This window comes from Lentzea tibetensis (assembly GCF_007845675.1).
Taxonomy (GTDB): Bacteria; Actinomycetota; Actinomycetes; order Mycobacteriales; family Pseudonocardiaceae; genus Lentzea; species Lentzea tibetensis.
In genome coordinates, this window is sequence record NZ_VOBR01000033.1 from 55251 (window position 1) to 102451 (window position 47201).

At 69.7% G+C, this 47201-nt stretch carries 46 protein-coding genes (1 of these 46 only partly in view); 38 read left to right on the forward strand and 8 right to left on the reverse strand.

Going from position 1 to position 47201, the window contains the following annotated elements:
* The 12 genes from secY to FKR81_RS36240 form a co-directional block, all read left to right on the forward strand.
* On the forward strand, positions 1 to 44 hold the 3' end of the coding sequence (gene secY / locus FKR81_RS36185; RefSeq protein ID WP_146358770.1) for a preprotein translocase subunit SecY. 1264 nt of this gene lie to the left of the window's left edge; only the last 44 of its 1308 coding nucleotides appear in the window; its start codon lies beyond the left edge, outside the window; it ends in the stop codon at positions 42 to 44.
* The gene (locus FKR81_RS36190; protein ID WP_146358730.1) at positions 44 to 601 is read left to right on the forward strand and encodes an adenylate kinase; all 558 of its coding nucleotides are present in this window, start codon (positions 44 to 46) and stop codon (positions 599 to 601) included. Before secY ends, FKR81_RS36190 begins: the two co-directional genes overlap by 1 nt.
* A 56-nt stretch (positions 602 to 657) precedes the next feature.
* Complete coding sequence (map, locus tag FKR81_RS36195) at positions 658 to 1431, forward strand: type I methionyl aminopeptidase (RefSeq protein WP_146358731.1); 774 nt, start codon at positions 658 to 660, stop codon at positions 1429 to 1431.
* A gap of 196 nt (positions 1432 to 1627) precedes the next feature.
* On the forward strand, positions 1628 to 1849 hold the full coding sequence (gene infA, locus FKR81_RS36200; protein ID WP_005166804.1) for a translation initiation factor IF-1: 222 nt from the start codon (positions 1628 to 1630) through the stop codon (positions 1847 to 1849).
* 25 nt (positions 1850 to 1874) lie between these two features.
* Positions 1875 to 1988 (forward strand): 50S ribosomal protein L36, encoded by a 114-nt coding sequence (rpmJ, locus tag FKR81_RS36205; RefSeq protein ID WP_010148647.1) that lies wholly within the window; start codon positions 1875 to 1877, stop codon positions 1986 to 1988.
* A 217-nt stretch (positions 1989 to 2205) separates the two neighbouring features.
* Positions 2206 to 2586, forward strand: a complete 381-nt coding sequence (rpsM, locus tag FKR81_RS36210) for a 30S ribosomal protein S13 (protein WP_146358771.1) — start codon at positions 2206 to 2208, stop codon at positions 2584 to 2586.
* A gap of 39 nt (positions 2587 to 2625) precedes the next feature.
* Complete coding sequence (rpsK, locus tag FKR81_RS36215; RefSeq protein ID WP_146358732.1) at positions 2626 to 3033, forward strand: 30S ribosomal protein S11; 408 nt, start codon at positions 2626 to 2628, stop codon at positions 3031 to 3033.
* A gap of 23 nt (positions 3034 to 3056) precedes the next feature.
* On the forward strand, positions 3057 to 3662 hold the full coding sequence (rpsD, locus tag FKR81_RS36220; protein WP_089949065.1) for a 30S ribosomal protein S4: 606 nt from the start codon (positions 3057 to 3059) through the stop codon (positions 3660 to 3662).
* Positions 3663 to 3810: 148 nt separating this feature from the next.
* Positions 3811 to 4866 (forward strand): DNA-directed RNA polymerase subunit alpha, encoded by a 1056-nt coding sequence (locus tag FKR81_RS36225; RefSeq protein WP_146358733.1) that lies wholly within the window; start codon positions 3811 to 3813, stop codon positions 4864 to 4866.
* A 48-nt stretch (positions 4867 to 4914) separates the two neighbouring features.
* Complete coding sequence (gene rplQ, locus FKR81_RS36230) at positions 4915 to 5466, forward strand: 50S ribosomal protein L17 (RefSeq protein ID WP_146358734.1); 552 nt, start codon at positions 4915 to 4917, stop codon at positions 5464 to 5466.
* Positions 5467 to 5519: 53 nt separating this feature from the next.
* Positions 5520 to 6302 carry a tRNA pseudouridine(38-40) synthase TruA gene (truA, locus tag FKR81_RS36235; protein WP_186763377.1) on the forward strand — a complete coding sequence of 261 codons (783 nt, stop codon included), beginning with the start codon at positions 5520 to 5522 and terminating at the stop codon, positions 6300 to 6302.
* 44 nt (positions 6303 to 6346) lie between these two features.
* Entirely contained in the window at positions 6347 to 7252 is a 906-nt protein-coding gene (locus FKR81_RS36240) for a MerR family transcriptional regulator (RefSeq protein WP_146358736.1), read from the forward strand.
* A 15-nt stretch (positions 7253 to 7267) separates the two neighbouring features.
* On the opposite strand, the gene FKR81_RS36245 is transcribed toward FKR81_RS36240, so the two are convergent.
* The 3 genes from FKR81_RS36245 to eccE form a co-directional block, all read right to left on the reverse strand.
* A complete protein-coding gene (locus FKR81_RS36245; protein ID WP_146358737.1) occupies positions 7268 to 8824 on the reverse strand; it encodes a S8 family peptidase in 1557 nt (518 codons plus the stop codon).
* A 215-nt stretch (positions 8825 to 9039) separates the two neighbouring features.
* Positions 9040 to 9765, reverse strand: a complete 726-nt coding sequence (locus FKR81_RS36250) for a polyadenylate binding domain-containing protein (RefSeq protein ID WP_146358738.1) — start codon at positions 9763 to 9765, stop codon at positions 9040 to 9042.
* Positions 9762 to 11105 carry a type VII secretion protein EccE gene (eccE, locus tag FKR81_RS36255; RefSeq protein WP_146358739.1) on the reverse strand — a complete coding sequence of 448 codons (1344 nt, stop codon included), beginning with the start codon at positions 11103 to 11105 and terminating at the stop codon, positions 9762 to 9764. Before eccE ends, FKR81_RS36250 begins: the two co-directional genes overlap by 4 nt.
* A 117-nt stretch (positions 11106 to 11222) precedes the next feature.
* Here eccE and eccB point away from each other — a divergent pair, with 117 nt between their 5' ends.
* Genes eccB through FKR81_RS36270 form a run of 3 tightly spaced genes read left to right on the forward strand, consistent with a single transcriptional unit; the run spans position 11223 to position 14284 of the window.
* Positions 11223 to 12854, forward strand: a complete 1632-nt coding sequence (gene eccB / locus FKR81_RS36260; protein WP_146358740.1) for a type VII secretion protein EccB — start codon at positions 11223 to 11225, stop codon at positions 12852 to 12854.
* A 54-nt stretch (positions 12855 to 12908) separates the two neighbouring features.
* Positions 12909 to 13238 carry a type VII secretion target gene (locus FKR81_RS36265; protein WP_146358741.1) on the forward strand — a complete coding sequence of 110 codons (330 nt, stop codon included), beginning with the start codon at positions 12909 to 12911 and terminating at the stop codon, positions 13236 to 13238.
* Positions 13235 to 14284, forward strand: a complete 1050-nt coding sequence (locus FKR81_RS36270; RefSeq protein ID WP_146358742.1) for a WXG100 family type VII secretion target — start codon at positions 13235 to 13237, stop codon at positions 14282 to 14284. Before FKR81_RS36265 ends, FKR81_RS36270 begins: the two co-directional genes overlap by 4 nt.
* 160 nt (positions 14285 to 14444) lie before the next feature.
* Here the strand turns inward: FKR81_RS36270 and mycP are convergent, their stop codons facing one another.
* Complete coding sequence (gene mycP / locus FKR81_RS36275; RefSeq protein WP_146358743.1) at positions 14445 to 15929, reverse strand: type VII secretion-associated serine protease mycosin; 1485 nt, start codon at positions 15927 to 15929, stop codon at positions 14445 to 14447.
* Entirely contained in the window at positions 15926 to 17326 is a 1401-nt protein-coding gene (eccD, locus tag FKR81_RS36280; protein ID WP_146358744.1) for a type VII secretion integral membrane protein EccD, read from the reverse strand. Before eccD ends, mycP begins: the two co-directional genes overlap by 4 nt.
* A gap of 233 nt (positions 17327 to 17559) precedes the next feature.
* On the opposite strand from eccD, the gene eccCa reads away from it, so the two are divergent.
* The 12 genes from eccCa (at position 17560) to FKR81_RS36335 (ending at position 34258) form a co-directional block, all read left to right on the forward strand.
* Positions 17560 to 21567 carry a type VII secretion protein EccCa gene (gene eccCa, locus FKR81_RS36285; RefSeq protein WP_146358745.1) on the forward strand — a complete coding sequence of 1336 codons (4008 nt, stop codon included), beginning with the start codon at positions 17560 to 17562 and terminating at the stop codon, positions 21565 to 21567.
* Between the two features lie 326 nt (positions 21568 to 21893).
* Positions 21894 to 24692: an AfsR/SARP family transcriptional regulator gene (locus FKR81_RS36290; RefSeq protein ID WP_222598513.1), complete on the forward strand. Its 2799-nt coding sequence runs from the start codon at positions 21894 to 21896 to the stop codon at positions 24690 to 24692.
* A 284-nt stretch (positions 24693 to 24976) separates the two neighbouring features.
* Positions 24977 to 26683 (forward strand): type VII secretion-associated protein, encoded by a 1707-nt coding sequence (locus tag FKR81_RS36295; protein ID WP_146358747.1) that lies wholly within the window; start codon positions 24977 to 24979, stop codon positions 26681 to 26683.
* A 17-nt stretch (positions 26684 to 26700) separates the two neighbouring features.
* Positions 26701 to 27102, forward strand: a complete 402-nt coding sequence (locus FKR81_RS36300; protein WP_146358748.1) for a hypothetical protein — start codon at positions 26701 to 26703, stop codon at positions 27100 to 27102.
* A gap of 148 nt (positions 27103 to 27250) precedes the next feature.
* Positions 27251 to 27562: a WXG100 family type VII secretion target gene (locus FKR81_RS36305; protein ID WP_146358749.1), complete on the forward strand. Its 312-nt coding sequence runs from the start codon at positions 27251 to 27253 to the stop codon at positions 27560 to 27562.
* Positions 27563 to 27624: 62 nt separating this feature from the next.
* Positions 27625 to 27915, forward strand: a complete 291-nt coding sequence (locus FKR81_RS36310; protein WP_146358750.1) for a WXG100 family type VII secretion target — start codon at positions 27625 to 27627, stop codon at positions 27913 to 27915.
* 255 nt (positions 27916 to 28170) lie between these two features.
* Entirely contained in the window at positions 28171 to 28614 is a 444-nt protein-coding gene (gene rplM, locus FKR81_RS36315) for a 50S ribosomal protein L13 (protein WP_146358751.1), read from the forward strand.
* A 26-nt stretch (positions 28615 to 28640) separates the two neighbouring features.
* Positions 28641 to 29186, forward strand: coding sequence for a 30S ribosomal protein S9 (rpsI, locus tag FKR81_RS36320; protein WP_146358752.1), 546 nt, complete (start codon positions 28641 to 28643; stop codon positions 29184 to 29186).
* A gap of 102 nt (positions 29187 to 29288) precedes the next feature.
* Positions 29289 to 30623 carry a phosphoglucosamine mutase gene (glmM, locus tag FKR81_RS36325; protein ID WP_146358753.1) on the forward strand — a complete coding sequence of 445 codons (1335 nt, stop codon included), beginning with the start codon at positions 29289 to 29291 and terminating at the stop codon, positions 30621 to 30623.
* Between the two features lie 170 nt (positions 30624 to 30793).
* The gene (locus FKR81_RS36330) at positions 30794 to 31087 is read left to right on the forward strand and encodes a WXG100 family type VII secretion target (protein WP_146358754.1); all 294 of its coding nucleotides are present in this window, start codon (positions 30794 to 30796) and stop codon (positions 31085 to 31087) included.
* Between the two features lie 4 nt (positions 31088 to 31091).
* Positions 31092 to 33824 carry a WXG100 family type VII secretion target gene (locus FKR81_RS44015; RefSeq protein ID WP_186763379.1) on the forward strand — a complete coding sequence of 911 codons (2733 nt, stop codon included), beginning with the start codon at positions 31092 to 31094 and terminating at the stop codon, positions 33822 to 33824.
* A gap of 2 nt (positions 33825 to 33826) precedes the next feature.
* Entirely contained in the window at positions 33827 to 34258 is a 432-nt protein-coding gene (locus tag FKR81_RS36335) for a hypothetical protein (RefSeq protein WP_146358755.1), read from the forward strand.
* Between the two features lie 6 nt (positions 34259 to 34264).
* Here FKR81_RS36335 and FKR81_RS36340 read toward each other — a convergent pair whose 3' ends face one another.
* The gene (locus tag FKR81_RS36340) at positions 34265 to 35104 is read right to left on the reverse strand and encodes a dienelactone hydrolase family protein (protein WP_146358756.1); all 840 of its coding nucleotides are present in this window, start codon (positions 35102 to 35104) and stop codon (positions 34265 to 34267) included.
* A gap of 133 nt (positions 35105 to 35237) precedes the next feature.
* On the opposite strand from FKR81_RS36340, the gene glmS reads away from it, so the two are divergent.
* The 6 genes from glmS (at position 35238) to FKR81_RS36370 (ending at position 41712) form a co-directional block, all read left to right on the forward strand.
* Positions 35238 to 37097, forward strand: coding sequence for a glutamine--fructose-6-phosphate transaminase (isomerizing) (gene glmS, locus FKR81_RS36345; RefSeq protein WP_146358757.1), 1860 nt, complete (start codon positions 35238 to 35240; stop codon positions 37095 to 37097).
* Positions 37098 to 38480 (forward strand): NAD(P)H-hydrate dehydratase, encoded by a 1383-nt coding sequence (locus FKR81_RS36350; protein WP_146358758.1) that lies wholly within the window; start codon positions 37098 to 37100, stop codon positions 38478 to 38480.
* Positions 38481 to 38672: 192 nt separating this feature from the next.
* Positions 38673 to 39758: an alanine racemase gene (alr, locus tag FKR81_RS36355; protein WP_146358759.1), complete on the forward strand. Its 1086-nt coding sequence runs from the start codon at positions 38673 to 38675 to the stop codon at positions 39756 to 39758.
* The gene (locus tag FKR81_RS36360; protein ID WP_235922094.1) at positions 39755 to 40852 is read left to right on the forward strand and encodes an alpha/beta fold hydrolase; all 1098 of its coding nucleotides are present in this window, start codon (positions 39755 to 39757) and stop codon (positions 40850 to 40852) included. The genes alr and FKR81_RS36360 overlap by 4 nt, the downstream gene beginning before the upstream one ends.
* Complete coding sequence (gene tsaE, locus FKR81_RS36365) at positions 40849 to 41310, forward strand: tRNA (adenosine(37)-N6)-threonylcarbamoyltransferase complex ATPase subunit type 1 TsaE (RefSeq protein WP_235922100.1); 462 nt, start codon at positions 40849 to 40851, stop codon at positions 41308 to 41310. The genes FKR81_RS36360 and tsaE overlap by 4 nt, the downstream gene beginning before the upstream one ends.
* A 63-nt stretch (positions 41311 to 41373) precedes the next feature.
* Positions 41374 to 41712, forward strand: a complete 339-nt coding sequence (locus FKR81_RS36370) for a hypothetical protein (protein ID WP_146358762.1) — start codon at positions 41374 to 41376, stop codon at positions 41710 to 41712.
* 1 nt (position 41713) lies between these two features.
* On the opposite strand, the gene FKR81_RS36375 is transcribed toward FKR81_RS36370, so the two are convergent.
* Positions 41714 to 42937, reverse strand: coding sequence for a carboxyl transferase domain-containing protein (locus FKR81_RS36375; RefSeq protein WP_146358763.1), 1224 nt, complete (start codon positions 42935 to 42937; stop codon positions 41714 to 41716).
* Positions 42921 to 44276 carry an acyl-CoA synthetase gene (locus FKR81_RS36380; RefSeq protein WP_146358764.1) on the reverse strand — a complete coding sequence of 452 codons (1356 nt, stop codon included), beginning with the start codon at positions 44274 to 44276 and terminating at the stop codon, positions 42921 to 42923. Before FKR81_RS36380 ends, FKR81_RS36375 begins: the two co-directional genes overlap by 17 nt.
* Before the next feature lie 84 nt (positions 44277 to 44360).
* Between FKR81_RS36380 and tsaB the strand changes: the two genes are divergently transcribed.
* From tsaB to FKR81_RS36405, 5 genes are all read left to right on the forward strand, one after another.
* Positions 44361 to 45071, forward strand: coding sequence for a tRNA (adenosine(37)-N6)-threonylcarbamoyltransferase complex dimerization subunit type 1 TsaB (gene tsaB, locus FKR81_RS36385; RefSeq protein WP_146358765.1), 711 nt, complete (start codon positions 44361 to 44363; stop codon positions 45069 to 45071).
* An 11-nt stretch (positions 45072 to 45082) separates the two neighbouring features.
* Complete coding sequence (rimI, locus tag FKR81_RS36390) at positions 45083 to 45526, forward strand: ribosomal protein S18-alanine N-acetyltransferase (RefSeq protein WP_146358772.1); 444 nt, start codon at positions 45083 to 45085, stop codon at positions 45524 to 45526.
* A complete protein-coding gene (tsaD, locus tag FKR81_RS36395; RefSeq protein ID WP_146358766.1) occupies positions 45519 to 46574 on the forward strand; it encodes a tRNA (adenosine(37)-N6)-threonylcarbamoyltransferase complex transferase subunit TsaD in 1056 nt (351 codons plus the stop codon). The genes rimI and tsaD overlap by 8 nt, the downstream gene beginning before the upstream one ends.
* Before the next feature lie 20 nt (positions 46575 to 46594).
* The gene (locus tag FKR81_RS36400) at positions 46595 to 46972 is read left to right on the forward strand and encodes a GtrA family protein (protein WP_146358767.1); all 378 of its coding nucleotides are present in this window, start codon (positions 46595 to 46597) and stop codon (positions 46970 to 46972) included.
* A 36-nt stretch (positions 46973 to 47008) separates the two neighbouring features.
* Positions 47009 to 47201 (forward strand): type VII secretion target (locus tag FKR81_RS36405; protein WP_268891600.1); only part of this gene is annotated, 193 nt, incomplete at its 3' end.

A 47201-nucleotide genomic window follows, 5' to 3' on the forward strand; every position in this document is an offset into this window, starting at 1 on the left:
AGAGCCAGCTCATGCAGCGCAATTACGAAGGGTTCCTCCGCTAGTGCGACTCGTTCTCGTTGGCCCGCCAGGCGCGGGCAAGGGCACCCAGGCCGAAGTGCTGAGCAGCAAGCTCGGCGTGCCGCACATCTCGACGGGCGACCTCTTCCGGTCCCACATCAGCCAGCAGACCGAGCTCGGCCGAGAGGTGCAGGACATCCTCGACGCCGGTGCGCTCGTGCCGGACGCGATCACCAACGAGATGGTGCGCGAGCGGCTCGCCGAGGCGGACACCGACAACGGCTTCCTGCTCGACGGGTTCCCGCGCAACGTCGCACAGGCGAACGTGCTCGGCGAGATCCTGGCCGCACAGGACCACGCGCTGGACGCGGTGATCGAGTTCCGCGTCGACGAGGACGTCGTCGTCGAGCGGTTGCTCGCACGTGGGCGGACGGATGACAAGGAAGAGGTCATCCGGCACCGCCAGCAGGTCTACCGCAACGAGACGGCGCCGCTGCTCGACTACTACGCGGACAAGGTGCTCACCATCGACGCCGTCGGTGAGATCGACGAGATCAGCGAGCGCGCGCTCAAGGCGCTGCGCGAGCTGGGCGAGAAGTGAGCAGTGGTGGACTTCTCGACCGACTCCGCGCGGTTGTCCCAGGCGGCCGTGAACGCATGATCGAGATCAAGACCCGCGCCCAGCTCGAGGCGATGCGCGCCGCAGGGCTGGTCGTGGCGCGCACGCTCGCCGCGGTCGTCGACCACGTCAAGGTCGGCGTCACCACGGCGGAGCTGGACGAGCTCGCCGAGCAGACGATCCGCGACGCCGGGGCCATCCCGTCGTTCAAGGGCTACAACGGCTTCCCGGCGAGCATCTGCGCGTCCGTCAACGAGCAGATCGTCCACGGCATCCCCAGCTCCAAGCAGGTGCTCGCCGAGGGCGACCTGATCTCGATCGACTGCGGCGCCATCCTCGACGGCTGGCACGGCGACTCCGCCGTCAGCGTCGGCGTCGGCACGCTGTCGCCCGCGGACCAGAAGCTCTCCGACGCGACCCGCGAGTCGATGCTCGCCGGCATCAAGGCCGCACTGGCCGGCGGCAGGCTGACCGACATCTCGTTCGCCATCGAGACCGCGGCCGTCGAGGCGTCCGAGCGCGACGGCGTCGAGTACGGCATCGTCGCGGACTACGGCGGCCACGGCATCGGCACCAAGATGCACATGGACCCGTTCCTGCCGAACTACGGCAAGCCCGGCAAGGGGCCGCGCCTCAAGCCCGGCATGGCGATCGCCATCGAGCCGATGCTGTCACTCGGCACCGACGACTCCGTGGAGCTCGAGGACGGCTGGACGGTCGTCACGGCCGACGGAACCCGTGCCGCCCACTGGGAGCACAGCGTCGCCATCACCGAAGAGGGTCCCTGGGTGTTGACCGCCCCCGAGGAGTAACCCACGTCACTCACAAGGAGGGGAGTTCGCCGCGTGCGAGCTCCCCTCCTTGACATTGGGCCCCCGATTTGGGTTGCGGAGCCCGACTGCGTACACTGGTCGGGTGGCGCACCTGTCGCGCCGGTTCCGTCATGTCTTCGGAGTCGGGGTCACACGCGCGCCCACGTTGATATCACCGTCACGAAACGCGGAGGACATGGGCAAGAAGGACGGGGCCATTGAGGTCGAGGGCCGCGTAGTCGAGCCGCTCCCCAACGCGATGTTCCGAGTCGAGTTGGAGAACGGTCACAAGGTGCTCGCGCACATCAGCGGCAAGATGCGACAGCACTACATCCGCATCCTCCCTGAGGACCGGGTTGTCGTGGAGCTCTCGCCCTACGACCTGTCCCGCGGGCGCATCGTCTACCGCTACAAGTGACCTCCACCAGCAGGAGATCTCAGGCGTGAAGGTTCAGCCGAGCGTCAAGAAGATCTGCGACAAGTGCAAGGTGATCCGCCGTCACGGTCGGGTCATGGTGATCTGCGAGAACCTGCGTCACAAGCAGCGTCAGGGCTGATCATCCCCCTTCTGCACTCGTCGACAGGTCTCTGCCGACGCAGAACAGATACCTCCTCGCACCTACCCGGCGTGCTCTGAGCACGCCGGGGACACCCCCGGATTCCAGGCCGGGGCCGGGACACCGGTTGTGAAAGCAGCCGGAACGACACAGCGAGTCAGTCCCGGAAGTGGGCGAGGAGCAGACCTGGAAGAACATCGACAGGAGCTATTGCCGTATGGCACGACTCGCTGGCGTCGATCTTCCCCGCGAAAAGCGGATGGAGATCGCGCTCACCTACATCTTCGGTATCGGTCGCACGCGCTCCAAGGAGCTGCTCACCGCCACCCAGATCTCCCCTGACCTGCGCGTCAAGGACCTGAGTGACGACGACCTCGCCAAGCTGCGGGACTACATCGAGAACAACTTCAAGGTCGAGGGTGACCTCCGTCGTGAGGTTCAGGCCGACATCCGTCGCAAGATGGAGATCGGCTGCTACGAGGGTCTTCGCCACCGTCGCAACCTGCCCGTCCGCGGTCAGCGCACCAAGACCAATGCGCGTACCCGCAAGGGTCCGAAGAAGACCGTGGCCGGCAAGAAGAAGGCCGGCAAGAAGTAAGACCTCGTCGCACCCATCGACTTAGGAGTTCATCAAGCAATGCCACCCAAGTCCCGCACGGGCGCCGGGGTCAAGAAGGTCCGGCGCAAGGAAAAGAAGAACATCTCGCACGGCCAGGCGCACATCAAGAGCACGTTCAACAACACCATCGTGTCGATCACCGACCCGATGGGCAACGTGATCAGCTGGGCGTCCGCAGGCCACGTGGGCTTCAAGGGCTCGCGCAAGTCCACGCCGTTCGCGGCGCAGATGGCTGCCGAGAACGCCGCCCGCAAGGCCGCCGAGCACGGCGTGCGCAAGGTGGACGTGTTCGTCAAGGGTCCCGGCTCCGGCCGTGAGACCGCGATCCGTTCGCTGCAGGCCGCCGGTCTCGAGGTCGGCACCATCCAGGACGTGACCCCGCAGCCCCACAACGGCTGCCGCCCGCCCAAGCGGCGCCGGGTCTGAGGCACGGGGAGGAGTAAGCACACATGGCTCGTTACACGGGACCTGCGACGCGCATCTCGCGTCGCCTCAAGGTTGACCTCGTCGGTGGGGACCAGGCGTTCGAGCGCCGCCCCTACCCGCCCGGCCAGCACGGCCGCGGCCGGGTCAAGGAGTCCGAGTACCTGCTGCAGCTCCAGGAGAAGCAGAAGGCTCGCTACACCTACGGCGTCCTTGAGAAGCAGTTCGTCCGCTACTACAAGGAAGCGGTTCGCCGTCCGGGCAAGACCGGCGAGAACCTGCTCCAGATCCTCGAGGCTCGCCTCGACAACGTGGTGTACCGCGCGGGCCTCGCCCGCACGCGTCGCCAGGCTCGTCAGCTGGTCGCTCACGGTCACTTCCTGGTCAACGGCCACAAGGTGAACATCCCGAGCTACCAGGTGTCGAAGTTCGACATCATCGACGTCAAGCCGAAGTCCATGCCGACGCTGCCCTTCGAGGCTGCTCGCGCGTCCTTCGGTGACCGTCCGATTCCGGCTTGGCTGCAGGTCGTTCCCTCGAACCTGCGCATCCTCGTGCACCAGCTGCCCGAGCGCGCGCAGATCGACACGCCTGTCACCGAGCAGCTCATCGTCGAGCTCTACTCGAAGTGATCCTCTCGGAGGGGCGGTCCCTTGTGGACTGCCCCTCCGATCGGGTCCCGCGTCGGCACTCAGGATGTGCCGAACGCGTTTGCCGGTCTCCGCGCCGGCGTCTTGACGGCGTCAAATAGTGGGCGTCGTTTAGGAGAGGAAGAACCCAGTGCTGATTTCCCAGCGCCCCTCGCTCGGCGAGGAAGCGGTCTCCGACACCCGTTCCCGGTTCGTCATCGAACCGCTGGAGCCGGGTTTCGGTTACACCCTCGGCAACTCGATCCGCCGCACGCTGCTGTCGTCCATCCCCGGTGCTGCTGTCACGAGCATCCGGATCGACGGCGTGCTGCACGAGTTCACCACGGTTCCGGGTGTGAAGGAGGACGTCACCGACGTCATCCTGAACCTCAAGGAGCTCGTCGTCTCGTCCGAAGAGGACGAGCCGGTGACCATGTACCTGCGCAAGCAGGGCCCCGGCGTGGTGACCGCGGGCGACATCGTGCCTCCGGCCGGTGTCACCGTGCACAACCCGGACCTGCACATCGCCACCCTGAACGGGAAGGGCAAGCTGGAGATCGAGCTCGTCGTCGAGCGCGGTCGCGGCTACGTCCCCGCCGTCCAGAACAAGCAGGCCGGTGCCGAGATCGGCCGCATCCCCGTTGACTCGATCTACTCGCCCGTCATGAAGGTGACGTACAAGGTCGAGGCGACTCGTGTCGAGCAGCGGACCGACTTCGACAAGCTGATCCTCGACGTGGAGACGAAGCCGTCCATCACGCCGAGGGACGCTGTTGCCTCCGCGGGCAAGACCCTGGTTGAGCTGTTCGGCCTCGCTCGCGAGCTGAACATCGACGCCGAGGGCATCGAGATCGGCCCGTCGCCTGCCGAAGCCGACACCATCGCCGCGTTCGCGATGCCTATTGAGGATCTGGACCTCACGGTCCGTTCCTACAACTGCCTCAAGCGGGAAGGCATCCACACCGTCGGCGAGCTGGTTTCGCGCAGCGAGGCGGACCTGCTGGACATCCGCAACTTCGGTGCGAAGTCGATCGACGAGGTCAAGATGAAGCTCGTCGGCCTCGGCTTGGCGCTCAAGGACAGCCCTCCTGGGTTCGACCCCTCCGCCGCCGCTTCGGACTACCACCCGTCCGAGGCGTGGGGTGCAGACAGCGGTCTGGACCACCACGACGACGGTCAGGACTACGCGGAGACCGAGCAGCTCTGAGGCTCTAGCCAGAGCAGAGGATCTCTTTCAGTTATCTAGGAGCACGCGATGCCCACCCCTACCAAGGGTCCCCGCCTCGGCGGGTCGCCGGCTCACGAGCGGCTGCTGCTGGCCAACCTGGCCACTGCGCTGTTCGAGCACGGCAAGATCAAGACGACTGAGGCCAAGGCCAAGCGGCTGCGGCCCTACGCCGAGAAGCTGATCAGCAAGGCGAAGGTCGGTGACCTGCACAACCGTCGCGAGATCATGAAGGTGATCCGCGACAAGGACGTCGTGCACAAGCTGATCGCCGAGATCGGTCCCTTCTTCAGCGACCGCAGCGGCGGCTACACCCGCATCACGAAGACGCTGGCGCGCAAGGGCGACAACGCCCCCATGGCCATCATCGAGCTGGTGTCGCAGAAGCTGGTCTCCACCGAGGCCGAGGCCGCGAAGAAGACCAAGTTCGCCAAGGACGAGACCAAGGCCGCTCCGGCTGCCGAGGTCGTCGAGGACAAGGTCGAGGACGCCGTCGAGGTTGACGGCGAGCCGACCGCCGAGGCCGTCGAGGCCGAGGAGAAGTCCGACGAGGCCGCCGAGGCCAAGAAGGACGAGTCCTGACTCGTACTGCTGACGAGCCCGTCGTTCCCCCTGGGGACGGCGGGCTCGTTCGTGTGCGCTTCGACCTGGCCTACGACGGCACGGACTTCTCCGGCTGGGCCAGGCAGCCCGAACGCCGCACGGTCTGCGGTGTCCTCGAGGACACGCTGTCGATGGTGCTGCGCGAGGACGTGCAGCTGACCGTCGCCGGCCGCACCGACGCCGGAGTGCACGCCTCCGGCCAGGTCGCGCACGCCGACCTGCCGTCCACCGTGGACTTCGAGAAGTTCCCGCACCGGCTGGCCCGCGCGCTGCCCGCCGACGTCCGGGTGTTCTCCGCGCGCGTCGTGCCGCCCGAGTTCGACGCCCGCTTCTCCGCTCTGCGCAGGCACTACGAGTACCGGGTGACCGACGCCGTCCACGGCGCGCACCCGCTGCGCCGCCTGGACACCCTCTCCTGGCCCCGGAAGCTGTCGCTGGACGCGATCAACGAGGCTTCCGCGCTGCTGCTGGGGGAACACGACTTCTGCGCGTTCTGCAAACGCCGCGAGGGCGCCACGACGATCCGCGAGCTGCAGCGCCTGGAGTGGCGGCGGGACGGCGACGTGCTGACCGCGCACGTCTCCGCGGACGCGTTCTGCCACTCGATGGTGCGCTCGCTCGTCGGCGCGCTCCTGGCGGTCGGTGAGGGCCGCAAGCCGGCCTCCTGGCCCGCCACGCTGCTGTCGCTGCACGAGCGGTCCAGCCAGGTGACCGTCGCCCCGCCGCACGGCCTGTGCCTCGTCCGGGTCGACTACCCGGCCGACGCGGACCTCGCCGCCCGCTCCGAGCTGACCCGCCGGGTGCGCACGCTCTGACCGGGGCTTGAGTCTCCCGCAGGGGGAGGGTTGAGGGTGGGTGCATGCACGGCGACGCGCTCCACTCGATCGGTGACCTGGCCCGGCTGACCGGACTGCCGGTCAAGACCGTCCGGTTGTACTCGGATCGCGGGATCGTGCCGCCCGCCGACCGCAGCCCCGCCGGCTACCGCCGCTACACCGCTGACGCCGTCGCCCGCCTCGAGCTCGCCCGGACGTTGCGCGAGCTGGGACTGGACCTCGCCACGATCAGGAAGGTCGTGGACAGGGAGATCTCGGTACCCGACGTCGCCGCGGCCCACGCCGAAGCGTTGGACGTGCAGATCCGCGTGCTGCTGCTGCGGCGCGCGGTGTTGCTGGCGACGGTCAAGCGCGGGGCCTCGACACCCGAGGAGATGGCATTCGTGCACAGGCTGGCCAGGCTTTCCGCGGACGAACGCACGCGGCTCGTCGACGAGTTCCTCGGAGTCGCGTTCGGCGGGAGGGAAGCGTTTGCGGGAATCGCCCGCACGATGACACCGGAACTGCCGGATGAACCGAGCGCTGAGCAGGTCGAGGCGTGGGTCGAGTTGGCCGAGCTCGCGCAGGACCCAGGTTTCCAGGCCCTCATGAGGCGACTGGCGGACCAGCACGACGGATCTGCGCTACGCCGCGATCTGGGCGGTGAGATCCGGGAGAGGGTCGCTCAGGCCGTGGCCGCCGGCATCGCGCCTGCCGCACCCGAGGCCGACCCGGTCGTCGCGGCCGTCAGGGCCCGGTGCCCGCACGGGCTGCTGGAGTGGCTGGAGGATGCGAACGACCCGCGCCGGGAGCGCTACCTGCGGCTGCTGGCCGTGATCAACGGTTGGCCGGAGCCGGAGAGCGCGGCACCGGCGTTCGACTGGCTGATCCATGCGATCGCAGAAAGGCGGGAGCCCCCGTCTGGGGGAACGGGGGCTCCTCGAGGGTGAGACTGATCTGGAGATCTAGAGGTCGAGCGTCCAGGAGTCGATGAAGCCGGTGTCCTGGGCGTAGGCGTCACGGACGCGCAACTGCCAGTTGCCGTTGGCGTTCTCGGTCGAGACGTTGACGGTCCAGGTCTGGTTGACGTCGTCCGCGCTGTCGCCGCCGTTCGCGACCTTCAGCTGCTTCACCGCGCCGGACGGGGCGATCAGGTCGATCACCAGGTCACCGCGGTAGGTGTGCTTGATCGCGACGGTCACCTTCGCGGCCGCACCGGCCTTGCCGGCGCAGGTGGTCACCGCGATGGTGCTGGACACGGTGCCCGAGTCCGGGATGTTCACGTTGTTGTCGTTCGTGGCCGCCGGGCAGTCACCGGGCGGGTTGCCGCCGCCGGTGCCGGTGATGTGCAGCAGCTTGTTCGGCGAGCCCGCACCGGGGTTGGTGACGACGTCGCTGGTGGCGTTCTCGACCAGCGCGTCGCGGACCTGCTGCGGCGTGGCGGTCGGGTTCGACGACAGGTAGACGGCCGACGCGCCCACGACGTGCGGCGTGGCCATCGAGGTGCCGCTGATCGTGTTGGTGGCGTTGTCGTCGGTCAGCCAGGACGACGTGATGTCGCGGCCGGGCGCGAAGATGTCGACGCAGGTGCCGATGTTCGAGAACGACGAACGGCCGTCCGTGCGGTCCGTGGAGCCGACGGTGATGCCCTCCGGCGTGCGCGCGGGCGAGGTGTTGCAGGCGTTGCCGCCGTTGTCGTTGCCCGCGGCGAGGCCGTAGACGACACCGGAGGCGATGGAGCGCTGCACGGCCTGGTCGACGGTGGCGTTGGCGCCACCACCCAGCGACATGTTCGCGACGGCCGGCTTCACGGCGTTCGCGGTCACCCAGTCGATGCCCGCGATGACACCCGCGAACGAGCCCGAGCCCGAGCAGTTCAGCACGCGCACGCCGACGAGCTTGACCTCCTTGGCGACGCCGTACTTGGTGCCACCGACGGTGCCCGAGACGTGGGTGCCGTGGCCCTGGCAGTCGGTCGAGTCGTCGTCGTTGTCGACGGTGTCACGACCACTGGTGGCCCGGCCGCCGAACTCGCTGTGCGAGAACCGGATACCGGTGTCGATGATGTACGCGGTGACGCCCGCACCCTTGTTCGGGTAGGTGTAGGAGTTGTCGAGCGGCAGCGCGCGCTGGTCGATGCGGTCGAGGCCCCACGACGGCGTCGGCGTCTGCGTGTCGGAGATCTTCACCTCGCCGTCCTGCTCGACGTACGCGACGCCGGGCTCGGCGGCCATCTGCTTGGCCTGCTTCTCGGACATCGTCGCGGAGAACCCGCGCAGAGCGGCGGTGTAGCGGTGCTTGACCTTCGCGCCGTGCTTCGTGCTGAGGCTGTCGACACTCGCGGTGCTGACGTCCTTCATCACGACGATGTAGTTGTCCTTGATCGCATTTGACGCCCCGAGGCCGCGAATCTCCCCCTCGGGGGCAGCGGTGGCGGAGACGGTGGAGACCGCGAGCGCAACGCCCGCCGCCACACCGATTCCAGCCACTCTCCTAGCCCATGATGCGCGAACTTCCCTCATAACAGGGTGCTCCCTCGTCGCAGGGTGATGCAGGTGAGGTTTTGATAGTTCGCTGAAGGGGTACGGCGCAAGAAGGTCCACGAAATAACCGACGAACGTTGGCTCAACAGTTTTTGGTCGCCCTGTGAATGGGTTACTTCGCTGGGCCCCTGGACGCGCATATAAAAATGTGCCCCCAGACGGATGTCCGGGGGCACAAGGTGCATTTAGGAGGTTCAGTCGCCTCTGCGCACCGCTCCGAGGATCTGCTGCTCACCCGGAGTCGTGACGAGCCTCAGCGGCCGCCACAGGTCCTGCCCGAGTGCGATCACCTGGTCGTCCTTCAACGTGGTCAGCTGCTGCGCCATCGGCGGCGGCAGCCGCCAGATCTGCGACGCGAGCTGCGCCTGACCGTGCGGAAGGCGTTGCAGCAGAACGAGATCCGCGTTGTTCGACGTGCTCGACGCCTGCGGGTGCAGGTAGGGCAGCACGTACATCGTGGTCTGCCACGGCGACCGCGGCGGGAACAGCTCCTGCGGCACGTGCCCGCCGTCGTGCACGACGAGCAGCGGCATGTCCTCGGTCGGCCTCGGCAGGTCGGCCGGGGTGAGCCTGCGCAGCTGCACCAGCGGCGACGGACGGCCGTCCGGGCCCTGGCCCGCCGCCCGCACGACCGGCTGCCACGCCTGCGGACGCCCGGTCGCGATGATGATCCACGCGCCGGTGGCCATGGCGCGCAACGCGATCTGCCGCGCCAGGTACAGGCCGCCGACGACGACCATCCTGGTCGGCTGCGGGCGCAACACCGAGATCGTCAGCGGCTCGCCCTGCATGCCCGCGCCGAGCATCATGCCGCCGCGGTCACCGCTGGGGCTCACCACGTCCAAAAGCGACGGTGAGACCAGGAACTCCGGGGCGACGTTGTTCCGTCCCTGGTTGTCCATCAGCCGGGCCGAGCTCATGCCATACCTCCGAGCGGCAGGGTCGCGGCGAGCCCTGCGAGCTGCTGGCCCCGCAACGGGGTCAGCGTGATGTCCAGCTTGTCGCCCAGCTTCTCCAGCTGGTCGTCCGCGCGCTCCAGCTCGCTCGGCGTGCGGGCGCTGACCCGCACGAGGCCGCGCAGCGAGACCTGGCCGTCCTCGCGCGACGGCGAGATCGACATCGCGAGCGTCGACGACAGCGCGCGCACGCCGGTGAGCGCGTTCAGGTTGCTGCGCAAGCCCTTCGACGGCCAGCCGGTGATCGCGTAGCTCGCGTGACCGACGCCACCCGCGGTGACGCCCGACCACTTCTCCCGCAGCGAGACGGGGTTCGTGGAGCCGGCGACCGCGGTGAGCTCGGACGCGGAGATCGCGGCGCGCAGCAGTTCGTCCGAGTCGAGCGGGCGGATCGTGACGCCCGCGGACTCCAACGCGTTGCGGACGCGGGAAAGCGCGCCGATGAGCGCGCGGTGCGCGCCGACCACGCCGCCGCCGCGCTCCCTGATCGCGGTGGCGCAGCGCTTCGGGTCGAGGCGGACTGTGATCCACGTGGTGCGGCGCGCCGCGGCGGGCAGCGGGCCGAGCACCTCGAGGTACGAGTTCAACGCGGGCGAGGTCGGCGGGAGCGCCGCGCTGCCGGGGTAGCAGTGCCAGATCACCGAGATCGCGTCCAGCACGACACCGCGGTCCTCCAGGCACGGCGCGAGCGCACCGAGCGGGAGCGACGGCGCGGCACCGACCGGGCTGATCAGCGGCGGCGTCGGGTCGACCAGCAGCACGGCGGTCCACACGCCGTCGTGCCAGGCGAGGCCGAGCGGGCGGCGTTCGTGGTCCTGGCCCTTCGCGATCACCAGGTCCGGGATCGCGAGGCGCAGCAGCGCCACGCGCGGGTCGTCGGGGCCGATGACCGACGTCTCGTCGTCACCGGGCGCCGAATCCGGCGGTGCGGCGCGCTTGGCCGTCCTGCCGTGGCTGCGGAAGTTGTAGCGAGCCGTCAGGCCGATCCACTGGGTCAGCCAACGACCACGCGATCGGGTGAACGCGAGGATCAGTGCGATCAACAACACAGCGCCCGCGATCGACAGCATCACGACGTTCTTCACGCCGCCGATCGTGAGGAGGATGAGACCGATGGCGACGCCGACCTCGATCACGACGAGGTTCGAGACCGGCAACGCGCCCAGGCTGGCACCAACGGCTCTGCGGCGGACACGCCCGACCGGCCGCGGCGGAGGCGTCGGACCCGGTGGGGGACCACCGGGACCAGGGGGCCGTTGCATTCCTGGGTTCGGCCGGGGCGGATGTGGAGTGGTCACGGACATCCGTTGTGGTCTCTTTCCCCTCGACGGTCGGTGGGCTTGGCGAACCGGCCCACGGAGCAACCTGCGTCCGGCTATCCTGCCGAACCGTACCGCGACTGGGAGAGCAGCGAGCCGAGAATGGCATCAACACCCACCACCAAGTCACAGGTCCAGGCCTACCGATTCGTCCTGCGGCGGATGCAGTCCGCGCTCGTCCGCAGAGACGCGGTCATGCTGCACGACCCGATGCGCAACCACTCGCGCGCGACAGCGGTCGGTGTGCTGCTGGGCATCATCGGCCTGCTCGGGTTCCTCGTCTTCGGCTTCTTCAAGCCGCAGCCCGCGCTGGACAAGGACACGCAGATCGCCATCAGCAAGGAGACCGGCCAGGTCTACGTGGTGAACTCGTCCCCGAACCAGCTCGTCCCGATGACGAACCTCGCGTCGGCACGCCTGCTCTGGTACTCGCGCACCAACCCCGACCAGGGCGGCGCCGCGGGTACGACGGACGGCGGTGCGGCGCCCGGTGGGTCGACCGACGGTCAGGTCGCCGTCGCGGGCGGAACACCGAAGGTCGTGAGCGAGCAGGCGCTGTCGAAGCTGCCCAAGGGCAGGCTCACCGGCATCCCCGACGCGCCCGACGTGCTGCCCGGTCCGAGCAACCGGATCGGCGCCGACTGGTCGGTGTGCGACGAGCTCGACCTGGACGAGGCCCGCAAGGACCAGTCCATCAAGAACGAGATCAAGACCACGGTGATCGCCGGCGTCAACGGCGGCGACCAGCTGCTGGACGGCGACAACGCGCTGCTGGTCGAGTCGGACAAGAAGGCGTACCTGGTCTACAAGACGCCCGCGAACCTGAAGTCGATCTCGTCGAGCACGGTGCGCGCGCAGGTGGACCTGAACAAGGACGCGGTCAAGGCGGCGCTGCGGCTGAGCGGCAAGCGTCCGCGCGCGATCAGCAACGGCCTGCTCAACGCGATCCCCGAGGTCGCGCCGCTGAAGGCGCCGACGATCCCCAAGCAGGGGTCGGACGCGAGCTACCTCGAGGGCGTCAAGGCCAAGGTCGGCGAGGTCGTCCAGGTCAACCGCACCGGTGCCGTCGAGTTCATGGTGGTGCTGGAGGACGGTCTGCAGACCGTGACGCCCGCCGTCGGTGACCTCATCCAGTTCACCAACGTGGGCACGAACACCAAGCCGCAGACGCTGACCGCGAACGCGGTGGCCAACCACTCCGAGCCGAAGAAGCCGCTCAAGCTCGACGAGTACCCGGCCCAGGTCCCGACCGTGCTGGAAGCGAACGCCAACAACAAGGTCGTCTGCCTCGGCTGGCACGCGGACAACGTCAAGGAAGCCAACCGGTCCGAGCACACCAAGGTGACGATCGGTGCCGCGCTGCCGGGTCCCAAGGACTCGGTTCCCGTTGAGCTGAACCAGGTCGGTTCGACCGGCGAGGTCGTGGACCGGTTCATCATGCCCGCGGGCAAGGCGGCGCTCGTGCGCGGCAGCCAGTCCACGAGCGACTTCGGCAAGGGCCCGATCCACATCGTCACCGGTCGCGGCGTGAAGTACGGCGTGCCGGACAAGGGCACAGCTGGTGCACTGGGACTCGGCGACGTCGCCGAGATCGTTCCCGCACCGGAGTCGATCCTGCGGCTGCTGCCGAACGGCCCGCAGCTCAACCGCAACGACGCGAGCCGCAGCTACGACTGGATCCCGACACCGTCCGACGCGGCGGTGCCGCCGAAGAACCAGCAAGCGGGCGGGTGAGTGGAACCCCTGTGCGCTCGGCACCGTCACAGGGGCTGAACGGCGAAGGGGGATGTGACCGTGGTGGGTACCGGGCGGATCGAGGTCGACCCGAGGTGGCTCGAGTCCTATGCGGACAGAGTCGACCACGCGGCGGAGGACCTGCGCCGGGTGCGTGACGCCATGAAGGTCTCGCCCCTGCGGCCGGAGTCGTTCGGCGAGGTCGGCCGGACGCTCGGCAGCGCACGTGGCTACGCCCGTGCGGCCGAACTGCTCAACGGGCAGCTCGGCCGCGCGTGCGAGGTGCTCGAGTCGGCGGCGAAGGGCCTGCACGCCGTGGCGGAGCACTACGGCCACCACGACGACGAGACGCTGCACGTGATCAAGAAGGCCGATCACCGGTGAGCGGCAGGCAGATCGCGGCCGAGCACGGTGCGCAGCTCGACTTCCTCTCCCGGCTGAGCCGCAGGGTCGGCGTCGCCGATCTGGTCGAGGAGTACTTCGACCCGGCCGTCGGCGACTGGAACGACCTGCACGAGGAAGCCGAGCGCTGGCGCAAGGCCGCCCGCGTCACGGAGACCGTCACCAAGCACGTGTCCGGGCCGCTCGGCTCCGTCGACGCCGCGTGGCAAGGCCGGGACGCGGACTCCTTCGTCGAGCACATGCGCTCCGTCGGGCTCGCCGGTGGTGACATGTCCGACGCGATGAACGCCATGGCCGACGCGTTGGAGGAGACGGCGGACACCGTGCGCGACATCGTGCGCGACATGGCCGGTGTGCTGTCCGACGCGGCCGACTCCGTGTCCGGTGCCGCCGCTTTGCCGTTGGACGGCGACCAGGCCGTCGTGCGGCACCTGGAAGAGCTGCGGCCGCCGGTGCGCGAGCTGTTCGAGTCCGTGCGCGATGTGCTCGAGGCGTTCCTGAAGCTGTGCGACGGGCTGTCCGGAGAGGACGGCGGCTTCGGTGCCGTGTCCATGAAGCACCGGTATCCCGAGCAGAACTGGTCGTACACGGCGCCTGCTGCTTCGAAGGTGGCCGAGAAGGGGCCTGAGAAGCCCGCTGAAGCTCCCAAGACCGTCGCGGCTGGTGCAGGCGGGGGTGGCGGTGTGTCCGGCGGTGGAGGCTCGATCAGCAGCGCGCTCGGCGGTGGCGGGTCTTCGGCCCCCGAGCCGCCCATGCAGCCCGGCGGGTCCACCGCGGTGCAGGAACCGGCTCCTGCCGAGCCCGCTGCCCGGCCTGCCGCCGCGGCCGCCGGAGCTCCCGCCGGTGGCAGCGGGGCTGGTGCGGGCGGCGGGATGATGGGCGGGATGGCGCCCATGATGGGTGGCGGCATGGGGCAGCAGCAGGGCGGCGACAAGGAGCACAAGCGCAAGCAGCAGCTCACCGGCTCCGTGGACGACCTGCTCGGCAAGCCCAAGAAGGCCAGCCCCAAGGTCATCGGCGAGGACTAGCCGCTCGCCGCGTGCGGTTCTGACCTGCGAATTGTGGACAACTCGCGGCGGCCGACCAGAATTGTCGGTCCCTTCTGGCAGAGTGAAAAACAGGGGTCCCCTGCGCGGGGGACCCCTGTTCTGGCTTGCGAGATGTGCTGGCCTTGTGAGGCCGGTCGGGCTACCCGGTGCGGGCCACGCCCGGCCGGCGACCCCGGTTGCGGTTCACGGTGTGCATCACGAACAACGTGAGCAGCAGCATGGAAACCCCGATCCCGGTACCGGCCAGCGCCACCACCATGGGCTTCCAGTTCTTCTGCACCGGCGGGTTGACCTGGGTGGTCAGCGGCGTGATCTTCGGCGGCGTCGCGCCCGCCTTCTCGGACGGGATCACGGCGGTGAGCGCCGAGACCGGGTTGACCATCCCGTGCCCGACCTTGTTGTCGCGCCCCGTGGCGTTGCCGGGGTGCTGCGCGGTCGCCTTCAACCGGTACATGACCTGACGCGCGTTGAGGTCCGGGAACCGCTCCCGCACGAGAGCCGCGACGCCTGCCACGTAAGGGGAAGCGAAGCTCGTGCCGCGGATCGGGGCCAGTGCGCCGTTCTCCGGGTTGAGGTTCGCGTTGGTGAGCCCGGTGCCGCGCGGGTCGAGCGTGACGATGCCCTCGCCAGGACCGGCGATGCTGACCCACGGGCCCCACACGCTGAAGTCCGAGACGCCACCGCTCTCGTTGATGGACGCGACGGACAGCACGTCGTCCGCGAACCACGGCGGGGACGCGACGACCTTGACGTTGTTCGGGTCCGGGTTGTCGTTCTGCGCGCTGCAGCCCTGGCCCTCGCTGAGGTTGCCTGCCGCGGTGACGATCACCACGTTCTTGACGTCGACCGCGTACTTGATGGCCGCCTGGAGCGTCAGGTCGTCCGCGGAGAACGCCTTGGGCGTACCGCAGTTCGTCAGCGAGATGTTGATGACGCGGGCGTCCGCGTTCGCCGCGGTGACGATCGCCTGCGCCAGCGTCTTGATCTTGCCGGCGGTCTGCCGAGCCTCCTGGGTCGCGTTGCCCTTGAACTCGAAGCGGTCGCTGGTCTGCCGGATCGCGAGGATGTTCGACTCCGGTGCGGCGCCGACGAAGTCGGTCTCGCTGTCCTCGGCCGCGGCGATGACGCCCGCGACCTCGGTGCCGTGGCCGTCGCAGTCGTTCGTGCCGTTGCCGTCGTTCTTGCCGACGTAGTCACCGCCGGCGGTGACGCGGTCCGCGAGCCGCGGGTGCTTGTTCACGCCGGTGTCGATCACGGCGACCTTGATGCCCTTGCCGGTCGCGAACCGGTGCGCCTGCTCGAGGTTCAGCCGCAGCTGCCCGTACGGGCGGGTGTTGACCGTCGTGCCCTGCTTGTTCGGCTCGATGCAGCCCTTGTTGTTGCGGACGTAGTCCACGTCCGGCGCCGGAGTGCCGACCGTGCCCGCCGGGGGCAGCGTCGTGCCCGCGGGCAACGGCGGCGGCTGCGAGTCCGGGCGCGCGGACTTGGCAGGCGGCGACGACGGCGGTGCCGACGACGGTGGTGCCGACGACGGCTGCGCCGAGACGGGGCCCGCGGACAGCGGGCCCGTCAGCAACATCAGTGCGGCAGCGGAACCAGCCGCGACGCGCTTGAAGGTGCTCATGCCGCGATGAGTCCTCGGAAGACGAGGTAGAGGTCCATGACCGCGAGCGCCAGCGGCAGCACCGCGGCGATGAGGATGGCCTCGAGGATGTCGACCGTGCGGCGCAGCGGCGGCGAGAACTTCTGGTTGGGGAAGATCACACCGAGCACCAGCGCACCCGCGCCGAGCACCAGCAGCGCGCCGAACACGAACAGCACGCGGTTCAGCTCGGACGCCTCGGCCAGCCAGCCGATCAGGATGCCCGCCGCGGCGAGCATTCCGCTCGCCAGCAGCGCGACGGCCTGTGCGCCGTTCGCGTACGCACGACCGCGCAGCATCAGCACGAGCGCGACGACGACGCCGTAGATCGGGCCCCAGACCGTGCCGTCACCGGCGGCGATGATCGCGCAGATCGCGGCGGTCACGCCGGTACCGATGATCATGCCGGTCATGTACTCGTGCGCGATCGCGGTGCGCTTCTCGATGACCGCGTACTCCGGGAAGCCGGTGTCCTCCTTGAGGTCCTCGGCACTACCGGGCACGGTCGGCATCGGCAGCTTCGCCAGCTGGAGCGTCAACCGCGGCAGCGCGGACATCGCGGCGAGCGCGACGGCACCGGTCGCGGCGGCGATGCCGACGACCGGGTGCGCGATCAGCGTCGCGAAGAGGAACGCGATGGCGGCGATGGTCGCGCCGGTCGCGGCGGCCACGAACACCGTGACACCGTGGCCGATCAGCAGGATCCCGGCCCACGCGAAGATCATCATCAGCACGAAGCCGAGCAGCAGGTTCGGGCGGCCCCACTCGTCCGGGACGATGTAGAAGCCCGCGACGAACGACATCGGCAGCGCACCGGCGGCGGCGATCAGCACGCCCGTGTCCGCTGCGGCGTAAGCACGTGCCACGGTCGCACCGGCCGCGAGAGCCGCGACCGCGGTGAGACCGGCGGTGATCGCGGCCGCGAGCGCGCTGCCCTGACCGTTGAACACCGGGCCGGACAGGAAGACCGCGACGGCGGAAGCGATCAGCGCCAGCGCGCCCGCGATGTGACCGAAGCGACGCGCGGTCTCCTTCGTCCACGGCCGGAAGCTGTCCGGGTTGGACTCGGCGATCGCGTCGACCACGTCGTCGTACAGCGGAGGCGGCGGGTTCTCGTTGCGGCGCCGCAACTGCAGCAGCTCGCCGTCGACGACGCCGAGCGACGCGAGCGTGCGCGCCGGGTCGAGCGGGCTGTCGCCCAGCTTGGCCAGGCACCACCCGCCGTGCCGGACGCCGCCGTCCGGCGTCGCCTCGCGCGCCATGTCCAGCAGCATCGGCAGGAGATCGGCCACCGCCACGTCGGCAGGCAGCGCGACGTCGATACGCGTTCGTGGTGCTACCACCGTCACCCGGCTGAACACCGTCGTACCGGTCGCCACCAGCGGCCCCCTAAGTCAGATCAGCGTCAATACGTGTTTCCCCGACCCTATTGGTCCACTCGGACGCTAGCCAGGCGGGCCTAGTATGGCCGCACCGACGGCTTCCGCACGGGCTGTTCGCGGAACACGTTCGACTGGGTTTTTTCCCGACCCACCTTCGCGCCGTGAGCGGATGCGCCATAGTGTCGGTTGCTACTGGTGGCGTAACGAAGAGTCGAAGAGGTGCCTGTCAGTTGAGCACGCTGCAGTTCAAGCGAACGGCACGCCTTGCTGCTCCCCGGCCCCCTGGTGGTGAGGTACACCTCGAACCGCCACCCGAGGTGCCCAGGGTCATTCCCGGCAACGTGATGATGAAGGCGATGCCCGTCGTCATGATCGTGGCGTCCGTCGGCATGATGGCCATGATGTTCACCACGAGTGGGCGCAACCCGGCCGCGATGATCATGCCGGGCATGATGCTCATCTCGACCGTCGGCATGATGGCCGGTGGCATGGGCTCGGGCAAGGGCCAGAAGAAAGCCGAGATGAACGAGGACCGCAAGGACTACCTGCGGTACCTCGGCCAGATGCGCGACCGCGCCCGCGAAGCCGCGGACGAGCAGCGCGCCGAGCGCGAGTGGGTCCACCCGGACCCGCAGATGCTCTGGTCGCTCGCCACGACGCGGCGCATGTGGGAACGACGTCAGAACGACCCGGACTTCTGCCACCTGCGCGCCGGTCGCGGCTCGCAGCGGCTCGCCACCAGACTCGTGCCGCCGCAGACCGGCCCGGTCGAGGAGCTGGAGCCCATCGCGACGCTGGCGCTGCGCCGTTTCGTGCGCGCCCACTCGCTGGTGCCCGAGCTCCCCATCTCCATCGCGCTGCGCGGTTTCGCCGCCGTCGGCCTGATCGGTGAGATCGAGGACCGCCGCAACCTGGCTCGCGCGCTGCTCGCCCAGCTCGCCACGTTCCACTCGCCGGACGACCTGCTGATCGCGGTCGTCTCCGCGGGCCGGACGAAGCAGCTGTGGGAGTGGGCGAAGTGGCTGCCGCACGTGCAGCACCCGTCGGACGTCGACGGCATCGGCCAGCGCCGCATGATGGCGAACTCGCTCGCCGAGATCGAGGCCATGCTCGACGAGTACCTGCGCGACCGGCAGCGGTTCACCCGCAACGCGCCGCCGCCCGCGGACCAGCCGCACATCGTGATCGTCATCGACGACGGCGACATCTCCAGGGAAGAGCAGATCATCCTGGAGGAGGGCCTGGTCGGCGTCACGCTGCTCGACCTGTCCGAGTGCCTCGGCAACCTGACCGCCCGGCGCGGCCTGCGCCTGGTGATCGAGGACGGCAAGCTCGGTGCCCGCTCCGCGAGCGGTGTCGAGTGGTTCGGCGGCCCGGACGCGCTGAGCATCGTCGAGATGGAGGCGCTCGCCAGGCGGATCTCCCCGTACCGGATGGGCGCCGCCGGCGAGGCGGGCGGTCTGGACGAGGACCCGCTCGCGATGAGCAACAACCCGCCGCTGCTCGAGTTCATGGGCATCCAGGGCGACCCGCTGTCGTTCGACGTCCAGCAGGCGTGGCGGCCGAGGCCGAAGCGCGACCGCTACCGCATCCCGTTCGGCATCGGCGAGCACGGCCAGCAGGTCGAGCTGGACATCAAGGAAGCCGCCGAGGAGGGCATGGGCCCGCACGGCCTGTGCATCGGTGCGACCGGTTCCGGTAAGTCCGAGTTCCTCCGCACGCTCGTGCTGGGCCTGCTCGCGTCGCACTCGTCGACCGCGCTCAACATGATCCTCGTCGACTTCAAGGGTGGTGCGACGTTCCTCGGTCTGGACAAGGCACCGCACGTCGCCGCGACGATCACCAACCTCGCAGGCGACCTGACGCTCGTCGACCGCATGAAGGACGCCATCGCGGGTGAGGTGAACCGACGCCAGGAAGTGCTGGCGAAGGGCAACTACAAGAACGTGTGGGACTACGAGAAGGCCCGTGAGAACGGCGCCCCGCTCGACCCGCTGCCCGCGCTCTTCATCTGCATCGACGAGTTCTCCGAGATGCTGACGGCGAAGCCGGACTTCATCGACATCTTCCTCCAGATCGGTCGTGTCGGCCGGTCGCTGCAGATGCACATGCTCCTCGCGTCGCAGCGGCTCGAGGAAGGCAAGCTGCGCGGTCTGGACACGTTCCTCTCGTACCGGATCGGTCTGAAGACGTTCAACGCGGCGGAGTCCCGTGCGGCGATCGGCGTGCCCGACGCGTACGAGCTGCCGCCGATCCCCGGCTCGGGTTACCTGAGCGTGCAGGGCATGCCGCTGACCAGGTTCAAGGCGCTCTACGTCTCGGGTGCCTACCGGCCGTCCGGCATGCAGTCCGCCGGTGAGTCCGTCGCGGTCCGCAGCGACAAGCGGCCCCGCTTCTTCGTTCCCGACTACATCGAGATCCCGAAGGAGCCGGAGCGGCCGATCGAGCCGGTCGTCAAGGAGGAGAAGAAGGAGGAGGGCAACGAGCCGACCCAGCTCGACCTGATCGTCGACAGGCTCGTCGGCCAGGGCCCTCCCGCGCACGAGGTGTGGCTGCCGCCGCTCAACGAGCCTCCGACGATGGACACGATCCTGGTGCCGCTGGACGTCACCGAGGACCGCGGCCTGACCGTCCCGGGCAACCCGTACAACGGCAAGCTGGTCATCCCGGTCGGCATCGTCGACAAGCCGTTCGAGCAGAAGCGCGACCTGCTGGTCGCGGACTTCGCCGGTGCGTCCGGTCACGGCGCGGTCGTGGGTGGTCCGCAGTCCGGCAAGTCGACGATGCTGCGGTCGATCATCGCCTCGATGTCGCTCACGCACACGCCGCAGGAGGCGCAGTTCTACTGCATCGACCTCGGCGGTGGCACGCTCGCCGCGATGGAAGCGCTGCCGCACGTCGGTGGCTTCGCCGGACGTCTCGACGTCGACAAGGTCCGCCGCATGGTGGCCGAGCTCCAGGGCCTCATCACCGAGCGCGAGCTCCGCTGGCGCGAGCAGGGCATCGACTCGATGGTCGAGTTCCGCAACCGCAAGCGCGCGGGCAAGATCACCGACGACGACTTCGGCGACGCGTTCCTGATCGTCGACGGCTGGATGAACTTCCGCCAGGAGTTCGAGGCCGTCGAGCCGCAGGTGCAGGCGCTGGCCGCACAGGGCCTGTCGTACGGCGTCCACGTGATCGTGGCCGCCAACCGGTGGGCCGAGATCCGTCCCGCGATGAAGGACCTCCTGGGGACGCGCTTCGAGCTGCGCCTCGGTGACCCGAGCGAGTCGGAGATCGACCGCAAGGTCGCCGTCAACGTGCCCGCCGGCCGTCCCGGCCGCGGCCTCACGGCGGACCGGCTGCACTTCCTCGCCGGCCTGCCCCGCATCGACACGATCCAGGACCCGCAGACGATCTCGGCCGGTGTGCAGGACCTGGCCGCCAAGCTCAACGCGGCGTGGCGCGGCAAGCACGCGCCCGCGGTGCGGATGCTGCCGGACCTCATGCCGTACGACCAGTTCATGCAGCAGGTCCAGGCCCAGCGGCCGAACCGCGGCCACCTGGTCCCGGTCGGCGTCAACGAGGACGAGCTGGCCCCGGTCTACCTGGACTTCGATGCAGACCCGCACTTCTACACGCTGGCCGACGGCGAGTCCGGCAAGACGAACATCCTGCGCACGATCGTGCGCGGCATCATGACCAGCTACACCTCGCAGGAGGCGTTGATCCTGCTGGTCGACTACCGCCGCACGATGCTCGGTTTCATCGACACCGACCACCTGCTGGCCTACGCGGTGTCGTCCGCGCAGCTCGGCGACATGGTCAAGGACGTCCGCAGCTCCCTGAACGGCCGGCTGCCCGGCCCGAACGTCACGCAGGAAGAGCTCAGGAACAGGTCGTGGTGGAAGGGCCCTGAGGTCTTCGTCGTCGTCGACGACTACGACCTCGTGGCCCCGCAGGGTGCGCCGAACCCGCTGCAGCCGCTGTCCGAGTTCATCCCGCAGGCGAAGGACGTCGGTCTGCACATCGTCGTGACCCGCCGCATGGGTGGCGCGTCGCGCGCGATGTTCGACCCGGTCCTCGGCAAGCTGAAGGAGATCTCGGCACCGATCTTCGTCGGTTCCGGTTCCAAGGAGGAAGGCAACATCGTCGGCAACCTCAAGGCGTCGCCGCAGCCTCCTGGCCGGGGCACGCTGGTGACCCGCAAGCACGGGCAGCAGCGCATCCAGTACGCCTGGATCCAGCCCGACTAGCCCGGAAATCGAACGGGGCCCGCAGCCGGAAGGCTGCGGGCCCCGTTCTTTTGGTGGTAGCAGGGGTGTTGCTACCAGCCCCCCAGTACCGGTTCACCGGCCGCGATCAAGAGGGAGAGGTCGCGGACGGTGTGACGGCGGTGGCATCCCCCAGTTTCAATGTCACCGTCGTCCCGGTGATTGACACTCTGCCGCAGCCCGCTCACTTGCCGCTCACACATCGATGACGCGGCTACGTCGCCACCCGCCTACACTCGCGGCGCTGCGACCGTTTGGGGGGATCAGTGCGAGTCGAGTACCGCGTCCTAGGACCGTTGGAGGTCCTCGTGGACGGCCGTCCGGTGATCGTCCCTGCTGGACGCGGGCGCACACTGCTCGCCACGTTGTTGTTGCGCGCCAACCGTTTCGTGTCCGTCGACGAGCTGATCGACCGCCTGTGGGACGGTGAGCCGCCGAGCCCGGACCGGGCGAAGACGACGCTGCAGATGGTGGTGACGCGGCTGCGTCAGGCGCTCGGTGACGCGAACTGCGTGCGCACCGCGACCGGCGGCTACGTCGTCGAGGTCACGCCTGACCAACTCGATCTGACGCGGTTCCGGTCACTGGCCGCGCGGCACCGGTACGCGGACGCACTCGCGCTGTGGACCGGCCCCGCGCTGGGGAACGTGGCGTCCGACGCGCTGCACCGCGACGACGTCGCACCGCTGCTCGAAGAACGACTGGTCGTCGTCGAGCAGGGGATGGAGGCCGACCTCGCCGCCGGTCTCGCGGGTGAGCTGGTGCCGGAGCTGCGCGGCCTGACCCAGGAGCACCCGTTCCGCGAGAGGTTCTGGGTTCAGCTGATGCTGGCGCTGCACCGGTCCGGCCAGCAGGCCGAGGCTCTCGCCGCGTACCGCGAGGTCAGCGGGCTGCTGGCCGAGGACCTCGGCATCGACCCGTCACCCGCGTTGCGCGAACTGCACCAGCAGCTGCTGAGCGGTGACGTGCCCGTGCCGTCCGGGTGGAAGGTGCTGTGCCAGCTGCCGCCGGACACCGGTGACTTCGTCGGCAGGGACAAGCTGTTCGACCAGGTCCGCGACCTGCTGACAGCGGGGCAGGCGGTGCCGATCGTGGTCGTCAGCGGCGCGCCGGGTGCGGGCAAGAGCGCGTTCACCGTTCGCACCGCACACCGCCTGCGCGACGCTTTCCCCGACGGCCAGCTCTTCGTGCGCCTGGACGGCGCGGGCCGGGCTCCGCGTGATCCGGCCGAAGTGCTGGGTGACCTGCTGACGGCACTGGGCGAGAGCGTGTCGGCTCTGCCGGACGGTCTAGCGGCCCGCGCCGCGGCGTTCCGGACCCGAGTCGCGGATCGGGCGGTGCTGATCGTGCTCGACGACGCTGCTTCGGCGGAGCAGGTGGAACCGTTGTTGCCCGGTACCGCGCGCAGTGCCGTGCTGGTCAGCAGCAGGCGCCAGCTCGGCGGTCTGAGCGGGGTGCGGGGACTGCGCCTGCCGCCGTTCGACACCGGCGAGGCGTTGTCCCTGTTGACCAGGATGGTCGGCGCGGACCGGATCGCGCGGGAACACGAGGCCGCGACCGTGCTCGCCGAGCTGTGCGGTGGCCTGCCACTGGCGTTGCGCGTGGTCGGTGCCCGGCTGACCGCCAGGTCGTCGCTGCCGCTGTCCGCGCTGGCCACCAGGCTCGCCGACGAACGCCGCAGGCTGGACGAGCTGGCGACCCGCGACATGGAGGTCAGGGCGACCTTCGGACCGAGCTACGAGGCACTGCCGCCGGACGCGGCGAGTGCGTTCCGCAGGCTCGGCGTGCTCGGCGCGGCGGACGTCGCGAGCTGGGTGGTCACCGCGCTGACCGGCCAGCGGGACGGTGATCGCCTGGTGGAGCAGCTGGTCGAGGCGAACCTGCTGGACGAGGTGGGCGTCGATGCCACCGGTGAGCCCCGCTACCGGCTGCACGACCTGCTGGCCGTCTACGCGAGCGAGTTGGCGGAGGCGGAGGACCCGGCCGAGCAGACCGCGGCGAAGCGCCGGTACGTGGAGGCGTTGTGCGCGCTGACCCACCGGGCGTGGGAACAGCTGGAAGTCATCATCGACGAGGTCGAGCCCCCGCCGTTCGAGCTGCAGGAGGTGCTGCCCGCGGACGAGGTGGCCCGCCTGACGGCCAACGGCCCTGCCTGGCTGCTGGCCGAACAGCTGCTGCTGGACCGAGGTGCGCGCCTGTGCCTGCGGGAGGGCTGGGTCGACCTCGCGGCAGGCTTGGTGGAACGCGCGATGCGGCACCTCGACGTCTTCTACCCGCTGGACCACGTGATCGCCACGCTGGGCGAGCTCAGCGTCGCGGCCAGGGCCGTCGGTGACCTCCGCGGCTCGTGGGTCTTCGCCAACAGCAGGCTGCTCCAGATGGCCAGACTCGGCGTGGACGACGCACTGCTGGCGTCGATCGGCGAGTGCGCGGACGCGTTCGCGGAGCTGGGCCATCACGCCGAGCTCGCCTCCGTGCTCGCCGCCCAGGCCCACTTCACCCGCGTCCACACCGGCAAACCGGCCCTGTCCCTCGCGGAACGAGCCGTCGACGCCGCACGCGTCAGCGGCAACGAGCAGATCTACCTGTCCGCACTGCGCGAGCTGGCGTCGATGCTGGCCGACAGCGATCGCTACGCCGAGGCGGTGCCGATCTTCGACGAGTCGCTTGAGCTGGCGTCCCGCTTGGGGGCTGGCCCCGAATCCCAGGTGCAGTACCGAATAGCCCTCTACGCCATGGCGAACGGGGATCCCGAACGGGCCCGCGTGGCGTCGGACAGAGCAGTGGAACTGGTGGACGGCATGGATGATCTGCGAGCCATCGCCTACGTCACCACGATGGCCGGTCGCGTGGCCGCCGCGTGCGGCGACGGCACGACAGCTCTCGTGCACGCCGAACGCGCCGCGCAGATCTTCGACCAGGTCAACGAGGGCATCGGCGCACTCGGCGCGCTCGCCACCAAGGCCGAGGCGTTCCTGTTGCTCGACAGGCGTGACGAGGTCGTCCGCCTGGTCGACGAGACGCTCGTCAAGTACGGGGGCGTCGGCGCCGTCGAACACGAGGAGCGCCTCCGTATCGTGCGTGCCAAGGCTTTGTCGTCCGTCTGACACGCGTCAGGCCCGCAGTGTCCAGCTGCGGGCCCGACAGCGTGCCTTGCCCCCCAGGCAACCGGTTCCGCCGCGATCAAGAGGGAGAAGTCGCGGTGGCCGAGTCGGTGTCGGCTTCCCCCAGAGGCCTCCGCCGTCTCACCGGCGAGGACTACTTTGTCAGGCGTCGCTCACAGACCGCTCACACCTGGTTCACACGGTCCGGCGGTGTGGACGGTGCTGAAGCGGGCGCGCGCTCGGGTCTGATCAGGTATGCATGTGCTGCCTGAACGAGGGGAAGGTGCATGAGCCTGCACGTCGCGGTCGACTTCGGCACGTCCAGCACATGTGTCGCGATCTCGGTGCACGGCCGGGAGCCGCAGGTGGTCGTGTTCGACGGCCAGCCGCTGGTGCCGTCCGCCGTCTTCGCCGCCGCCGACGGGACGCTCTTCGTCGGGCAGGAAGCCGAGCGCCAGGCCGCGGTCGACCCGGCCCGCTACGAGCCGCACCCCAAGCGCCGCATCGACGAGGGTGAGCTGCTGCTCGGCAGCAGCGTCCTCGCGGTCGTGGACGTCGTGCGCGCGGTGCTCACCCGTGCGGTCGACGAGGCACGCCGGGTCGCCGGCGGGATGCCGGTCGACCTGCTCGTGCTGACCCACCCCGCGGACTGGGGCACGGTGCGTTCGCGCGTTCTCATGCAGTCCGCGCGCGGACTCGGGCGCGAAGTCGTGCTCGTTCCGGAACCCGTCGCGGCGGCGGTGTTCCACTCGGCCAGCCACGCGCTGCCGGACGGCGCCACGCTCGCGGTGCTCGACCTCGGCGGTGGCACGGTCGATGCGAGCGTCGTGGCGCGCAGTGGCAGACGCTTCCGCGTGCTCGCGGCGAAGGGCGACCCGAGCTTCGGCGGTGCGGACGTCGACCAGGCGTTGCTTGAGCACGTGGGCGCGATGGTGTCCCCGCACGACGGGGAGGCGTGGCGGCAGCTCGTCGAGGGCCGGGAGATGGCCGACCGCCGCAAGCGCCGGGTGCTGCGCCAGGACGTGCGCGGCGCGAAGGAGACGCTCTCCCGGCACGCTTACACCGATGTGCCGATGCCGCCGCCGTTCCCCGACGCGCACGTGACGCGGACCGATCTCGAGAGGATGATCACGGCTCCGCTCAGCCGAGCCGTGGCGCTCGTCACCACGTCCGTCCGCGATGCGGGCCTCGATCCCCGGCAACTGGCCGGGGTGTTCCTGGTCGGCGGATCGAGCCGGATTCCGCTCGTCGCGCGGCTCGTGCACGAGCACACCGGTGTTCTGCCGACGAGCATCGACCAGCCGGAGACGGTCGTCGCGCGCGGCGCTCTGCGCGCGGTGAGCCTCGATCCCGTGCGAACCGGGGCCTTGCCGCCGCAGCCGCCGCCGAGCACCGACACGACGCGGAAGATCACCCGCCGGATCACGCCGCCCGCGCAGTTTCCGCAGGTACCGCACCAGCCGATCCGCAAGAAGAGCCGCAAGCCGCTGTACGTCACGCTGGCCGTCGTGCTCGCGCTCGTGGCCGGGGGAACCACCGCTTATTTCCTCCTGCGTGACCGGGGCAAGCCGATTTCGCAGTACGACTACAGCTTCACCATGCCTGCCGATTGGGAGCAGACCGGGGGCGATGTGCAAAAGCGACGGGTGCTTTTGCAACCGATGCAGCGTGATTCCGGACTCGATCGCATTGCTGTGCAGGAGCAAAAGCTCACCTACGACAGTTCGGCCGATCGCTCGCGCGCGATTGAGGAACTGCGCAAGGGCTTCAAGGAGAGCGGCGAGTCCGTATCGGATTTCGACGAGAACGCCGCATTCGTCGGTAAGGACGTCGTGCGCTTTCGCGAGCAGGTCCCGTCGGCGACGGTCGACTGGTATGTGTTGCTCAAGGGAACCGCGCAGGTCAGTGTTGGCTGTCAGGCGTCCGAGTCGGGCCGGGAGCGAGTGCGTTCCGCCTGTGAGCAAATCGTCCGCACGATGACCGTGACGGGCTGAAACGGCTGGAGGGAACCATGTCCGCCGCTGAATCGATCGCCCAGTTCCGTTCCGAGGTCGGCGCGGCCGTCACGCGTGCGAGTCGTGCCGCCGCCGAGGCCGGAGCCGCGAACGGTGCGCTTCGCAAACGCACGAAAGACCTGGCTGATCGGGCCAAGAGCAGGCAGCTCTCGGTGGACGCGCACGCGGCCACGTCGCCGGACCTGCGTGGTTCCGCCACCGGGTTCCGCGCCGATCGTGGTTTGCCGGTCGAACACCTTCCGGAGGCCGCGGATTTGCTTAAGCCACCACCCGTGGTTCCTGAACCGCTTCCGAAGCCGACCACTCTCGGTTCCGCCGCAGTCGCTGGTCCGAGTGGTCAGCTTCCCCATGTGAGTGACGATGACGAGGACTTTTCGCAGTCGCGAATCCTCTACTGAGGGTTCTCGTCACCCGGCACCGTTCACTAGAGCAACTACTTGGGAAGAAGTCGCGACAGGGCGGAACCGACGTGGCAGGGTCCTCGTCGTAAGAGGCGTACGAACCAAGCAGTGCGACCTGATGTACCGATGAAGGGGGATTCTCCCAATGGCTAGTGGTTTCGCGGCGACGCCGGAAGAGCTCGACCAGCTCGTCACCGACATTCGCAACGTCAACGACAACGTGCAGGGCACCCTGAACTCGGTTCGCGGCACCGTCGACACGGTCAGCGGCAGCTGGAAGGGCCAGGCGCAGCAGGCGTTCTCCACGCTCATGGAGCGGTACAACACCGACGCGCAGAAGCTGCAGGAAGCGCTTCTCACGATCGCCGACGGCATCTCCGGCACCTCGACGACGATGAAGCAGACGGAAGAGGAGCAGGGCGGCTCCATGAACTCCATCATGAACCGTCTCGGCTGATTCTCGCTTTCGTTCGCATCTCACTTCACATCTGACTTTCGCAAAGCTAGGGGAGAAATACCATGAGTGGGGAAATCACTGTCACCTTCGGTGAGCTCGCCGCCGCGTCCGGCGAGATCACGGGCTCGGCTGGCAAGATCGAGAGCGAGCTCAGCGACCTGAAGGGTCGCGTCGACAAGGTGCTCGCGGGCTACACCGGCGAGAGCGCCGAGATGTACCAGGAGGCTCAGAACAAGTGGGCCCAGGCCGCCGGCGACCTCCAGCAGGTGCTGAACTCCATCGGTGTCGCCGTGCAGCAGGCCGCTGACGCCTACCAGGGTGCAGAGCAGCAGAACGCCCGCCGCTGGGGCTGATCCCCCCGCGCGGTAGCTCGACCCTTCGCGAGCCCCGGAACCACGTGGTCCGGGGCTCGCGTACGTTCCCAGTACCGGTGTCCGAGGGGGCCGTTTTGACCCGCGGATGACCCAACCGGTATCTTCTTACGTTGTTGTGCGGTAGCTGGCGCCCATGTGCCGCGAGTGTTCCGGTCCCATCACTTGGTCCGTCCAAGGTTTGGCTCGGTGCAACCGCCGAGATGACCCCAACGCAAGTGACGACGAGGTAGACCCGTGCGCACGTACAGCCCGAAGCCCGGTGAGGTGACCCGCACCTGGCACGTGATCGACGCCCAGGACGTGGTGCTCGGCCGGCTCGCCACCCAGGCCGCGACGCTGCTGCGCGGCAAGCACAAGCCGACCTACGCCCCCCACGTTGACACCGGTGACTTCGTCATCATCGTCAACGCGGACAAGGTGGCGTTGACCGGCGGCAAGCGCGACCAGGAGTTCGTGTACCGCCACAGCGGCCACCCCGGTGGCCTGCGCAAGCAGTCCTTCGGCGAGGTCCTGGACACGCGTCCGGACCGCCTGGTCGAGAAGGCGGTCAAGGGCATGCTCCCGAAGAACCGTCTCGGCCGCGTCATCGGCTCCAAGCTGAAGGTCTACAGCGGACCGAACCACCCGCACGCGGCCCAGCAGCCGCAGGCTTTCGAGATCAAGAAGATCGCCCAGTGAGCGACGAGAACACCGAGGAAGTTGCTGTGACCACCCCTGAGAACGAGACCCCTGAGGTCACGGCCGAGGTCGTCGAGGCTCCCGCGGTCGAGACCGAGACCGAGGCTCCCGCGGCCGACGTCGAGGTCGAGGCCGAGGTTGAGGTCGAGGCTCCCGCCGTGGTCCGTCCTTCCCTGAACGGTGCCGCTCACCTGGCGCAGACCGTCGGCCGTCGCAAGGAGGCCGTCGTTCGCGTCCGCCTCGTGCCCGGCACCGGCAAGTTCACGCTGAACGGCAAGGCGCTCGAGGAGTACTTCCCGAACAAGGTGCACCAGCAGCTCATCAAGGAGCCGCTCGTCACCACGGAGAAGCCCGAGACCTTCGACGTCATCGCGAACCTGCGTGGCGGCGGCATCACCGGCCAGGCCGGTGCGCTGCGTCTCGCCATCGCGCGTGCGCTGATCGCCGTCGACTCCGAGGACCGCCCGGCGCTCAAGAAGGCCGGCTTCCTCACCCGTGACCCGCGGGTCAAGGAGCGCAAGAAGTACGGTCTGAAGAAGGCCCGCAAGGCGCCTCAGTACTCCAAGCGCTGACCCTCGGTCAGTTCAGTCATACCTGCGGGAGCAGCCAGTTCAACTCGAACTGCTGCTCCCGCAGTGTTTTCCAGCCCACCGGCTGTCCATTTCGGAGGATTCATGGCTCGCCTGTTCGGCACCGACGGGGTGCGTGGTCTCGCGAACGGAGACCTCACCCCGGAACTCGCACTGTCCGTCGCCGCCGCAGCGGCAAGGGTGCTCGCGGAGCACGACAGCACGCACCGCCCGGTCGCGGTCGTCGGTCGCGACCCGCGGGCGAGTGGCGAGATGCTGGACGCGGCCGTGACAGCGGGCTTGACCTCGGCCGGAGCGGACGTGCTGCGCGTCGGCGCGCTGCCGACCCCGGCCGTCGCGTACCTGGTGGCCGCGCTGAACGCGGACGTCGGCGTGATGATCTCCGCGTCGCACAACCCCATGCCGGACAACGGCGTGAAGCTCTTCGCCGCGGGCGGGCACAAGCTGCCCGACGAGGTCGAGGACGAGATCGAGCAGAAGATGGGCTCCGGTTTCGTGCGCCCCACCGGCTCCGGCATCGGCCGCGTGCGCGACATCACGGACGCCGAGAGCCAGTACGTCGAGCACCTGATCAAGGTCACGCCGCACAGCCTCGACGGGATCAAGGTCGTCGTCGACTGCGCGAACGGTGCCGCCTCCGTCGCCGCGCCGGACGCCTACCGCCGCGCGGGCGCCGAGGTCATCGCGATCAACGCGAACCCGGACGGCCTGAACATCAACGACGCGTGCGGTTCCACGCACCTCGACGTGATCGCCGCCGCGGTCCGCGAGCACGGCGCTGACCTGGGCATCGCGCACGACGGCGACGCGGACCGCTGCCTCGCGGTCGACGCGGACGGCGCCGAGATCGACGGCGACCAGATCATGGCGATCCTCGCGGTCGCGATGCGCGACTCCGGTGAGCTGTACGAGGACACCCTCGTCGCCACCGTCATGAGCAACCTCGGCCTGCACATCGCCATGCGCGAGGCCGGGATCACGCTGCGGACCACCGCGGTCGGCGACCGGTACGTGCTCCAGGACCTCAAGGCGGGTGGCTTCTCGCTCGGCGGCGAGCAGTCCGGCCACGTCGTGCTGCCCGCCCACGCCACCACCGGCGACGGCCTGCTCACCGCGCTGCGCCTGATGGCGCGCATGGCGGAGACCGGCAAGTCGCTGGCCGAGCTGGCAGGCGTCATGCGCAGGCTGCCGCAGGTCCTGATCAACGTGAAGGTCTCGGACAAGGCCGCCGTGGCGAAAGCCACCTCGGTGAGCGAGGCCGTCGCGTCCGTCGAGGCCGAGCTGGGCGACACCGGTCGCGTGCTGCTCCGCCCGTCCGGCACCGAGCAGCTCGTGCGGGTGATGGTCGAGGCGACGAGCCACGAGCAGGCCGAGTCCGCCGCGCAGCGCCTCGCAGGCGTGGTCTCCTCGGTTCACTGACCAAGTAGTAAACAGCCCGGTGGTGATCTTCAGCGCTGATCACCACCGGGCTGTTTACTAAGGCAACCGACCTGCCGGAGCTCCGGTCACCGGATGGGCGGAACTGGCACTCTTTGGCGGAACCCGATACGGCCGTATTGCGTCACATCGGGGACTAGGGGAGGCGAGGAATGGCTGGTTTCGGCGTATCGCCCGGTGAGCTGACGAAGGTCGCCGGACAGTACGAGGACCATGGTGGGGACATCACCGCGTTGAAGAGCTCTCTGACACCGGGCGTGGGAGCCGGGCAGGTCGGGCGCAAGTTCCGCGGCACCGAGGCCAAGTACAAGAGCTACTTCGACCGGCTCCAGGCCAGCGTAGAGACGTACGGCAAAGAGGCGACCAACATCGCGCTGCGTCTGAAGGACGTCGCGAAGTCGTACGAGCAGAACGAGGCCGACACCTCGCAGCAGTTCAAGGGATAGCGCCGTGGCCGACCAGAACGAGATCAAGAAGCTCCTCGACGACCCCAACGTCACGGGTGACACCAAGAAGCAGCTCGTTCGCGCGCTCGCCGGTGCGGGCGGCAGCGAGGACGAGGTCAAGCGCTACGCCCAGGCCAACGGCGTCGAAGTGCCGGACGACCCCGGCTTCTGGAGCCACGCGGGCGGCATCCTGCTCGCGCCGGTGACCGGTGGCGCCAGCGAGGCGTACGTCATCGGCAAGGAGATGCAGCACGGCAAGTGGACGGTGGAGGGCGGCGACGCCGACAAGCTCGTCAAGAAGGCGGGCGAGGAGCGCGAGCTCGGCAGCACCCAGAAGGTGCTCAACGAGACCGGTGACTTCAAGACGTCCGACGAGCTGCTCGACGCGGGTGCGCCCGGACTGCGCTTCTTCGAGAAGTTCATCCCCATCTACCAGAAGGCCGCGCCGCTCTGCGGGCACAACGGCCAGGCGCCGGACCTCAAGGGCTACATCTACAAGAACTACGACGAGGTCCGCGAGATCGACTTCGGCAAGTTCCGCGAGGACGCCGAGAAGATCAACAAGGCGGGCGCGGAGCTCGACAACCACCAGAACGGGATGACCCGCGCGTGGGGCGGGCTCGGGTCGTGGTCGGGCGACGCCGCCAACGCGGGCCGCGCCTACAACGACAAGTTCAACGGTGCCGCGACCGGCTTCATCGACGACTCGCAGAAGGCGCCCGGCACGATCACCGGCGCTGCCTCGGCGATGCAGAAGAAGGTCAAGGAGTTCGCGCAGCACGTCCACGACCAGTACAACGAGAAGTGCGGCGGCATGACTGTCGAAGAGGCCGAGACGGCCATTCGACAGGCGGGCGGCGACGTCTTCGAGAACGACGCGGGCATCCTCGACTGGCTGTACGGCGCCATGGACGGCCCCGGCTGGGTCAAGGGCATCGTCGTCGGCGCGTTCTTCGGCGGCCCGCTCGGCGTGCTCGCCGGACTCGGCTGGGACAGCTGGATCTGGAACGCGCGGCAGAAGGTCATCGACGAGGCCAAGCAGAAGCTGAAGGGCCTGTGCGGGGAGTTCGACTCCAAGAAGCAGGCCTTCGACGGCTACTGCAAGGCCGTGCAGGACGGCGTCAAGGCCGACTACGACACGATGTTCGGCGCGCTCGACGGGCAGATCAAGGACAAGCCCTTCGGCCAGGTCGGCGACCCGCCCTCGTTCACCGAGCAGCCCGGTGGCAAGGAGAAGCCCAAGCAGCCGGGCGGTGGCCCCGGTGGTGGCCCCGGCGGTGGGCCTGGTGGTGGCCCCGGCGGTGGGCCTGGTGGTGGGCCTGGTGGTGGCCCGGAGATGCCGAAGCCGCCGGAGAACCCGCTCGACAAGGACGGCGACGGCAAGCCGGACGTCCCCGGTGACACCGATGGCGACGGCAAGCCCGACGACCTCGACGGCGACGGCAAGCCCGACGTGCCGAAGCCGGAGAAGGAGCTCGAGACCGTCACGGTCAAGAGCGGCGACAACACGATCAAGATCACGGAGCCCGACTCGAACGGGCACGTGAAGATGACCATCGACACGCCCAAGGGCGACCCGAAGACCTACGACCTCGACTTCAGCAAGAACCCCGAGGCCGCCAAGGCGCTGATGGGTCAGAACGGCGCGGCTGCGATCGGCAACCTGGCGAGCAGCGTGCAGGGCTCCCAGGCGGGCGGTCCGGCGGCGAACTCGCCCACCACGGCCGGTTCCCAGGCACCCGGCGGCACCCCCGGCAACACGCCCGGTGGCGCCGGTGGTGCGGGCGCGGCGATCCCGGTCGAGGTCGGTGCGGACGGCAAGATCCACATCGAGCAGGACGGGATCAACTTCACCGCCGAGGTGAACCCGGACAGCGGTGAGATCAACCTCACGATCGACGACGGCGACGGCTCGCCGGACCAGATCGGCGTGGAGTTCGGCGAGGACGAGAACCCCGACGCGGGAACTGACGGCGAGTCCGCCGGTGGCCGTCCCGGCACGGACGACCTGCCGCCGCTGGAGGCGGACACCGGCCTGCCGGACGACGCGTTCCCGGCACCGATGCCCGCGCCGGACGAGATCACCACGCTGCCCGCCGAGGGCGACAACCCGTGGAACCCGCCTGGTGAGGGCGGCCGCGACTACATCGAGGACAACGGCATCATGCCGAACGTCGGCGATGAGCCGCGTGCGTTCCCCGGCGAGGGTGGCCGCGGCTACATCGAGGACAACGGGATCATGCCGAACGTCGGCGACGGTTCTTCGCGCGCCGATGGCCCGGTGTACGCGGCGTCCTCCGACTCGACGGCCACGTCGGGCGTCTCGATGGCCGGCTCGTCGCCCAGCGGTGAGTCGGTGCTCGGCGGTTCCGTCGGCGGCTCGTCCAGCGCGGTCGGCGGCGACAGCGCGTGGCACAGCGAGCAGGCCAACGCGGCCGACAGCGGCAGCCAGTTCGGCACCAGCACGTCCGAGGCCGGTCAGGCGGGCCAGGCGACGCTGCCGTCCATGCAGGACGGTCACGGCCAGCAGTCCGGTCCCGGTGGCTCTCCCGGCGGCATGATGGGCGGCGGGATGATGGGCGGTGCCCCGCCTGCCGGCGGCGGTGCCCAGGGCGGTCAGGGCGGCGACACCGAGCGCGGCCCGAGCCAGTGGCGCACCACCGGGTCGCTGTTCGACGACGACAGCGCGCTGAGCCGCGTGCAGGGCGTGCTGGGCGATGACCGGGGAGGCCACTGATCATGGCGATCATCGAGACCGATCCTCGGGTGCAGGCCCTGTTCGACGAGAACACGGCCGCCACCCGGCGGGCGAACGTCGAGACGTCCGCGGCGCTCAAGGCCGACCAGGACCGGCTGGCCGCGGAGGCGCGCGCCCGCGAGGAGAAGTTCGCGGCCGCGCAGGCCGAGCTGAAGAAGCAGTCCGAGGAAGTCGCCAAGCCGGGTGAGAAGCCGAAGAAGCCCCAGTGGGAGCAGAAGGACCGCTCCGTCGGCGAGATGGCGTTCGGGCCGGAGGACGAGGACGAGCAGGCCCCGCTGCGGGCTGCCGCGTCTCCACCTCCGCCGCCGGTCGCTCCTCCGCCGCCTCCGCCCGCTCGACCGGCGGCTCATCGCCGACCCGCCCCGCGGGACGACGATGACGACGACCTGAGCGGCCAGACCTGGCTGTCTTGACCCGGCTCAGCCTCGGCTGGGCCGGACCTTGAGCGGGCCGCGCTGGTACGCCAGCGCGGCGTGCTTGACGTCGTTGTCCAGCAACGCGTCGTAGCTGCGGTCACCGGCGAGGTGACGCAGCAGGAACGCCGTCGTGAAGGCCTTGGCGTGCGTCTGCGCGGCGCGCTCGGCGCGGCCGTCCAGCAGCAGCTCGCTCCAGTGCCTGCCCTCGGCGAACCCGAGGTGCGACGCCTTGTCCAGCATCCGCAGCTGCACCGGGCCCGCCCACGCGGACGCGATGGCCTCGGCGTGCGCGACCGGCGGTGCGATGCGGTCCTCGGCCGCCGCGAGGTGCAGACCGGGTGCCGTCACCGTGCGCGCGACGTCCACAGCGGACGGGTGCGTCTCCGTTGCGGCCAAAGTCACAACGGCGCGCACGCGGTCCGAACCGGCCGCGGTGTGCACGGCCGCGCCGCCGCCCATGCCGTGCCCGGCGACCGCGAGGCGGTCCGGGTCGACGCTGATCTCACCGTCACCGAGCCGCACACCAGCGCAGACGTCCAGCGTCGTGGCCAGGTTCGACGACAGCAGGCGGGCCGAGAGCAGTGGTCCGCGCTCGGTCGCGGGCGCCGCGGCGACGATGCCCCAGGACGCCAGGTGACGCAGCAGGCCCCGGTAGCGGTGCACCGGCTGGAGCCAGCCGTGTCCGAACGCGACGGCGGGCAGCCCGAGCCCCTCGCGCGGCGTGAACACCACGCCGGGCAGGCCGACCAGCGCCAGGTCTCCGCGCAGCACCTCGTGGGTTCCGGGCCTGCTGAGCTGGAGGAAAGCCTCACGAGCGGTCAGTTCGATCACGCGGCGAGCCATGGCTGAACGGTAGTCGATGCTGCGAGCCTCGACACACTCGCGATTGGTCTACACCAAAACCGGGCCTGACCTGCACGGATTCGATCAAGCGGCGCTTTCGGTTTCGCGCTGTGGTCTAGCTACCCTGTCACCCGTGTGCGGAATCGTGGGATACGTGGGACACCGGTCGGCGCTCGACGTCGTACTCGACGGGTTGAGGCGTCTCGAGTACCGGGGGTACGACTCGGCGGGCGTCGCGGTGGTCGCCGACGGCGGCCTCGCAGTCGAACGCAAGGCCGGGCGCCTGGCCAACCTCGAGGCCAGGCTGGACGAGGTCGGCCGCGAGTCCTTCGCGGGCACCGTCGGCATGGGCCACACCCGGTGGGCGACGCACGGCGCGCCGATCGACCGCAACTCGCACCCGCACCGCGACGCGACCGGACGGGTCGCCGTGGTGCACAACGGCATCATCGAGAACTTCGTCGCCCTGCGTGCCGAGCTCGAGGCGGCCGGCGTCGAGATGGCGTCGGACACGGACTCCGAGACGGTCGCGCACCTCGTGGCCTTCGCGTACGGCGACGGTGAGACGAAGGGCGACCTGCCCGCCAGCGTGCGCCTCGTCGCCCGGCGGCTGGAGGGCGCGTTCACGCTCGTCGTGACGCACGCCGACGAGCCGGACCAGGTCGTCGCCGCACGCCGTTCCTCCCCGCTCGTCGTGGGCGTCGGCGAGGGCGAGCACTTCGTCGCGAGCGACGTGTCCGCGTTCATCGAGCACACCCGCGAGGCCGTCGAGCTCGGCCAGGACCAGATGGTCGTGATCACCCGCGACGGCTACGACGTCACGGACTTCGTCGGCGAGGCAGCGCAGGCCAAGCCGTTCACGGTGAACTGGGACCTCAGCGCCGCCGAGAAGGGCGGCCACGAGTACTTCATGCTCAAGGAGATCGAGGAGCAGCCGGAGGCGCTGGCGAACACGCTGCGCGGCCACTTCAACAACGGCCGCATCGTCCTCGACGAGCAGCGTCTCTCCGACCAGGACCTGCGCGACGTCGACAAGGTCTTCGTCGTCGCCTGTGGTTCCGCCTACCACTCCGGTCTCGTCGCGAAGTACGCGATCGAGCACTGGACGCGCCTCCCCGTCGAGGTCGAGCTCGCGTCCGAGTTCCGCTACCGCGACCCGGTGCTCGACCGCGACACGCTCGTCGTCGCCGTGTCGCAGTCCGGTGAGACCGCGGACACGCTGGAGGCCGTGCGGCACGCCCGTTCGCAGAAGGCCCGCGTGCTGGCGGTGTGCAACACCAACGGCGCGCAGATCCCGCGCGAGTCGGACGCGGTGCTCTACACGCACGCCGGCCCGGAGATCGGTGTCGCGTCGACCAAGGCGTTCCTCGCGCAGATCGCCGCGAACTACCTCGTCGGCCTGGCGCTGGCGCAGGCCCGCGGCACCAAGTACCCGGACGAGGTCGCCCGCGAGTTCCACGAGCTCGAGGCCATGCCCGAGGCCGTGCAGCGCGTGCTCGGCACCGTCGAGCAGGTCCGCGCGCTCGGCCGTGAGCTGGCCGACTCGAAGGCCGTGCTGTTCCTCGGCCGCCACGTGGGTTACCCGGTGGCGCTGGAGGGTGCGCTGAAGCTCAAGGAGCTCGCGTACATGCACGCCGAGGGCTTCGCCGCCGGCGAGCTCAAGCACGGTCCGATCGCGCTGATCGAGGAGGGCCTCCCGGTCGTCGTCGTGATGCCGTCGCCGAAGGGCCGCGCGGTGCTGCACTCGAAGCTGGTGTCGAACATCAGCGAGATCCAGGCCCGCGGCGCGCGCACGATCGTGATCGCCGAGGAGGGCGACGAGACGGTCCGCCCGTTCGCCGACCACCTGATCGAGATCCCGGCCGTCCCGACCCTGCTGCAGCCGCTCATCTCGACGGTGCCGCTGCAGGTGCTGGCCGCCGAGATCGCCCGCAGCCGCGGCTACGACGTCGACAAGCCCCGCAACCTGGCGAAGTCCGTTACGGTCGAGTAGGTGCGCGGGGTCTGGAGCACCGAACGGGTCAAAGCCGCTGAAGAAGAGCTCATGGCGGTCGTTCCGCCGGGCTCCTTGATGCGGCGGGCCGCGTTCGGTGTCGCGACGACCGCTTTGGCTCTGCTGCGCGGCAAGCGCCGCGTCACTTTGCTCGTCGGCGCGGGCAACAACGGTGGCGACGCCCTGTGGGCCGGGTACTTCCTGCGCAGGCGGGGCGTTGCCGTCAACGCGGTTCTGCTGAATCCGGCCAAGGCGCATCCCGAGGGCCTCGCGGCATTTCGCCGCGCCGGTGGTCGGGTGACGTTGGACGTCGGCGCGCCGGACCTCGTCATCGACGGCATCGTCGGTTTGTCGGCACGCGGTCCGCTGCGTCCCGACGCCGCCGCTCTCGTGGGTTCCGTGCGGGCTCCGATCCTGGCCGTCGACCTGCCGAGCGGCGTCGACCCGGACACCGGCGAGATCACCGGGCCCGCGGTGCGGGCGCACACGACCGTCACGTTCGGCTGCCTCAAGCCGGTGCACGCGCTGGCGGAGTGCGGTGACGTCCGGCTCGTCGACATCGGACTGCGACCGGTCGACCCGGACTTCGTGCTGCTGGACAGTTCCGACATCTCGTGGCCGGTGCCGGGGCCCGGTGACGACAAGTACACGCAGGGCGTCACCGGTGTGGCCGCCGGCAGCGCCACCTATCCGGGTGCCGCTGTGCTGTCGACCGGTGCGGCGGTGCTGTCGACGTCGGGCATGGTCCGGTACGCGGGGCACGCGGCCGACGCGATCCGCGCGCGGTGGCCGGAGACCGTGTGCACCGGGTCGATCGGCGACGCGGGACGCGTTCAGTCCTGGGTGGTCGGTCCCGGTCTGGGGACCACGCACGCTTCGGCTGACGTGGTGCGGCACGTGCTCGACGCGGGCGTGCCGGTGATCGCCGACGCGGACGCGATCACGTTGCTGGCGCAGGACTCCTCGCTGTGGGACGCCCGTGATCCGGACACGCCTCTGGTGCTCACGCCGCACGACCGCGAGTTCGAACGGCTCGCCGGGCCCGTTGGGGCTGATCGTGTTGCCGCCGCCGCGAAGGCCGCCGAGCAGTTCAACGCCGTCGTGCTGCTGAAGGGCAATCGGACCGTCGTCGCGGCGCCGGACGGGCGGGTACTGGTGAACTCCGCCACGTCCAGCTGGCCCGCCACCGCCGGGTCGGGGGACGTGCTGTCCGGGATCATCGGCGCGCTGCTCGCGGCCGGAGTGGATCCGTGGCTGGCCGCCGGTTGGGCGGCCTACGCGCACGTGCTGGCCGCGGAGCTGGCGGCTCGTGGGGCTCCCGCGCCCGCCTCGGCTCTGATGTCCGCGATCCCGGACGCGATCCGCCAGGTGCGCGGCAGCTGACCTGCGGATTGTGGACAGAGCTCTGGAATTGTCGGTGCCGGCTGGCAGAATTGAATCCAGGGTTCCCCTGGGCGGCGACCTCTGCGTGAGCACGGCCCGGCGCAGACGGGTGTGATGGGCGCGGCCTCCGGCATGACGTGCACCTCAGAGGCACGCAGGAGTGTCGGACCCCTGTGACACCATGAGCGGGTTATGTCCCGTGCAGAAGCTGTCATCGACCTAGGAGCGCTGCGGCACAACGTCGCCCTGCTGGCGGCCGAGGCCCCGCGCGCCGCGACCATGGCCGTGGTCAAGGCGGACGGCTACGGGCACGGCGCGCTCGAGGTGGCCAAGGCCGCGCTGGAGGCCGGGGCGACCTGGCTGGGCGCCTGCTCCACCGCCGAGGCGCTGAACCTGCGCGTGGCCGGCATCCGGGCCCCCATGCTGGCCTGGCTGGACGCTCCGGAGGAGGACCTGGCCGCAGGCATCGCCGCGGACGTCGACATGTCCGTCGCCTCGCTCAGCGACCTGCGCCGGGTGGAAGAGGCGGCGGCGCTGAGCGGCAGCCGCCCCAGGATCCACCTGAAGGTCGACACCGGACTGTCCCGCAACGGCTGCCAGCCCAAGGAGTGGCCCGAGCTCGTCCAGGCGGCCAAGAAGCACGAGGTCGTCGCGGTCTGGTCGCATCTCGCGTGCGCGGACGACATCGGCCACCCGTCGATCGACCTGCAGGCCAAGCGCTTCGACGACGCCTACGACGTGGCGCGTGAGGCGGGCCTGCACCCCATGCGGCACATCGCGAACTCGGCGGCGCTGCTGACGCGCCCCGATCTGCACCACGACCTCGTGCGGCCGGGCATCGCGATCTACGGGCTGAACCCGGTGCCGACGGACCACGACCTGCGCCCCGTCATGACCTTCAAGGCGTGCGTGGCGCTCACGAAACGTATCCCCGCGGGCGAATCCGTCTCCTACGGAATGACATGGACGGCCCAGCAGGACACGACGCTCGCGCTTGTACCCGCGGGCTACGCGGACGGTGTGCCGCGAGCGCTCTCCGGACGGATGGAGGTGCTGCTCGGCGGCGAGCGGCGCCCGGTGGTGGGGCGTGTCTGCATGGACCAGATCGTCGTGAACTGCGGGGACGACGAGATCCAGGAGGGGGCGGAGGTGATCCTCTTCGGACCTGGGACGAAGGGGGAGCCGACCGCGAGGGAATGGGCGGAGCTGACGGGGACGATCGACTACGAGATCGTCACCGGGATGTACCGGCCGAGGGTCCGGAGGGTCTTCACGTGAAGCCGGTGTGGAAGGTCGTCGGGTGGGCGGGCGGCGTGCTCGGTGCCGCCGTCGCGGGTGCTGCTGTCGCGCAGACGGCGAAGGTGCAGCACCAGCGCCGGACGGTGGCGGACGGCCTCGCCTCCGAACCGCTGGGGCAGCTGCGGCCGGACCGCGAGTCCACGGTCGCCGCGGACGACGGCGTGCCGATCTCCGTCGAGGAGATCGACCCGGTCGACGGTGGCGAACCGGACCTGACGGTCGTGCTGGTGCACGGCTTCGCGCTCGACCGCCGCTGCTGGCACTTCCAGCGCCGCGACCTCGCGGAACTGGACGACCCGCGCGTCCACCAGGTCCTCTACGACCAGCGCAGCCACGGCCGCTCGGGCCGCGCGACGCCTGAGTCGAGCACCATCGAGCAGCTCGCGCACGACCTGGACGCGGTGATCCGCGCGGTCGTGCCGGAGGGGCCGCTCGTGCTCGTCGGGCACTCCATGGGCGGCATGACGATCATGGCGCTCGCCGAGTTACGTCCTGAGCTGTTCGAGCAGCGGGTGCGCGGCGTCGCACTCGTCAGCACGGCGGCGGGTGCGGTCGGCGGCGCGGGACTCCCGAAGTCCGTGCTGTCGCGGTACAACCCCGTGACGCTGGGCGTCGGACGGCTCGCCGGCATCCAGCCCGGCCTCGTCGAATGGGTGCGCGGCAAGGCGAAAACCCTGACCTGGAGCGGGATCAGGGCGCTCGCGTTCGGCGACAAGAGCGTCGCTCCGTCCCTCGTGGACCTGATGGAGCAGATGATCAACAAGACCTCGGTGAAGGTGCTCACCGAGTTCCTGGAGACACTGGGCACGCACAACCGCTACAAGGCGCTCGCCGGCCTCCGGCATTGCGAGGTGCTGGTGATCAGCGGCGACGCGGACAAGCTGACGCCGTTCTCGCACGCCGAGCGCATGGCGGAGGAGATGCCGCACGGCGAGCTCGTGCGGGTGCCCGGTGCCGGGCACATGGCGATGATGGAACAGGCGGACCTCGTGACCGACCACCTGGTCGGGCTGATCGAGCGGTGCGCCCGCGATCGTGGAGAGAGCCGGAAGAAGTGGTGGCGACGAGCGTGAAGACCGTGGAGCTCCCCCTCGTGGAGGACACGGAGGAGTTCGGGCGGAAGCTGGGTGGCGTCGTGCGCGCGGGAGATCTCGTGCTGCTCGCCGGACCGCTCGGCGCGGGCAAGACGGCACTGGTGCGCGGCCTCGCCGCGGGCCTCGGCGTCGAGGGCAGGGTCAGCTCGCCGACGTTCGTGATCGCCCGCGTGCACGGGCCCGCGGCCGAGGGCAGGGGCATCTCGCTGGTGCACGTCGACGCGTACCGGCTCGGGGGTCACCTGGACGAGTTGGACGACCTGGATCTGGACACGGATCTGGTGGACGCCGTCGTCGCCGTCGAGTGGGGCGAGGGCGTGGCGGAGCGCCTGTCGGAAGATCATTTGCTGATCCGCCTCGAGCGCCAAGCCGACGACGTTCGCACAGCTCAGCTGATCCCGCACGGCGAGTGGCGCCTGCGTGACCTACCTGTGTGATCTTCTCTAGCGCATCGAGTGAAGTCCATTAAGGACAGAGCGTGACGGGCCGATGACTCTCGCATGATCAAGAAGACTCTCCTTGCGACCGCAGTCATCGGTGGCGCCATGCTCGTGGCAGCCGCTCCCGCCTCGGCCGGTGGCCACGGCGGCGGAATCAGCATCGCCGACAACGTGTGCGCGGCACCGTGGCAGTGGAACGGCCCGTTCTCGCTGCTGCACGAGGGTCACGCGCCCGGCTACGCCGCGTGCAACGACAACTCGACCGGCCACAGCGACGCTGACATCAGCATCGCCAACAACGCGTGTCTGCTGCCGTGGCAGTGGAACGGCCCGCTGGAGATCTTCACGGTCGACCACGCGCCGTCCTACGTCGCCTGCAACGGCAACTCCGCGGGCTGATTCACCCCGCGATTCCACGGACCACGCCGAGCTCGACGAGGTCCTGAGGACGCAGCTTCAACTGGTCAGCCAGAACGGGTACGTCGTCGCGCCTGAGGATCGACGCGGCCAGTTCCGGTGCGGTCACGGAGAAGTAGGCGTCCGGAGTGATCCAGGTGCGGTCCGGCGAGGCTAGCGCGAGAGCCCCGCCGGACCCGCCCTCACCGATCACCAGCGTCGTGATCGGCACCCGTGCTCGTGCGATCGCCGTGAACACCTCCGCGATCGCCGCACCCGCTCCCGCCCGTTCCGCCGCCGCGTCGTTGGCCGCGCCGGGAGTGTCCACAAAGGTCAGCACCGGCAGTCCGAGCCGGTCAGCCAAGCCGATGATCCGCGCCGCCGTGCGGAATCCCGCCGGTGTCGTCGCCGTCCCGGCCTGCGCCACGTAGGCGATGCTCCGGCCGTCGTGCCGGCCGATGCCGCACAACACTCCCGCGTCCCGACCACCCGCGCGGTCACCGCTCAACGGGAACGTCACGTCGAAGTAGTCGTCCAGGTACGCCTGCGCACGCGGTCGTTCCGGCGCACGGGTCCGCCGCACCGCGGTCCAGCCGTCCGGTGGCAGGTCCTGCCGCCCGAGCGCCCGCGGCACCGGAGCCGGTTCAGCGCTCGCCGAGGTGAGCAGCCCGAGCAGCACACCCAGTTCTTCCCGCGTCACCACGGCATCGACGGTCCCGGCCGCGAACTGGCCCTCGGCCGTGTACTCCGGCCCGTCCTCGGGACGCACCCTGCTGCCCGCGAACCCGACCTGCGCGCCCGGCACCGCCAGCACGACGTCCGCGCTCGCGCCGAGCGACGCCCACAGCCCGCCCGTCGTCGGATCCCGCAGCACGGACACGCGGGCTAGTCCGGCCGCCGAGTGCTCCGCGCACACCGCGGCGATCCGGTGCAGTTGCTTCAGCGACACCACACCCTCCTGCATGCGGCTGCCGCCGGTCGCGATCAGCGAGACGACCGGCAGCCGTCGCGCGCGGGCCTCGTGGAACGCCCGCTCGATCACGTCACCGGCCGCGCTGCCGACGGAGCCGCCGAGGAACCCGAAGTCGAACTCGATCACCACCGCGTCGACGTCGCCGAACCGGCGCACGTCGAACGCCACGGACTCGGCGTGCCCGGTGCGGTCCCGCGCCCGCTCGAGCTGCTCCCGGTAGCCGGCCCAGTCGAGCGGGTCAGGTGCCGAGGGCACGCTTGAGCACCTTCCCCATCTCGTTGCGCGGCAACGCTTCCAGGTAGCGCACGACGCGCGGTCGCTTGTGCGGGGACAGCAGCTTCGCGACGTGGTCGCTCAGCACGGCCGGGTCGGGCGCCTCGCCGGACGGCACCACCCACGCGACGATCCGCTCGCCGAGGTCGTCGTCGGGCTCACCGGTCACCGCGACCTCGGCGACGTCCGGGTGCTCCAGCAGCGCGTTCTCGATCTCGCCCGCACCGATCTTGTAGCCACCGCTCTTGATCAGGTCGGTCGCGCGGCGCCCGACGATGCGCAGGTAGCCGTCGTGCTCGCGCACGGCCATGTCGCCGGTGCGGAACCAGCCGTCGCGGAACGCGGCCTCGGTCGCGTCCGGCCGGTTCAGGTACTCGAGGAACAGGTTCGGCCCGCGCACCTCGATCTCGCCGATGGCGTCGAAACCGACGTCGGTTCCCGCTTCGTCGACCAGCCGGACCTGCACGCCGTCGAGCGGCAGCCCGACCGTGCCCGGCCTGCGGTCGCCGGACGCGCGCACGCTGATGTTCATCAGCGTCTCGCTCATCCCGTACCGCTCGACGACGCGCTGCCCGGTCGCCTTCGCGATGCGCTCGTGGTCCGTCGCCGGCAGCGCGGCCGAGCCGGAGACCAGCAGACGAGCCTTGCCGAACGCCTCGGCCACCAGTGGGTTCCGCTCGACCTCGTCCGCGATCCGGTGGTACATCGTCGGGACGCCGAACATCATCGTGGCGCCGTTCGCCAGCTCGTTCGCGGCGGCTTCCACGGAGAACTTGCCCAGGTGGCGCACGGTGTTGCCGCGGCGCAGCGGCCCGATGATCCCGATGCCCAGCCCGTGCACGTGGAACAGCGGCAGGCCGTGCACCAGCACGTCGTCCGCGGTCCACTCCCACGCGGCCGCGAGCGCGTCCAGGTTGGACTTGAGGCTGCGGCGGGGGAGGACCACGCCCTTGGGCGGCCCTGTGGTGCCGGAGGTGTAGATGACCAGCGCCGGGGCCTCGTCGTCCGGCTCGTCGAAGCTCGCGGGCTCGCCGAGCTCGATCGCCGGTTCGCGCAGGACCTCGTCGGGCTGGGAGTCGTTGAGGATGTGCTCCAACTCGCGCTCGCCGATCTTGGGGTTGAGCGGCACGACCGGGACGCCCGCCATGAGCCCGGCGACCACGGCCACGCAGGTCTCGATGCTGTTCGTGGCCCAGACCGCGACCCGGCGCTTGCCCCTCAGCGTCGCGGCGAGAGTGCCTGCGGCGCGGTGCAGTTCGGCGTAGGTCAGAGACCTGTCGCCGAAACGAAGTGCTTCCTTCGCGCTCGGTTCAGCCAGCATTCGCCAACTGTGGCTGGCGGGCTTCGTGGCCGCATCAGGAGTGTGTCGCGACCCACTTCTCCGGGACCCGTACCCTTGACGACCGTGCTAGTGCTCGCTGTTGACACCGCCACCCCCGCCGTCACCGCCGGTGTGGTCGAACTGCTGCCCGATTCGCTCACGCTGCTCGCCCAGCGCGTGACGGTGAACGCGAAGGCGCACGGCGAGCTGCTCACCCCGCACATCCAGGCGTGCCTCGCCGAGGCAGGCCGGACGTTCGCCGAGCTCGACGCCATCGTGTGCGGCTCAGGGCCCGGCCCGTTCACCGGCCTGCGCGTCGGTCTCGCGACCGCCGGCGCGCTCGGGCAGGCGCTGAACCGCCCGGTGTACCCGGTGCCGACGCCCGACGCGCTGGCGCTGGACGCCCTGGCCCTGATGCTCGACCCCGCAAGCGGATCTTCGGGCGGTCACCCGCTGCTGGTCGCGACGGACGCCCGTCGCCGCGAGGTGTACTGGGCCGCGTACGACGCGCTCGGCCGCCGGGTCGACGGCCCGCACGTGGAACGTCCTGCCGACCTGGCCGCGAAGCTGCCGTCGCTCGGCGTGCACCAGGCCGTCGGCGAGGGCGCGCAGCTCTACGCCGACGTGCTCGGCCTGCCCGTGCTGGACGTCAAGCACCCGTCGCCGGTCAGCCTCGTGACGGCCGCGTCCGCCGAGGTGCTCGCCCAGGCGCGGCCCGCCCCGCTGACGCCCCTCTACCTGCGCCGCCCCGACGCCGTCGAGCCGGTCGGCCGCAAGCGGGTGACCCGCGCGTGACGGCCCCGACCGTGACGATCGCGCCGCTGCGTCATGCCGACGTGGCCCGGTGCGTCGAGATCGAGCACGAGCTGTTCCACGGTGACGACCCGTGGAGCGAGAACGCGTTCCGCAGCGAGCTCGACAACGGCAACTTCTACGTCGGCGCGTACGTCGACGACGCGCTGATCGGGTACGCCGGGCTCGCCGTGTCCGAGTACGAGGGCAGCATCCACACGATCGCCGTGGTGTCCGCCTGGCAGGGCCGCGGTGTCGGCCGCACGCTGCTGCGGACGTTGCTGGCCCAGGTCGACGCCGCTGGTGTCCCGGTGTACCTGGAGGTGCGCACGGACAACACCCCGGCGATCGCGATGTACCTGGCGCACGGCTTCGAGCAACTCGGCCTGCGCCGCCGCTACTACCAGCCGTCGGGTGCCGACGCGTACACGATGGGAAGGCCCGCGAACCGTGACTGACCGGCTCATCCTCGGAATCGAGAGCTCGTGCGACGAGACGGGCGTCGGCATCGTCCGGCTCGGCCCGGACGGCTCGCTCGAGCTGCTCGCCGACGAGGTCGCCTCCAGCGTCGAGGAGCACGCCCGCTTCGGCGGCGTCGTGCCCGAGGTCGCGTCCCGCGCGCACCTCGAGGCGATGGCGCCGACCATGCGACGCGCACTGGACAAGTCGGGCGTCGAACTGTCCGACGTGCACTCCATCGCGGTGACCGCGGGCCCCGGCCTCGCCGGCGCTCTGCTGGTCGGCGTCTCCGCCGCGAAGGCGTTCGCGGCGGCTCTCGGCAAGCCGTTGTACGGCGTGAACCACCTCGCCGGCCACGTCGCGGCGGACACGCTGCAGCACGGCCCGTTGCCGTCGCGCTGCCTGGCCCTGCTGGTGTCCGGCGGCCACTCGCAGCTGCTGCTGATCGAGAACGGCCTGGCGTCGTCGATCACCGAGATCGGCTCCACCGTGGACGACGCGGCGGGCGAGGCCTACGACAAGGTCGCCCGGCTGCTGGACCTGCCGTACCCCGGCGGCCCGCCCATCGACAAGCTGGCGCGCACCGGCAACGGCTGCGCCATCGCGTTCCCGCGCGGCCTGACCGGTCCTCGCGACTCGAAGTACGACTTCTCGTTCTCCGGCTTGAAGACCTCGGTCGCGCGCTGGGTCGAGCGCTGCGAGGCGGCGGGCGAGGAGGTGCCGCTGGCCGACGTCGCGGCGTCGTTCCAGGAGGCCGTCGCGGACGTGCTGACGTCGAAGGCGCTGCGGGCTTGTCGCGATCTGCGCGTCGACACGCTGGTGATCTCCGGTGGTGTCGCGGCGAACTCGCGACTGTCCGGTCTGGCCGCGGAGCGGTGCGCTTCCGCTGGCGTTGAGCTGCGCGTTCCTTCTCCCAGGTTGTGCACAGACAACGGTGCCATGATTGCCGCGCTGGGCGCTCACCTGGTGGCAGCGGGTGCGAAGCCGTCGCCGCTGGACCTGTCGACGACGCCCGGTCTGCCGGTGAACGTGGTGCAGATCCTGTAGCTGCCCGATGGGAGGACTTCGTGCGACTGGTCAGGTTCGGCCTCGTCGGAGTCCTCAACACGGTTGTGGATTTGAGCCTGTACCTGCTCTTGGTGGGGTTCCTGCCGGTGGTGCTGGCCAACTTCGTGTCGACGTCGTGCGGCATGGCCACCAGCTTCTGCCTGAACCGCGGCTTCACGTTCCGCTCGTCCGGTTCCGTCGTGCGGCAGCTGCTGCTGTTCGTGCTGGTCACCGGCGTCGGCCTGTGGGTCGTGCAGCCGTTGGTGATCTCCGCCGTTCCCGGCTTCGGTGTGCTCGGCGCGAAACTCGCAGGCATGTCCGTCGGCCTGGTGTGGAACTTCGTTCTGTACCACTACGTCGTGTTCCCGCTGCGATCTTCCGCGCAACTTCCGGGTTAGGGGAACCGGATCGTTCCCCGCTGCGTCGTGCAGATCATGGCTGGTTTCGGTGTCACCGCTGATGCACTCGACGCACACGCGTCGTCGCTGGACGGGTTGCACGGTCGTCTGCAGACGGCGGTGGATGCGGCTCGTTCGGTGTCGATGCCGACGGATGCGTACGGGATCATCTGCCAGCCGTTCCGGATGATGCTGGACCCGGTGGAGCAGTGGGGTCTGGACGCTCTGT

Coding starts and splice junctions, on each gene's coding strand:
- FKR81_RS36300 (WP_146358748.1), top strand. CDS start 26,701: ATGTCCGCCGCTGAATCGATCGCCCAGTTCCGTTCCGAGGTCGGCGCG.
- rpsK (WP_146358732.1), top strand. CDS start 2,626: ATGCCACCCAAGTCCCGCACGGGCGCCGGGGTCAAGAAGGTCCGGCGC.
- FKR81_RS36305 (WP_146358749.1), top strand. CDS start 27,251: ATGGCTAGTGGTTTCGCGGCGACGCCGGAAGAGCTCGACCAGCTCGTC.
- glmM (WP_146358753.1), top strand. CDS start 29,289: ATGGCTCGCCTGTTCGGCACCGACGGGGTGCGTGGTCTCGCGAACGGA.
- alr (WP_146358759.1), top strand. CDS start 38,673: ATGTCCCGTGCAGAAGCTGTCATCGACCTAGGAGCGCTGCGGCACAAC.
- eccB (WP_146358740.1), top strand. CDS start 11,223: ATGGCATCAACACCCACCACCAAGTCACAGGTCCAGGCCTACCGATTC.
- FKR81_RS36370 (WP_146358762.1), top strand. CDS start 41,374: ATGATCAAGAAGACTCTCCTTGCGACCGCAGTCATCGGTGGCGCCATG.
- FKR81_RS36330 (WP_146358754.1), top strand. CDS start 30,794: ATGGCTGGTTTCGGCGTATCGCCCGGTGAGCTGACGAAGGTCGCCGGA.
- infA (WP_005166804.1), top strand. CDS start 1,628: ATGGGCAAGAAGGACGGGGCCATTGAGGTCGAGGGCCGCGTAGTCGAG.
- FKR81_RS36310 (WP_146358750.1), top strand. CDS start 27,625: ATGAGTGGGGAAATCACTGTCACCTTCGGTGAGCTCGCCGCCGCGTCC.
- rplQ (WP_146358734.1), top strand. CDS start 4,915: ATGCCCACCCCTACCAAGGGTCCCCGCCTCGGCGGGTCGCCGGCTCAC.
- rpsM (WP_146358771.1), top strand. CDS start 2,206: ATGGCACGACTCGCTGGCGTCGATCTTCCCCGCGAAAAGCGGATGGAG.
- FKR81_RS36340 (WP_146358756.1), bottom strand. CDS start 35,104: ATGGCTCGCCGCGTGATCGAACTGACCGCTCGTGAGGCTTTCCTCCAG.
- eccE (WP_146358739.1), bottom strand. CDS start 11,105: ATGTCCGTGACCACTCCACATCCGCCCCGGCCGAACCCAGGAATGCAA.
- map (WP_146358731.1), top strand. CDS start 658: ATGATCGAGATCAAGACCCGCGCCCAGCTCGAGGCGATGCGCGCCGCA.
- FKR81_RS36380 (WP_146358764.1), bottom strand. CDS start 44,276: ATGCTGGCTGAACCGAGCGCGAAGGAAGCACTTCGTTTCGGCGACAGG.
- FKR81_RS36295 (WP_146358747.1), top strand. CDS start 24,977: ATGAGCCTGCACGTCGCGGTCGACTTCGGCACGTCCAGCACATGTGTC.
- FKR81_RS36240 (WP_146358736.1), top strand. CDS start 6,347: ATGCACGGCGACGCGCTCCACTCGATCGGTGACCTGGCCCGGCTGACC.
- rpsD (WP_089949065.1), top strand. CDS start 3,057: ATGGCTCGTTACACGGGACCTGCGACGCGCATCTCGCGTCGCCTCAAG.
- FKR81_RS36335 (WP_146358755.1), top strand. CDS start 33,827: ATGGCGATCATCGAGACCGATCCTCGGGTGCAGGCCCTGTTCGACGAG.
- mycP (WP_146358743.1), bottom strand. CDS start 15,929: ATGAGCACCTTCAAGCGCGTCGCGGCTGGTTCCGCTGCCGCACTGATG.
- FKR81_RS36245 (WP_146358737.1), bottom strand. CDS start 8,824: ATGAGGGAAGTTCGCGCATCATGGGCTAGGAGAGTGGCTGGAATCGGT.
- FKR81_RS36250 (WP_146358738.1), bottom strand. CDS start 9,765: ATGAGCTCGGCCCGGCTGATGGACAACCAGGGACGGAACAACGTCGCC.